The sequence below is a fragment of the Saccharothrix lopnurensis genome, from assembly GCF_042658445.1.
Lineage (GTDB): Bacteria > Actinomycetota > Actinomycetes > Mycobacteriales > Pseudonocardiaceae > Actinosynnema > Actinosynnema lopnurensis.
This window is the reverse complement of the sequence record NZ_JBHSQO010000063.1, coordinates 1-41,917: the sequence shown is the minus strand read 5'-3', so window position 1 is coordinate 41,917 and position 41,917 is coordinate 1. Positions and strand designations below refer to the sequence as shown.

At 74.4% G+C, this 41,917-nt stretch carries 37 protein-coding genes and 1 pseudogene; 19 read left to right on the top strand and 19 right to left on the bottom strand.

Annotation, left to right across the window (positions count from 1 at the left end):
• Window positions 1–66: 66 nt before the first annotated feature.
• Entirely contained in the window at window positions 67–543 is a 477-nt protein-coding gene (locus tag ACFP3R_RS34615) for a ricin-type beta-trefoil lectin domain protein (RefSeq protein ID WP_380642669.1), read from the bottom strand.
• Window positions 544–858: 315 nt separating this feature from the next.
• On the opposite strand from ACFP3R_RS34615, the gene ACFP3R_RS34610 reads away from it, so the two are divergent.
• The 6 genes from ACFP3R_RS34610 (at window position 859) to ACFP3R_RS34585 (ending at window position 6,134) form a co-directional block, all read left to right on the top strand.
• Window positions 859–1,248, top strand: coding sequence for a GntR family transcriptional regulator (locus tag ACFP3R_RS34610; RefSeq protein ID WP_380642667.1), 390 nt, complete (start codon window positions 859–861; stop codon window positions 1,246–1,248).
• A complete protein-coding gene (locus ACFP3R_RS34605; protein ID WP_380642665.1) occupies window positions 1,245–2,117 on the top strand; it encodes an ATP-binding cassette domain-containing protein in 873 nt (290 codons plus the stop codon). The genes ACFP3R_RS34610 and ACFP3R_RS34605 overlap by 4 nt, the downstream gene beginning before the upstream one ends.
• Window positions 2,114–3,151: an ABC transporter permease subunit gene (locus tag ACFP3R_RS34600; protein WP_380642663.1), complete on the top strand. Its 1,038-nt coding sequence runs from the start codon at window positions 2,114–2,116 to the stop codon at window positions 3,149–3,151. The genes ACFP3R_RS34605 and ACFP3R_RS34600 overlap by 4 nt, the downstream gene beginning before the upstream one ends.
• A 71-nt stretch (window positions 3,152–3,222) precedes the next feature.
• Window positions 3,223–4,416, top strand: a complete 1,194-nt coding sequence (locus ACFP3R_RS34595; protein WP_380642661.1) for a 5-(carboxyamino)imidazole ribonucleotide synthase — start codon at window positions 3,223–3,225, stop codon at window positions 4,414–4,416.
• Window positions 4,413–4,934, top strand: coding sequence for a 5-(carboxyamino)imidazole ribonucleotide mutase (gene purE, locus ACFP3R_RS34590; RefSeq protein ID WP_380642659.1), 522 nt, complete (start codon window positions 4,413–4,415; stop codon window positions 4,932–4,934). The genes ACFP3R_RS34595 and purE overlap by 4 nt, the downstream gene beginning before the upstream one ends.
• A 36-nt stretch (window positions 4,935–4,970) precedes the next feature.
• Window positions 4,971–6,134 (top strand): acyl-CoA dehydrogenase, encoded by a 1,164-nt coding sequence (locus ACFP3R_RS34585; protein WP_380642657.1) that lies wholly within the window; start codon window positions 4,971–4,973, stop codon window positions 6,132–6,134.
• A gap of 320 nt (window positions 6,135–6,454) precedes the next feature.
• On the opposite strand, the gene ACFP3R_RS34580 is transcribed toward ACFP3R_RS34585, so the two are convergent.
• Window positions 6,455–6,754: a hypothetical protein gene (locus ACFP3R_RS34580; RefSeq protein ID WP_380642655.1), complete on the bottom strand. Its 300-nt coding sequence runs from the start codon at window positions 6,752–6,754 to the stop codon at window positions 6,455–6,457.
• A 1,298-nt stretch (window positions 6,755–8,052) separates the two neighbouring features.
• Between ACFP3R_RS34580 and ACFP3R_RS34575 the strand changes: the two genes are divergently transcribed.
• Window positions 8,053–8,484 (top strand): DoxX family protein, encoded by a 432-nt coding sequence (locus ACFP3R_RS34575; protein ID WP_380642653.1) that lies wholly within the window; start codon window positions 8,053–8,055, stop codon window positions 8,482–8,484.
• A 63-nt stretch (window positions 8,485–8,547) separates the two neighbouring features.
• Here ACFP3R_RS34575 and ACFP3R_RS34570 read toward each other — a convergent pair whose 3' ends face one another.
• The 3 genes from ACFP3R_RS34570 to ACFP3R_RS34560 all read right to left on the bottom strand — a co-directional run bounded on the left by ACFP3R_RS34570 (window position 8,548) and on the right by ACFP3R_RS34560 (window position 12,130).
• Window positions 8,548–9,258, bottom strand: a complete 711-nt coding sequence (locus ACFP3R_RS34570) for a TIGR03089 family protein (RefSeq protein WP_380642651.1) — start codon at window positions 9,256–9,258, stop codon at window positions 8,548–8,550.
• A 57-nt stretch (window positions 9,259–9,315) separates the two neighbouring features.
• Window positions 9,316–10,509 (bottom strand): LCP family protein, encoded by a 1,194-nt coding sequence (locus ACFP3R_RS34565; protein WP_380642649.1) that lies wholly within the window; start codon window positions 10,507–10,509, stop codon window positions 9,316–9,318.
• A gap of 85 nt (window positions 10,510–10,594) precedes the next feature.
• On the bottom strand, window positions 10,595–12,130 hold the full coding sequence (locus ACFP3R_RS34560) for an LCP family protein (protein WP_380642647.1): 1,536 nt from the start codon (window positions 12,128–12,130) through the stop codon (window positions 10,595–10,597).
• Between the two features lie 170 nt (window positions 12,131–12,300).
• Between ACFP3R_RS34560 and rfbB the strand changes: the two genes are divergently transcribed.
• The 3 genes from rfbB to ACFP3R_RS34545 all read left to right on the top strand — a co-directional run bounded on the left by rfbB (window position 12,301) and on the right by ACFP3R_RS34545 (window position 15,024).
• Window positions 12,301–13,293: a dTDP-glucose 4,6-dehydratase gene (gene rfbB / locus ACFP3R_RS34555; protein ID WP_380642645.1), complete on the top strand. Its 993-nt coding sequence runs from the start codon at window positions 12,301–12,303 to the stop codon at window positions 13,291–13,293.
• A complete protein-coding gene (gene rfbD, locus ACFP3R_RS34550; protein WP_380642643.1) occupies window positions 13,293–14,186 on the top strand; it encodes a dTDP-4-dehydrorhamnose reductase in 894 nt (297 codons plus the stop codon). The genes rfbB and rfbD overlap by 1 nt, the downstream gene beginning before the upstream one ends.
• 103 nt (window positions 14,187–14,289) lie before the next feature.
• Window positions 14,290–15,024, top strand: a complete 735-nt coding sequence (locus ACFP3R_RS34545) for a hypothetical protein (protein WP_380642641.1) — start codon at window positions 14,290–14,292, stop codon at window positions 15,022–15,024.
• Window positions 15,025–15,086: 62 nt separating this feature from the next.
• Here ACFP3R_RS34545 and ACFP3R_RS34540 read toward each other — a convergent pair whose 3' ends face one another.
• The 7 genes from ACFP3R_RS34540 to ACFP3R_RS34510 form a co-directional block, all read right to left on the bottom strand.
• On the bottom strand, window positions 15,087–16,103 hold the full coding sequence (locus ACFP3R_RS34540) for a protein kinase family protein (RefSeq protein ID WP_380642639.1): 1,017 nt from the start codon (window positions 16,101–16,103) through the stop codon (window positions 15,087–15,089).
• Between the two features lie 33 nt (window positions 16,104–16,136).
• Window positions 16,137–16,589, bottom strand: coding sequence for an Imm1 family immunity protein (locus tag ACFP3R_RS34535; protein WP_380642637.1), 453 nt, complete (start codon window positions 16,587–16,589; stop codon window positions 16,137–16,139).
• Window positions 16,590–16,896: 307 nt separating this feature from the next.
• Window positions 16,897–17,979 (bottom strand): glycosyltransferase family 4 protein, encoded by a 1,083-nt coding sequence (locus tag ACFP3R_RS34530; protein ID WP_380642635.1) that lies wholly within the window; start codon window positions 17,977–17,979, stop codon window positions 16,897–16,899.
• Window positions 17,972–20,464, bottom strand: coding sequence for a glycosyltransferase (locus tag ACFP3R_RS34525; RefSeq protein ID WP_380642633.1), 2,493 nt, complete (start codon window positions 20,462–20,464; stop codon window positions 17,972–17,974). The genes ACFP3R_RS34530 and ACFP3R_RS34525 overlap by 8 nt, the downstream gene beginning before the upstream one ends.
• Before the next feature lie 47 nt (window positions 20,465–20,511).
• The gene (locus tag ACFP3R_RS34520; protein ID WP_380642631.1) at window positions 20,512–20,889 is read right to left on the bottom strand and encodes a CU044_2847 family protein; all 378 of its coding nucleotides are present in this window, start codon (window positions 20,887–20,889) and stop codon (window positions 20,512–20,514) included.
• Window positions 20,886–24,632: an nSTAND1 domain-containing NTPase gene (locus ACFP3R_RS34515; RefSeq protein ID WP_380642629.1), complete on the bottom strand. Its 3,747-nt coding sequence runs from the start codon at window positions 24,630–24,632 to the stop codon at window positions 20,886–20,888. Before ACFP3R_RS34515 ends, ACFP3R_RS34520 begins: the two co-directional genes overlap by 4 nt.
• A gap of 9 nt (window positions 24,633–24,641) precedes the next feature.
• Window positions 24,642–25,562: a glycosyltransferase family 2 protein gene (locus ACFP3R_RS34510; RefSeq protein ID WP_380642627.1), complete on the bottom strand. Its 921-nt coding sequence runs from the start codon at window positions 25,560–25,562 to the stop codon at window positions 24,642–24,644.
• A gap of 20 nt (window positions 25,563–25,582) precedes the next feature.
• Here ACFP3R_RS34510 and ACFP3R_RS34505 point away from each other — a divergent pair, with 20 nt between their 5' ends.
• The 6 genes and pseudogenes from ACFP3R_RS34505 to ACFP3R_RS34480 all read left to right on the top strand — a co-directional run bounded on the left by ACFP3R_RS34505 (window position 25,583) and on the right by ACFP3R_RS34480 (window position 30,239).
• A complete protein-coding gene (locus ACFP3R_RS34505) occupies window positions 25,583–26,617 on the top strand; it encodes a glycosyltransferase family 4 protein (RefSeq protein WP_380642625.1) in 1,035 nt (344 codons plus the stop codon).
• Between the two features lie 79 nt (window positions 26,618–26,696).
• Window positions 26,697–27,824, top strand: a complete 1,128-nt coding sequence (locus ACFP3R_RS34500) for a glycosyltransferase family 4 protein (protein ID WP_380642673.1) — start codon at window positions 26,697–26,699, stop codon at window positions 27,822–27,824.
• Between the two features lie 137 nt (window positions 27,825–27,961).
• On the top strand, window positions 27,962–28,387 hold the full coding sequence (locus ACFP3R_RS34495) for a DUF4396 domain-containing protein (RefSeq protein ID WP_380642671.1): 426 nt from the start codon (window positions 27,962–27,964) through the stop codon (window positions 28,385–28,387).
• Window positions 28,388–28,397: 10 nt separating this feature from the next.
• Entirely contained in the window at window positions 28,398–29,252 is an 855-nt protein-coding gene (locus ACFP3R_RS34490; RefSeq protein ID WP_380642623.1) for a glycosyltransferase family 2 protein, read from the top strand.
• 155 nt (window positions 29,253–29,407) lie between these two features.
• Window positions 29,408–29,524, top strand: a pseudogene (locus tag ACFP3R_RS34485) (NACHT N-terminal helical domain 7-containing protein); the annotation flags it as partial.
• A gap of 22 nt (window positions 29,525–29,546) precedes the next feature.
• A complete protein-coding gene (locus tag ACFP3R_RS34480) occupies window positions 29,547–30,239 on the top strand; it encodes a hypothetical protein (RefSeq protein WP_380642621.1) in 693 nt (230 codons plus the stop codon).
• Here the strand turns inward: ACFP3R_RS34480 and ACFP3R_RS34475 are convergent.
• Together ACFP3R_RS34475 and manB are read right to left on the bottom strand one after the other, a co-directional pair.
• Window positions 30,209–31,114 (bottom strand): DNA-3-methyladenine glycosylase family protein, encoded by a 906-nt coding sequence (locus ACFP3R_RS34475; RefSeq protein ID WP_380642619.1) that lies wholly within the window; start codon window positions 31,112–31,114, stop codon window positions 30,209–30,211. The genes ACFP3R_RS34480 and ACFP3R_RS34475 overlap by 31 nt on opposite strands.
• A gap of 96 nt (window positions 31,115–31,210) precedes the next feature.
• Complete coding sequence (gene manB / locus ACFP3R_RS34470) at window positions 31,211–32,287, bottom strand: mannose-1-phosphate guanylyltransferase (RefSeq protein ID WP_380642617.1); 1,077 nt, start codon at window positions 32,285–32,287, stop codon at window positions 31,211–31,213.
• Between the two features lie 157 nt (window positions 32,288–32,444).
• Here manB and ACFP3R_RS34465 point away from each other — a divergent pair, with 157 nt between their 5' ends.
• Window positions 32,445–32,771, top strand: coding sequence for a hypothetical protein (locus tag ACFP3R_RS34465; protein WP_380642615.1), 327 nt, complete (start codon window positions 32,445–32,447; stop codon window positions 32,769–32,771).
• Window positions 32,772–33,017: 246 nt separating this feature from the next.
• On the opposite strand, the gene ACFP3R_RS34460 is transcribed toward ACFP3R_RS34465, so the two are convergent.
• From ACFP3R_RS34460 to ACFP3R_RS34440, 5 genes are all read right to left on the bottom strand, one after another.
• The gene (locus ACFP3R_RS34460; RefSeq protein WP_380642613.1) at window positions 33,018–34,160 is read right to left on the bottom strand and encodes a glycoside hydrolase family 6 protein; all 1,143 of its coding nucleotides are present in this window, start codon (window positions 34,158–34,160) and stop codon (window positions 33,018–33,020) included.
• Window positions 34,161–34,239: 79 nt separating this feature from the next.
• The gene (locus tag ACFP3R_RS34455; protein WP_380642611.1) at window positions 34,240–34,779 is read right to left on the bottom strand and encodes an NUDIX hydrolase; all 540 of its coding nucleotides are present in this window, start codon (window positions 34,777–34,779) and stop codon (window positions 34,240–34,242) included.
• Window positions 34,776–36,212, bottom strand: coding sequence for a coenzyme F420-0:L-glutamate ligase (locus ACFP3R_RS34450; RefSeq protein ID WP_380642609.1), 1,437 nt, complete (start codon window positions 36,210–36,212; stop codon window positions 34,776–34,778). The genes ACFP3R_RS34455 and ACFP3R_RS34450 overlap by 4 nt, the downstream gene beginning before the upstream one ends.
• The gene (gene cofD, locus ACFP3R_RS34445; RefSeq protein ID WP_380642607.1) at window positions 36,148–37,113 is read right to left on the bottom strand and encodes a 2-phospho-L-lactate transferase; all 966 of its coding nucleotides are present in this window, start codon (window positions 37,111–37,113) and stop codon (window positions 36,148–36,150) included. Before cofD ends, ACFP3R_RS34450 begins: the two co-directional genes overlap by 65 nt.
• Before the next feature lie 24 nt (window positions 37,114–37,137).
• Window positions 37,138–37,884 carry a site-2 protease family protein gene (locus ACFP3R_RS34440; protein WP_380642605.1) on the bottom strand — a complete coding sequence of 249 codons (747 nt, stop codon included), beginning with the start codon at window positions 37,882–37,884 and terminating at the stop codon, window positions 37,138–37,140.
• A 307-nt stretch (window positions 37,885–38,191) separates the two neighbouring features.
• Here ACFP3R_RS34440 and ACFP3R_RS34435 point away from each other — a divergent pair, with 307 nt between their 5' ends.
• Complete coding sequence (locus ACFP3R_RS34435; protein WP_033429204.1) at window positions 38,192–38,473, top strand: WhiB family transcriptional regulator; 282 nt, start codon at window positions 38,192–38,194, stop codon at window positions 38,471–38,473.
• 71 nt (window positions 38,474–38,544) lie between these two features.
• On the top strand, window positions 38,545–41,880 hold the full coding sequence (locus tag ACFP3R_RS34430; RefSeq protein WP_380642603.1) for a glycosyltransferase: 3,336 nt from the start codon (window positions 38,545–38,547) through the stop codon (window positions 41,878–41,880).
• The last annotated feature ends 37 nt before the right edge of the window (window positions 41,881–41,917 follow it).

Here is a 41,917-nt window from a genome sequence, read left to right as displayed (position 1 = left end):
CTGGGCGCGGCGCGTCGGCCGACGCGCTCCCGGCCGACGCGCTCCCGGCCGACGCGCTCCCGGCCGCTACTCGCCGATGATCCAGCGCTGGTCGGCCCGACCCGGCTCGCACGGCGCGAGGACCAGCTCCTTGTAGACGCCGTTGTGCGTGACGCAGTGGTCGGTGTCGCCCAACTCGAACAGCCAGGTGCGGTAGCCGTCGTAGGAGCCGCCCACCCACCGCTGCTCCGCGGAACCGTCGCAGTCCCGCCCGGCCAGCCTGCCGCTGATCGAGGTCACGCACCAGCCGTAAGCCTTGCTCTTGATGGTGCCGTCGTCGGCGATGTACCACTTCTGGTTGTTCTCCCCGTGGTACGGGTGGGGGATGACCGGGAAGTCGGGGTCCCACGCCCAGTTGGTCTGGTCCCACACGTCGTCCACCCTGGTGTCGCTCCGGATCACCCACTCGTCCTGTCGGGTGTCGGGCTGGGCGGCGTTGGCGATCGGTGCGGCGAGCAGTGCCGAGGCGGCAACGGCGGCGGCGAGGATCCGTCCGAGTGTCATCAGCTCTTCCTTCCGGTGTCCGGGTTCGTGCGCACCGTCGAGTAAAAGCGCCGGCAGGGGCCCGCGAGCGGCGGAAAGACCATGGTGGTGGGAAATGACCCGGTCCGGTCGGAGCGGGCGTCGTCACGGTCACGGACACGGTCACGGACGCGGAGGGCGGTGACGCCCCGGGGTGGAAAGCCCTCACCCGATCCGGGGAGGGGCCCCGCTCGGAGCGCCGGGCCGCTCGGGCCCGGTGGCGGCTTGACAACCCCTCGGACCTTCCTGAACGGTGTTGCGGTGTCCTAGTTGACCAGAACAATTTGGAGGCGCCGGGTGGAGTTCCACGTCGACCGGGCCAGCGGCCTCCCCGCGTACCTCCAGCTGGTGCGCCAGGTCCGCGAGGCGCTGCGCCTGGGGTGGTTGGGGCCGGGCGACCGGCTGCCGACCGTGCGCGACGTCGTCGCGACCAGCGGGGTGAACGCGAACACGGTGCTCAAGGCGTACCGGGAACTGGAGATGTCCGGCCTGGTCGAGGCGCGCCAGGGGTCGGGCACGTTCGTGAAGGCGGGTCTCGGCTCGACCTCGCCCGAGGTGATGGCCGCGCTGCGGGCGCGGCTGGCCGTGTGGGTGGGCGAGGCGCGCGAGGCGGGGTTGGACGCCGAGGACATCGACGCCCTGGTGCGGTCGGTGCTGGCCAACGGGGAAGGGGTGGCGGTCGCATGACGACCGTGGTCGAACCTGTCGACACCACCGCGGTCGCGGTGCGCGCGCAGGGGCTGGGCAAGCGCTACAAGGACAGGTGGGCGCTGCGCGAGTGCGCGTTCGAGCTGCCCAGGGGGCGGGTGGCGGCGCTGGTCGGCGCGAACGGCGCGGGCAAGACGACGCTCATGACGGTCCTGTCGGGCCTGCTGCGGGCCGACGAGGGGTCGGTGGTCGCGGCCGGCCGGGTGGCGTTCGTGTCCCAGGACAAGCCGGTCTACCGGAACTTCACCGCCGCCGAGGCGCTGCGCCTGGGCGCGCGGCTCAACGTGGTGTGGGACGAGCCGCGCGCCCGCCGCTGGCTGGAGCGCTTCGAGGTCCCGCTGGACCGGGCGTGCGGGCGGCTGTCCGGCGGCCAGCAGGCGCAGGTGGCGTTCGCGCTGGCGGTCGGGTCCCGGCCGGACGTGCTGATGCTCGACGAGCCGCTGGCCAACCTCGACCCGCTGGCCCGCCGCGAGGTCACCGCCGAGCTGCTGGCCGAGGTCGACGAGACCGGCACGACCGTGCTGCTGTCCACCCACGTGGTGGCCGAGCTGGGCGGCGTGGCGGACTACCTGCTGCTGCTCGCGCACGGCAGGCTGCTCGCGGGCGGTGAGCTGGACGACCTGCTCGCCCGCCACGTCAGCTACACCGGTCCGCGCTCGGAGGTGCCGCCCGCGCTCGGCCGGGTGGTCGAGGCGCGGCACCGGGGCAACCAGTCGACGTTCCTGGTCGAGCTGCCCGAGGACCACCCGCGGCCGGTCGTCGCCGGGCCCTGGCGCGAGCGGCCGGTGACCTTGGAGGACTACGTGCTCGCGCAGCTCGCGGCCACCCGGAAGGGGTTCGGGGCATGACCCCCACCACCACGACCGCAACGACCACCACGACCGCCGAGGCCGTCGCCCCGGCGGCCACCCGCGCCCGCGTCGGCTGGGGCGACCTGCTCTGGCTGACCTGGCGGCAGCACCGCTGGACCGTCGGCGGCACGGCCGCGATCGCGGTCGGCCTGTCGGCGCTGGCGCTGGGCGTGGCCTGGCACGTCGAGGCCACCGGCCACGCGCGGCACTCGCTGCTGTTCGACGAGTACACCTACGACAGCGTGGCGCGGGCGCTGGCGCTCGCCCCGCTGATGACGGGCGTGCTGGTCGCGGTGTTCTGGGCGGCCCCGCTGCTGGCCCGCGAGTACGAGCAGCGCACGCACCTGGTGGTGTGGACCCAGGACCTGACCCCGGTCCGCTGGCTGACGGGCAAGGTCGTGCTGCTCGGCGCGGCGGCCGCGGGGCTGTCGGCGGGCCTCGGCGCGGCCGTGGTGGTGCTGCTGAACACCGTGAACGCGCACTCGGCCGCGGGGCAGCGGTTCGGGTCGTTCGACAGCGACGCGTTCGAGGTGGTGCCGCACGTCCAGGTCGGCTACGCGCTGTTCGGGTTCGCGCTCGGCCTCGCGCTCAGCGCGGTCACCCGCCGCACGGTGCTGTCCATGGGGCTCTCGTTCGGCGTGTTCTTCGTGGTCCGGGGCCTGGTGGCGAGCCTGTGGCGGCCCTACTACGCGACGCCGCTGCGCACCGCGATGCCGTTCGACCCGGTGGCGGGCGGATCGAGCGGGGACGTCTGGCCGGGCGTGGACCACCTGGTGGTGGACGTGGGCTACCTGAACGCGGCGGGCGCCGAGGTGGAGGTGTCCCACACCGCCTGCGCCACGCCGAACAGCGGCCCCGAGGAGTACGGGCGCTGCCTGGCCGACCAGGGCGTGGTCCAGCTGTTCGTCGACCACCACCCCCCGGACCGCGTGGTCCCCTTCCAGCTGGTCGAGCTGGGCGTCTACACCGCGTTCGCGGCCGGTCTGCTGGTGCTGACCTTCTGGTGGGTCAAGCGGATGCACCGGGTGTGACGAAGGGGGAGGTCCCGCACCTGCCGGGGGTGTGCGGGACCTCCTGTTTGTGCAGGTAGACTCACCGAACCGTGGACTCCCGTACTCGCCTCCCCGTAGTCGGCATGATCGGCGGCGGCCAACTGGCGCGCATGACGCACCAGGCCGCCGTCCCGCTCGGCCAGTCGCTGCGCGTGCTCGCCGAATCGGACTCCGACCCCGCCGCGCTCGTCGCCCGCGACGTGGAGCTGGGCGGGCACACCGACCTGGAGGCCCTGCGCGGGTTCGCCAAGTCCTGCGACGTCGTCACCTTCGACCACGAGCACGTGCCGCAGGAGCACCTGCGCGCGCTGGCCGCCGAGGGGGTCAAGGTCCTCCCCGGACCGGACGCGCTGGTGCACGCGCAGGACAAGCTGGTCATGCGGGTGCGGCTGGCCGGGCTGGGGCTGCCGGTGCCGCCGTTCGCCGAGGTGCGCGAGCCGGGCGACGTGCTGCGGTTCGGGGCCGAGCACGGGTGGCCGTGCGTGCTCAAGGCGGTGCGCGGCGGCTACGACGGCCGCGGCGTGTGGATGCTGAACACGCCGCAGAGCGCGCAGCGCGTGGTGCCCGAGCTGCTGGAGGCCGGCACGCCGCTGATGGTCGAGCAGTGCGTGCCGATGCGCCGCGAGCTGGCCGCGCTGGTCGCGCGCTCGCCGTTCGGGCAGGGCGCGGCCTGGCCGCTGGTGCAGACCGTGCAGCGGGAGGGCATCTGCGTCGAGGTGCTGGCGCCCGCCCCCGACTCGGACGGCCTGACCGAGCGGGCCCAGGAGCTGGCCCTGACCGTGGCCGCGGAGCTGGACGTGGTCGGGCTGCTGGCCGTGGAGCTGTTCGAGACCGCCGACGGGCTCGTGGTCAACGAGCTGGCGATGCGGCCGCACAACTCCGGCCACTGGACCATCGAGGGCGCGCGGACCTCGCAGTTCGAGCAGCACCTGCGCGCCGTGCTGGACTACCCGCTCGGCGCGACGGACCTGGTCGCGCCCGCCGTGGTGATGGCCAACGTGCTCGGCGCGCAGTCCCCGCCGGAGATGGGGCCCGACGAGCGGCTCCACCACCTGTTCGCCCGGTTCCCCGACGCGCGCGTGCACCTGTACGGCAAGGCGGAGCGACCGGGGCGCAAGATCGGCCACGTGACCGTGCTCGGTGAGCGGATGGACGAGGTGCGGCGGCGGGCGGGGCTCGCCGCGCACTGGCTCTCCGACGGCGTGTGGCTGGACGGGTACGACATCCACGGGGGGCAGCGGTGACGCAGGTCGGCGTGATCATGGGCAGCGACTCGGACTGGCCGGTGATGGGGGCCGCCGCCGAGGCGCTGGCCGAGTTCGGCGTGCCGTACGAGGTCGGCGTGTACTCGGCGCACCGCACGCCGCAGCGGATGCTGGACTACGCGGCGTCGGCGGCGTCCCGGGGGCTGAAGGTGATCATCGCCGGGGCCGGTGGCGCGGCGCACCTGCCGGGCATGGTGGCCTCGGCGACGGTGCTGCCGGTGATCGGCGTGCCGGTGCCGCTGAAGTACCTCGACGGGATGGACTCGCTGCTGTCGATCGTCCAGATGCCGGCGGGCGTGCCGGTGGCCACCGTGTCGGTCGGCGGCGCCCGCAACGCGGGCCTGCTGGCGGTGCGCGTGCTGGCAGCGTCCGACCAGGTGCTGGCCGGGAGGATGGCGGAGTTCCAGGAGGCCCTGGCCGACCTCGTGCTGGAGAAGGACGCGGCCCTGCGGGCTGTTGCGGACGGCACAGCGGACAGGGGCGTGAACGCGCGCTAACATCCTGGTAGAGGCCCTACCGGGAGGTAACTTAACGTGGACCCGAGCTTCGGTACCTACCAGCTCGCCGAGGAGCACGAGGAGCTGCGGTCGGCGGTCCGCTCGCTGGCCGACAAGGAGGTCGCGCCGCACGCGGCGGACGTGGACGAGCGGGAGCGCTTCCCCTCCGAGGCGCTGGACGCCCTGGTCAAGTCGGGTTTCGCGGCCGTGCACATCCCGGAGGTCTACGACGGTCAGGGCGCCGACTCGGTGGCCACGTGCATCGTGATCGAGGAGGTGGCGCGCGTCTGCGCGTCGTCCTCCCTCATCCCGGCGGTGAACAAGCTGGGCACCATGCCGATCCTGCTGGCGGCGTCCGAGGAGCTGAAGCGGCAGGTCCTGCCGTCCATCGCGAGCGGCGCCGCGATGGCGTCCTACGCGCTGTCCGAGCGCGAGGCGGGCTCCGACACGGCGTCGATGCGCACCAGGGCCAGGCTCGACGGCGACCACTGGGTGCTCAACGGGTCCAAGTCCTGGATCACCAACGCGGGCGAGTCGACCTGGTACACCGTGATGGCGGTGACGGACCCGGACGCGCCGAAGAAGTCGCAGGGCATCTCGGCGTTCGTGGTGCACCGGGACGACCCCGGCTTCGTGGTCGGGTCGAAGGAGCGCAAGCTCGGCATCAAGGGCTCCCCGACCCGGGAGATCCACTTCGAGGACTGCGCCGTCCCGGCGGACCGGATCATCGGTGAGCCCGGCACCGGTCTGAAGACCGCGCTGCGGACCCTGGACCACACCCGGCCGACCATCGGCGCGCAGGCGGTGGGCATCGCGCAGGGCGCCCTGGAGCAGGCCATCGCCTACACCAAGGAGCGCAGGCAGTTCGGCCGCGCGGTCTCCGACTTCCAGGGCGTGCAGTTCATGCTGGCCGACATGGCGATGAAGGTCGAGGCGGCCCGCCACATGGTCTACGTGGCGGCGGCGAAGGCGGAGCGGGGCGAGCCGAACCTGGGCTTCATCACGGCGGCGGCGAAGTGCTTCGCGTCCGACGTGGCCATGGAGGTGACGACGAACGCGGTGCAGCTGTTCGGCGGGGCGGGGTACACGCGGGACTTCCCGGTGGAGCGGATGATGCGGGACGCGAAGATCACGCAGATCTACGAGGGGACCAACCAGGTGCAGCGGGTCGTGATGTCGAGGGCGCTGCTCAAGGGCTAGGTCGGCTGGTTTTGTCGCGGCCTGGAGGTGCCTGGTCTTCATGATCAGGCCGCCTCCGGGCCGTGATCTTGAAAGCCGAACACCCGTCGACCGCCTTCCGCGCCCATTTGTGACTGGCAGGGCTGCGGAGGGTGAAGCCGGTGGCAGACGGTTGCGTCAACGCGGAGAGGCCACGTGGCCGGAGAGGCAATGCTGCTCAGTGTCTTCCTGCGGCAGCGCCAATGCAGGGTGTCGCACCCTCTGTGAGGCGTGCGGCCGCATCACTGAGCAGCTCGACCACACCCTGACCGGCTGCTGAAACTGAATGTTGGTACATGAAATCAACAAGCGCTGAGGTCGGCCAATCGAACGCTTGCGTCGAAGCCTTCGTCGAAACCGACCTGGTCTTTGGGCGCTTGAGTCCATGTGGGTGTGAAGCCGCCGGTCTTGTGCACTGCTGATCGAGCGATGACCAGAGCACGCTCAAGTGCTTCGCCGTCACTCTCCGCGTCGATGGCCATCGAAATGGTCACCTGGCCCGTGGTCAACGTGGCAGTGAGATCGGGGTCGACGGCACCTGGCTCGTCCATGAGCACGTCCATCAGCTCTTCGAGGTGCGCCTCCAGCACTTCAACGTCCACGTCGCCGGTTCCTGTGCGCACACGAGTACGGAGTTCGGTCCAGTACCTCTTCACTCGCCACCCTCCTTCCAGCAGGTATCGCGCCTCAACTTTCCCTTGAGGTTCATGAGATAGCGAGGGTCCGAAGGTGTGATGTGGACAGTCTTCCAGTGCTTTTCTGGACACGGACAGTAACATTTCCAGTACTTGCCACGTACTACCCTCCAACCCTGCTGTTCAAGATCGTCCAGCAGGTCTCGGATCTCGCCGGTTACCCCGACCACTCTTGTACGCCTCCTGTACTAGCTGTCGGCAGTACATCGAGCGGAGCAAAGGGCTTCGTTTCGACTATGCACTAGACCACCTGATCGGGGTACAGGTCGTCCCAGTCAGTAGACCCCTGGTTGCATATCGTTACATCTGACCTACCCGGCGTGTTCGTTCATGGCGCATGCCTGTGTAACCAAGTCGTGCCTGACCATGGTTTCGTTACTGTGGTGTACCCGGCGTTGGTGCACGTCAACCGCTTGAGCGTCGCTGCGGCTGACGAAAGGTCTTGACTTGATCTACTCCTGAGCTCGGCTGCGCGGAGCCGAGGTGCGCCGCCGTCGGTGCCGCACGGGCCTGTTGTACTGACACCGAGGTGGCATCCACCCCGGCTTGCCGGGCCCACTTCGTTCGCGTCTGGCCGCCGGGTTGGCACTCCTCCGAACGGGCGAGGCGCCGCACCACCGACGGCAGGGGATGGGGCAAGGGCTGCCGGTGTACGCGGTCAAGCCGGTCACATGGCGGGTCATTGCTTGCCGGTAGCGGTGACCGCCTGCCGTGACGGATTTGTCGCCGAATCGGTGAGCTGTTGGGAGCACTCTCGATGAGCGCGGGATATTACGTCGTGCTGCTCGCATGCCGTTGGATTTCAGGGGGTGCCGAGAATAGTCGAAAACTATCGAGAGGTGGGCCGGTGGAGGAAGTGCTGTTTTGGGTCATCCGGAATGTTTGCTTTTGTTCGGATAAGAGGTCATTTAGACCTGTGAAAGGCCGGCCGGATTAAGCTGGTTGTGATATCGTGAACGCTGCTCAAGGGGTGGGTTCGGGTCACGGCACGACCGGAGAGACCTCGGGGACCGTTCTTCCGGGAAACCACGACGGGACCGCTGAGCGGAGGTCCGCTGTCGCCGTGCTCGCCGCCGGGACCAGGAGGCCGGACCGGTCCTGTCGAGCCGCTGTGGAGTCCCTGTCGGGTGTCTGTCGACCCAGGTCAAGTCGTTGAAGGTTCATATAGCTTGCGGAGGTCGGTCGAACACGAAGGGGAGTCGTCAATGATCAAGGACGTGGCCGCGCTCATCGGGCGCACCGGGCTCGGCGTGGTGTTCATCGCGCACGGCTGGCAGAAGGTCGTCGAGTCGGGGATGGACGGCACGGCCGCCGGGTTCGCGGCGATGGGGGTGCCGTTGCCCACGCTGTCCGCCTGGTTCACCGCGGTCGTCGAGCTGGTCGGCGGCGCGCTGCTGATCCTCGGCGTGGCCACGCCGGTGGTCGGCGCGCTGCTCGCGTTCGCCATGCTCGGCGCGCTGCTCGCGTTCGCCATGCTCGGCGCGCTGGTCATCGTGCACCTGCCCAACGGCCTGCTCGGCCAGGGCGGTTACGAGTACGTGCTCGTGCTCGCGGCGGCCTCGCTGGCCATCGGGTTCAACCCGGGCTCGCTCTCGGTCACCCGGCCGGCGCGGGCGAGGCAGCCGCAGCCCGCCTGACCGCCGGCGGTCCTCCCGCCTCCTCCCGGGAGCGGGGGCGGGGGCGGGAAGACCGGCCGGGTCCTAGCCGACGAGGTCGAGGGTGGTCTGCTCGGCCACGCGGCGCGCGGGGAGCAGGTCCGGCGTGGCGCTGCTGCACTGCACCAGGGAACCGCCGCCGGCCAGCACGGCGAGGAAGCCGTTGAGCAGACCGTCCGGCAGGGACCAGTCCAAAGTGGACAGGACGCGCGAGGTGGTGGTGATGCCCAGCGTCTCCGCGCGGTGGTGCGCCTCCTGGACCACCTCGTCCACAGTGGACTTGAGCAGGGCGTGGGTCGAACCGGGCACCGGCTCCCACGGCGCGAAGTCGTCGCCGAACACCCGGATCTCGTCGTTGTAGTCCACGGGCGCGCCGCTGCCCAGGCCCATCGGGTGCAGCGACACCACCGCCGTCACCGGGGCGCCGGGCGCGTCGGCGCCGGGCGCGTCGGCGCCGGGCGCCACGAGCGCCACCTTCGCGCCCGCCGGGTCGTCCGTCACCGCCGCGCCGCACCACCACGCGCCGAGCAGGACGCCGGCCGTCTGCCAGTGCGCGGGCAGCAGCACCGCCACCGGGTCGCCCGGCTCCACGTCGTGCTCGTCGCGCAGCCAGTTCGCCGTCTTCGCGGCCCAGTTCCGCACGGTCGCCCGCGACAGCTCCACCCGGGTGCCCGCGGCGTCGTCGTAATGGGTGATCAGGGGACGGCCGGGGTTCGCCGCGAACAGGGGCGCGAACAGGGCATCCGTGACGGTCATGGATCAACCATGCCACGCCGGCCGGTCCGGGGCTCGCAGGACCCGGGCCCGGCGCCCTCAGTCCACGCAGGGCGGCCCCTGGAGCGCCACCCGCGCCCGCCCGTCCAGCGCCACCCGCCCACCCCCGCCGAAGCCCTGCGTGGTCGTCGGCGCCGGGGTGGTGGTGGTCGGCGTCAGGGTGGTCGGCGGCGGCGTCCGGGTGGTCGTCTTCTCGCCCAGCACCTGCGCCACGAACGCCTTCACCTGCGCGGGATCGACCGTCACGACGCTCTGCCCGCGCTCGTTGGGGACCCCCAACCCGGTCACCGGGATGGTCGCGAACTCCACGTTCCCGCCCGCCAGCCCCCGCGCCTGCGCCGCGAACGTGGCCAGGTCGAACCCCTCGTCCACCACGACCGACCTGTTCACCGCGTCCAGCAGCCCCGACAGCCGCGCCGGGTCGGCCAGGGTGCCCGCCGACAGCAGCTTCGACATGGCCGCCGACATGAACACCTGCTGCCGCGTGATCCGGCCGAGGTCGCCGTTGGGGATGTTCTTGCGCTGCCGCACGAACGACAGCGCGTCGCCGCCCGAGATGGTCTGCACGCCCGCCGCGAAGTCCGCGCCCGAGTCCGGGTCCGAGGTGGGCGCCCGCAGGCACACCTCCACCCCGCCGATGACCTCGGTGAGCAGGTAGAACCCGTAGAGGTTGACCTCCGCGTAGTGGTCCACCCGCACCCCGGTCAGGTCCTGCACGACCTGCACCAGCGCCCGCCGCCCGGCCTGGTCGCCCTGCCGGGACCGCTCCTCCAGCGGCACGCCCTCCGACGCCAGCCGCTCCATGGTGCGCAGCTTCGTCAGGCCGTACGCGCCGTTGATCTTCTCCTCGCCGTACTCGGGGAGGGTGACCCAGGTGTCGCGGGGGATGGACACGGCGTGCGCCTGGCCGCCGTTCTCGGGCACCCGCAGCACGATGATCGTGTCCGTGTTGAGCGTGTCGGTGGCCTCGGTGCGCAGCCGCCGCAGCACGTCGTCCGGCAGCGGCCGGCCGTGGGCGTCGGTGCGGCTGTCGCTGCCGACCACCAGGATGTCGGTCGCGCCGTCCTCCACCGGCGGCGCGTTGGGCACGTCCTGGAGCACCTCCAGCACGTCGGTCTTGTTCACGCTCTCCTCGACCCGCTGGAGCGTGGCCCAGCCGTACCCCGACGTCGCCAGCACGACCGCGGACAGCACCACCAACAGCGTGCGCCCGATCACCACCGCGGCCTTCACCGGCGTTCCTCCCGACCCTCGCGTCCGTCCGTTCAGGCTAACCACCCTCGGCCGGTCGGACGCCCGGGTTCACCAGGAGGTGGGTTCAGTTCACGCAGACCACGCCGTCGGCGGTGATCGGCGGGGTGGAGCTCGGCGCGGACGACCCCGTCGACTCGGTGCCGCCCGCCGCTGCCGGGTCGGACTGCCCCGGCGGCGAGTAGTCCGCGCCGACGTGCACCTCGACCTGCCCCCGTGGCACCGTGTCGTCCTCGACGGCCTCGGCGTTACCGCCCAGGGCCGAGATCACCTGCTCGGCGCTCGCCAGCTCGCCCGGCGCGTGCCGGACCACGGACGTCTCGGCGTAGGTCCCGGTCGCGGCCCCGCCGTCGTCGAAGCCCCGCTCCACCAGGATGTCCAGCACGGTGGCGGCCAGCCGGGAGACCCCGGCCGCGTTGAACACGCGCACGGTGATCGCCGAGTTCGGCGGCGCGGCGGCGGTGGTGGTGGTCGACGCGGACGGAGACGAGGACGTCGGCTCGGCGGCCAGGCCCTTGATGAACTGGCGCACCTGCGCCGGGTCGACCGGCAGCACGTTGCCGTCGCTCCACGTGTCCGTCGGGGGACCCACCGGGATCGTGCGGAACTGGATGTTGCCCGACACCAGGCCCTGCATCTGCTCGGCGAACTCGGTGATGTTCCACCGCTCGCTGAGCACCACGGACTTCTTCACCGCGGTCACCAGCCGGTCGAGGCTGTCGAAGTCGGTCAGCGTGCCCGTGGACAGCACCTTCTGGGCCAGCGCGCCGATGAACACCTGCTGCCGCACGATCCGGTCCAGGTCACCGCCCGGCAGCCCGCCGCGCTGCCGGACGAACGACAGCGCCTGCGCGCCGGAGACGGTCTGCCTGCCCGCGCGGAAGTCCGCGCCCGAGTCCCGGTCGCTGGTGTCGGCGTTCAGGCACACCTCGACGCCGCCGATGGCCTTGGTCACCTCGTAGAAGCTGGCCAGGTTGACCTCGGCGTACCGGTCGATGGTCACCGCGCCGCCGGTCAGCCCCTCGACGGTCTTGATCAGGGTGCGGCGGCCGGCCTGCATCGACTCCCGCTCGATGCGCGCCTCGTCGGTCACGCCCTCCGCGCGCAGCTCCTGCGCGGTCTCGTTGCGCTGCCGGGCCATGGCCGAGTTGAGCTTGTGCTGACCGAACCCGTCGGCGATCTCCACGTACGAGTCGCGCGGGAACGAGATGGCCACCGCGCGGGTGCCGTCCTGGGGCACGTGCACCAGGATCATCGTGTCGGTGTTCAGCGTGCCGTCCGCCACCCCGCCGTTGAGCAGCGCCAGCACCTCGTCCGACAGCGGGTTGCCCTGCGCGTCGGTGCGGCTGTCCACGCCGACCAGCAGGATGTCCACCGCGCCGTCGAGCGGCTTGCGGGCCACGCCCTCGGTCTGCTCGGCCACCGAGGAGGAGATCACGTCGGTCGTCGTCATGCCCTCGTCGATGCCGCCCAGGTGGTACCAGCCGTACCACGTGACGACGAGCACGACCGCCGACAGGAGCGCCAGCAGTGAACGCCCGGTGAGCACGAGCACACGCAGAGCAGCCGGTCCACCGGCCGCCTTGGGCGGACGCACGTCCACTTGCCCTGCCTCCCCCGGGTGCTTGACCGCTGGTCAAGGTTGATGACGGGCGGGTGAGCCTCGCCCCACTTTTCCCTGTATACGGGAGACGCTGTAACAACGTGGTGGGTTGCACTGTTATCAACCGTGACAGACTTCGTCACCCGTACCGCCATTAGGAGGAACCGAGCATGCGCGTACTGGTAACGGGTGGGGCCGGGTTCATCGGCTCGCACTACGTGCGGGAGTTGGTGGGCGGCTCGTACCCGGCCTACGCCGACGCCGAGGTGGTGGTGCTGGACAAGCTCACCTACGCGGGCAGCGAGGCCAACCTGGCGCCGGTCGCCCACAGCCCGCGGCTGCGCTTCGTCCGGGGTGACATCTGCGACCGCGAGCTGGTCGTGGACGTCATGCGCGGCGTGGACGTGGTGGTGCACTTCGCCGCCGAGTCCCACGTGGACCGTTCGATCAACGGCTCGGCCGACTTCGTGCTGACCAACGTGCTGGGCACCCAGGTGCTGCTCCAGGCCGCGCTGGAGGCCGGGGTGGCCAAGTTCGTGCACGTCTCGACGGACGAGGTCTACGGCACCATCGACGAGGGCTCGTGGACCGAGGAGCACCTGCTGGAGCCCAACTCGCCCTACGCGGCCGCCAAGGCGTCCTCGGACCTGCTGGCCCGCTCGTTCCACCGCACCCACGGCCTGCCGGTGTGCATCACGCGGTGCTCGAACAACTACGGTCCGTACCAGTTCCCCGAGAAGGTCATCCCGCTGTTCGTGACCAACCTCGTGGACGGCCGCAAGGTCCCGCTGTACGGCGACGGCCTCAACGTCCGCGACTGGCTGCACGTGGACGACCACTGCCGGGGCATCCAGCTCGTGCTGGAGGGCGGCCGGGGCGGCGAGATCTACAACATCGGCGGCGGCACCGAGCTGACCAACCGGGAGCTGACCGAGCGCCTGCTGGTCGCCACCGGCCGCGACTGGGCCTCGTCCGTGGAGCCCGTCGAGGACCGCAAGGGCCACGACCGCCGCTACTCGGTGGACATCTCCAAGATCAGCGCCGAGCTGGGCTACGCGCCCCGGGTCGACTTCGCCGAGGGCCTCGCCGCCACCGTCCGCTGGTACCGGGAGAACCGGGCCTGGTGGGAGCCCCTCAAGCAGCGCGTGGCGCTGGCCGGCTGATGGCGCTCGCACTCCTGGTCCCCGGCGGTCGCGGTCAGCTGGGGCACGACATGGTGGCCGTCGGGCCCGCGGACGGGCTGGTGCGCGCGCCGTCGTCGGCGGAGCTGGACGTGACCGACGACACGGCGGTGGCCGACGCGGTGGCGGACTTCGCCGCGTTGGCGCGCGGGTCCGGGCTGCGGCCGGTGGTGGTCAACGCGGCGGCCCACACGGCCGTGGACGCCGCGGAGACCGAGGAGGACCGGGCGTTCGCGATCAACGCGCGGGGGCCGGCCTCGCTGGCGCGGTGGTGCGCCGAGCACGACGTGCCGCTGCTGCACGTGTCGACCGACTACGTGTTCCCGGGCGACGGCACGCGGCCGTACGAGCCCTCCGACGAGACGGGGCCGCGCTCGGCGTACGGCCGCACGAAGCTCGTGGGGGAGCAGCGGGTGCTCGCCACGTGGGAGCGCTCGTGGGTGGTGCGCACCGCGTGGGTGTACGGGCAGCACGGGTCGAACTTCGTGAAGACCGTGGCGCGCCTGGCCGGGTCGCGCGACACGCTGTCCGTCGTGGACGACCAGGTCGGGTCGCCGACGTGGTCGCTCGACCTCGCGCGCGGGCTGGTGTCGCTGGCCTCGCTGGTCGTCGACGGCGGTCCGGCCCGGCGGGTGCTCCACGCCACGAACGACGGCGAGACCACGTGGTGCGGGTTCGCGCGGGCGGTGTTCGAGGAGCTGGGCCTGGACCCGGCGCGGGTGCTGCCGGCCAAGACCGACGACTTCCCCCGCCCGGCGCGGCGGCCCGCCTACTCGGTGCTGTCCGGCAAGGCGTGGGAGGAGGTCGGCCTGCCGCCGCTGCGGCACTGGCGGGAAGCGCTGTCCGCGGCGGTGGCGGCGCGCGCGGTGCCCTGAGCCGCCGCGCCGGCGCCCCGACCGGGGTTCCGGCGCACACCGCCACGCGCGGCGGTCGGGCTCGCCGTTGGCGCCGAGGGGCCGGTTCTGGTGCGGTGTCCCGGTGGACACCGTCACCCTGGCCGAACGCCCCGATCTGGCGTCGGCGACCTACGACATCCCCTACCCGCCCGACTCGCCCGCGTTCATGCGGGGCGACCTGGCGTCGCTGCTGATCCGGGGGCGGCGGGTGGTCCGGCGGTGGCCGCACCTGGTGGTGGCGGCGCTGGAGGACGGGCGGCCGGTGGCGCGGGGGATCGTGGTGCCGTACTCGTCGGCGGGCCGGGAGCCCCTGCCCTCGGGCTGGGACGAGGCGGCCGTGTGGACGGCCGAGGACGCCCTCGACGGGGTGCCCTGCGACGCGGCGTGCGCGCTGGAGATCGCCGTGCACCCCTCTCGCGCGGGGCGCGGGCTGTCGTCGGTGGTGCTGGGCGCGATGAGGGCGGCGGTGCGCGCGGCCGGGCTGACCTCGCTGGTGGTTCCGGTGCGACCGCCGGACAAGGCCGCGGAGCCCGCCGTGCCGATGGCGGAGTACGCGGCGCGGGTGCGGGCGGACGGGCTGCCCGCGGACTGGTGGCTGCGGACGCACGTGCGGGCGGGCGGCCGGGTCGAGGGGGTCGCCGCGTGCTCGTCGACCGTGTGCGCGCCGCTGGACCGGTGGCGGGCGTGGACCGGGCTGCCGTTCGACCGGGACGGGCCGGTGCTGGTGCCGGGCGCGCTGGCGCCGGTGCACGTGTCGGTCGCGCACGACCACGCGGTGTACGTGGAGCCCAACGTGTGGGTGCGGCACCGGGTCTGAACGCAGCCGGGTGTGAACGCAGCCGGGTGTGAACGCCGCCTGCCGGTCCACCCCTCGTCGGTTCAGCCGTCCGCCGGGGCGGGGTACTCCGCGTGCACGTCGCCGCCGAACAGCCGCCAGTAGAACCCGTTCATCCGCGCGGCGGCGGGCGCGTGCCGGGCCACCACCGCGGCCACGGCCGGCGGCACGTCCCCCGGGACGTGGCCGGCGGCGCACCGGCGCACGTACTCGTTGCGCGCGACCGGGGGTCCGTCCTCGACCGGGACCCCGCACACCGAGGTCACCAGCCAGTTGACCAACCGCATGGCGGCGTAGTCGGCGTCGTGCCCGGCGTTGCGCCGGACGAACTCCCGCTCGGCCGCCGACAGCTCGAAGCGCGGCGAGGTGGCCAGGCCGAAGTCGGTGAGGTAGAGCCGCTCGCCGTCGGTGCGCACGTTGCCGAAGTGCCCGTCCAGGTGCAGCAGCCGGTGCTCGCGGAGGAACGCCACGACGTCCGCCAGCTGCCGCTCCACCGCCTCGGCCTTGCCCGCCGGGTCCTCGCGCAGCCAGTCGAGCGCGGGCAGGGGGACGTACTCGCAGAACAGCACCAGGCTGCACGGCGCGGCGGCCAGCGCTTCGAGGCGGGCGCGCACCGCCGGGGACCCGTCCATCAGGGCCACGACCGCGTCCACGTCGGCGTGCTCGGCCGCCACGGGCGGCCGGCCGGGGAGCACCCGCCAGTGGTGGAGCAGCGGGAACGAGCCCGTCCCGCCGGCCAGCACGGCGTCGGTGACGACCAGGTTCGCGGCCAGCTCGCGCCACGCGGTGAACCCCGGGCCGCCGATGCCGTAGTGGCAGAAGAGCGGCAGGTCGAACAGGTTCGCGGTGGAGCGGGGCCGGGCCAGCTCCACCCCGGTCAGCGGGACGCGCTTGACGAACACCGGCGTGCCGTCGACGTCGAGCACCGCCGAGCCGCCGCCGATGCCGACGTCGCCCGCCCCCGCCGCGTCGACGAGCGCGGCCAGCTCCGCGTCGTCGCACGACGCGAGCAGGGCGGAGAGGTGGTGGTGCCGGGCACGCCTGCCGGTCGACGTCGACATGCCCCGATCATGCCCCGATCGCGTCCGGCGGGTTCAGGCTTCCCGCCACCGCAGGGTGGTGGGCCGCTGCCCGGTGGCGAGGAAGTCCTTCAGCGCGGCGGCCAGGACCTCGACCGGCACGCCCGAGCCCGCCGGGAAGTCGACGTACTCCGAGCGGAGCCCCGGCGAGCCCGGGTCGCCCTCCGGCGTCGACTGGTCGTGCTCCGGGTCGGCGTAGGCGAGGTAGCCGCGGCCGTCGTGGACGGCGGCGACCACGTCGTGGTCGGGGAGCTCGGCGCCGCCGGGCGCGCCGAGCAGGCCCTCGGTGTCGGTGACGAGGTCGCGGTCGTGGTGTTCGAGGACGGCGGGTCCGGCGCCGGGCTCGGCGAGGCGGGACAGCAGCGCGTCCACGTCCTCGGGCGCGCCAGCGGTCAGCGTGTCGGCGACATCGGAGCCGGCGTCGGGGTCGTTCGGGTCGGAGATCGGCCACACGGCCGTGAAGCTCATGCGCGGCATCATGGCAGCGGCTGCGGTGCGTGACCACCCGAGGGGTGGTGTTGCGCTATTGGGGTAGGAGTGGTTGCCGGGACTGGTTTCGCCTTCGCGGACTGCGTGATCCTGTCCCGCATGGCCGAGCCCTCGACAGGTGCGTCCGCGCCCCGCTCCGACAGCGAGCGCCGGAGGTTCCTGCGTCGCGTGTGCGCCCTGACCGGGTCGAGGCAGGTGTCCTGGGGCGTGGTGAAGGTCCCGGAGCGCCCCGGGCGGGGCTCCTCCTAGCAATCCTGGGAAGCCGGGTCACCGACCGGCCGCCGGGTCACCGACCGGCCGCGATCCGGTACGCCTCGACCGTCCGCTCCGCCGTCTTCCGCCAGGTGAACCCGGAGGCGTGGGCCCGCCGCGCCGCCTGGTCGGCCGGTCCACCCGGCGTCTCCACCGCGTCCACCACGGCCTGCGCCAACGCCTCCACGTCGCCGACCGGCACGTGCACCGCGTGCCCGTCGGCCACCTCGCGCAGCGCCGGCACGTCCGTGCACACCACGGGCACGTCGCAGGCCAGCGCCTCCAGCACCGGCAGCCCGAAGCCCTCGTCCCGCGACGGCAGCACCAGCGCCGCCGCGCCGGCCACCACGCTGCGCAGGTCCACGTCGTTGAGGTAGCCGGTGCGCAGCACCCGGTCGTCCGCGGCCCGGACGCCCGGTCCCGCCAGCACCAGCGGCGGCAGCTCCGGGCGCGCCGCGTGCGCCGCCACCAGCGTCCCCAGCCCCTTGCGCGGCCCACCGGCCCCCACGAACAGCAGGTACTCCGAGGGCAGCCCCAACCGGGCCCGCAGCGCGTCGGACGGCGGCCGGGCCGCGAACCACGCCGGGTCCACGCCCAGCGGGGTCACCACGATCTTGTCCGGGTGCACCCCCAGCCGCTCCGCCACCACCGACGCCACCGCGCGGGTCGGCGTGCACACGACGTCCGCGCGGGACGCCGACCGCTGCACCAGCTCGGGCAACCGCCGGTCGGACGGGGGCAGGTCGCCGGGCGCGTCGAGGAACGCCAGGTCGTGGATCGTCACCACGCCGCCGGCCCGCAGCGCGGGCGGCAGCACGAAGTTCGTCCCGTGCATCACGTCGGTCGTCCCGGCCAGGAACTCCACCGGCGGGAACGGCCCCCGCAGCCACAGCTGCCGCAGCAGCCGCGCCGCCACCGGCAGCCCGCGCGCCACCACGTCGTGCGGCAGCACGGTCCGCAGCGCCCGCCACCCGCGCAGGGTGAACGCCACCGCCCGCACCTGCACCGCCGGCATCGACGCCAGCTCCTCGGCCAGCGCCGCCGTGTAGCGGCCGATGCCGGTCCGGTCCCCGAGCAGGGGGGTGCCGTCGATCAGCACCCGCAGCGGCCTAGCCACGGCCGCGCAACTTCTTCAGCACCCGGCCGGTCGCCCGGCGCGCGACCTCGCCCGGACCGCCCGCGTCCAGGTACTCCCTCACCAACCGCACGTCGCGCAGCACCCTCTCCTTCTTGGCCAGGGGCCGGTTGCGCACCAGGGGTGACGCCCCGGGCAGCCGGTCGGCGGCGGGCCGGGGGTTGCGGCAGAACTCCACCAGCGGCGCGAGCACGTTCTCCCAGGTGAACCGCTCCCGCACCACGGCGATCCGCTCGGCGCAGGCCGCGGCGAACTCCGCGTCGTAGAGCACCCGCTCCAGCGCGTCGGCCAGCGCCACCGGGTCCTCCGACGGCACGACCACGCCCAGGCCCTCGCGCCGCACCAGGTCGGCGAACGAGTCGCCGTCCGTGGTCACGATCGGCAGCCCGGCCCACAGGTAGTCGAGCACGCGGGTCCGGAACGCGAACGTCGTCTCCACGTGCTCGTAGTGCGTGGTCACGCCCGCGTCCGAGTCCAGCAGCCAGTTCTGCCGGTCCTGGTAGGGCACCCACGTCTCGTTGAAGAACACGTGCGAGCCGACCAGGTCGAGCCGCCGGGCCAGCGACCGCGTCTGCCCGGTGATGCCCATGTCCGGCACCTCCGGGTTGGGGTGCTTCATGCCCAGGAACACCAGCCGCACGTCCGGCCGGGTGCCCCGCAGCCGGTCCACGGCCCGCACCAGCGTCAGCGGGTCGAACCAGCTGTAGACGCCGCCCGCCCACAGCACGACCTTGTCCGACGCGGGCAGGCCCAGCTCCGCCCGCAGCCCGGGTCCGGTGCGCTGCGGCGGTTTGCCGGGCAGGCCGAACGGGACCTCGGCGAGCAGCGACCGCGTGGTGCGGTCGTGGTCGTACAGCGACGGCGTGAGCCTGCCCAGCGCCGTCAGGTGGCCGAGCCAGAAGTGCCGCTGCCGCTCCGAGGCGCACAGGAAGAAGTCGCCGCGTTCGAGCTGGTTGTTGAGCACCCGGGTGACGGCGGTCAGGTCGGCCGCCCGCTTCTCGTCGGTGTCGTCGCGGCTCTGCTCCAGCAACTCCAGGTGCATCGGGTCGTAGACGTCGCAGACGACGACCTTGGTGGAGCCCGCCTCCTTGAGCTTCGGCGCGAACTCCAGCGCGTGGCCCTGGAGGATCACCACGTCCGCCCAGTCGACCTGCGGCTCCAGGTCGCGGCGCGCCACCCGGAGCACGCCGAACGGCGCTTCGGGCGGGTCGCACACGGGGTTGACCGTGACCAGCCGCACCTCGTGCTCGCCCGCCAGCACGTCGGCCATGTGCCACGCCCGGATCGCCGGTCCGGCCATCCGGGCGGAGATCACGTCGCCGGTCAGCACCAGCACCTTGCGCGGCTTGCCGAACACCTCGTCCAGCCCGAACACGTCCACCAGCACGTCGTGCGCGGCGAGGTAGCGGGGCAGCGGGTACGCGGGCTCCAGCGCCTTGCGCATGAGCGGCACGAGGTCGGTGTCCGTCACCCGGCGCGCGGCCTGCTCGACCTGGCGCGACCTCGCCAGCGACGGCAGCAGCTCCACGAACTGGTCGACGGCCAGGAACCCGGCCAGCGCCTGCCGCGGCACGGGCACGGGCGCGAGGTCGTCCGCCGGGTCGGCCGGTCGGCGGGGAATCTCCAGCTGGGTCGGGTCCAGCTCGCCGCGCGCGGTGGCCCGGCGGACCACCAGGGCCAGCGCGGCGGGCAGCACGCGCGCCAGCGTCTCGTCGGAGAAGTTCTTGTAGAGCGCGGCCAGGGCGTTGCGCTCCAACAGGTACAGCTCTCGGCTGCTGTCCACTTCGGACATCGACGCGTGGTGCTTGTGGAACGTCAGGGAGGTCGGCTCGTAGCGGACGCGCCAGCCGCGCAGGTTCATCCGCCAGCCGAGGTCGACGTCCTCGTAGAACATGAAGAACCGCTCGTCGAACCCGCCCAGCTCGCGGAACACCGAGGCCCGCGCCACCAGGGCCGAGCCGGTGCCGAACAGCACGTCCCGCGGCGCGTCGTGGCTGCCGTCGTCGGGCTGCCCGGCGTGGCGCTTGTAGCCCATGCCGAACCAGGTCAGGCCGCCGTCGACGAAGTCGACCGCCTTTCCGTCCCAGTCGAGCACCTTGCTCGCGACCGCGCCCACGGCCGGCTCGTCGCGCAGCACCCGCACGGCCGCGCGCAGCCAGTCCCGGTGAGGTCTGGCGTCGTTGTTGAGGAACGCGACGACCGTGCCGCGGGCGTGCTCGACGCCGAGGTTGCAGCCGCCCGCGAACCCGAGGTTGGCCGGTGCCTCGACGACGACCGCCCGCGGCTCGGCGGCCCGGATGGCGTCGGCGCCCCCGTCGCCCGAGGCGTTGTCCACCACGACGACCTGGAGCTTGTCGACCGGGTAGTCCAGCTCCCCGTACAGGGCGCGCAGGCACGTCTTGGTGTCCTCGGCCCCGCGGTAGTTGACCACGATGACCGACACGTCGGGCAGGCTCGCTCGCTCCACGCGCTAACTCTGCCTCATCACGCTCCGCAGCGGGGCGTCACCGTGGCCTACGCCTCGGTAACCCCGTCCTGGGCCGGCTTCGACTCGGTGTCCTCGGGCGGGGCGGACGCGGGCACCCCGTCCCGGTGCCACTCGACGGTGATCTTGATGTGGGCCTCGGCGGTGGACTTGGCGATGCCGAACGCGCCGCTCAGACCCGCTTTGAGCCCGATCTCCACGGCCACCTTGTCGGGACGGGGCGGCGGCATGTCGGCGACCTTGGCGGCCACCACGCGGGCGACGTGCCGGGCCCGCTCGACACCCTGTTCCAGGGTTTCCTGGACCCGGTCCCAGTTCCGGCCGGCCCGGACGGGGCCGTCGTACTCGTCGGTCTCGAACGGCACCAGCTCGCCGTCCTCGGTGCGCACCTCGACGTACTCGGTCACTTCGCTCCTCCGCAGACGTCACCGTCGAAAGCCCCGGTCGGCGGTTCGCCGGGGTCCAGTTCCAGCCCGCTGCGCTCCACGAGGGCGCAGACGCGGGCGATCCACCCCTCCGGGTCGCCGGGCTCCAGGCTCCTCGGGTGGGCGTCCGCGACGAGCACGGGCCCGGCGGGCACGTCCAGGTTCTCCACGGGCGCGTCGCCCCACCACGCGTCCCGCCGCCACAGCTGCGTGATCCCGACGCCGTCGCGGCCGACCCGGGTGATCTCCACCTCATCGGGGTCGTCGCGGAACCGCAGGGGGAAGCGGACCGGGAGCGGGTCCACCGGCACCGGGAGGACGTCGACCTGCTCGCCGCTCCCGAGGTCGAACACCCGCACGGCGCCCTCGCGGACCACCGCGACCACCTCGCCGTCCCGGTGCACCGCCAGGTCGCCCACCGGACCGGGCACGAACCCGGAGTCGATCTCCCGGCCGCCGGTGATCGAATAGCGGCGGAGGCGGTCGCGGGTCGCCACGACCAGGACGTCGGCGGCCGCCGCGACGGCGTACGGGGAGTCGACCGCTCCGGCGATCCTGCCGATCGGCGCCCCGGAGCGCGCGGCCAGGACGTCCAGCACACCGCCGCGCCACACCGCCACGCGGTCGGCGTCGAGGAGGAACGCCTCCTCGGCACCCCGACCCAGCTCCGCGAGCGGGGCGAGGTCGGGCAGGTTCCGCACCGCGGTGCCGTGCTCGCCGATCAGGACGACGGTCCTGGAGTCCGGTGAGACGGCGGGGTGCCGCCCGGGGGACAGGGCGCCGTCCCGGTGCGCGACGAGCGCGCGGTCGGCGGTCCGCCACACCTCGATCCGGCCGCCCGGCCCGGTGATCAGGACGTGGGCGCCGTCCGGGGTGGCCCGGAGGCCGTCGGCCCGCCGGAACGCCTGGTCCAGCGCGTCCGGCGGCGGCACCCGGACGACCAGGAACGCGCCCGGGTAGCTCATCAGGACCTGGTACCCGCCGGAACGCCCCGGCGTGACCGCCTCGACCTCGCCGCCCGCCGGCACGAGCGTCCTCAGCTCGTCGCCCCCGTCACCGGCGGCGAGCCGGAGCAGGGCCGACCCGGCCCGGTCGGCCACCTCCACGACCGCCCACGCCCGTCCGTCGGAGCCGGACACCGGGGGCTCGGTCCCGGCGCACGGGAGGCCCCCGGTGGACACGCGCGCCAGCTCCCGGCCGGTCGACGCGCCCCGCGCCGACCAGGTGTCCCGGTCGCAGCGGAACGCCACGGGCTCGGACCACGCCGCCACCACCCGGAAGTCGGCGCCGTCCAGGTCGCGGACGCCGGCGGCGGACAGCAGGCCGTGACCCCGCTCGCGGTGGAGCAGCACCTCGCTCGTCGGCAGGAGGTCCAGGAGCCCCGACCCCTCGGGCACGGCCAGGGTGGTCGAGGTGCCCGCCGCCAGGTCGACCACGTGCACCTCCGCCCTGTTGTCGGTGTGGGCGAGCCACCGGCCGGTGGGATCGGCCAGGACGGCCGAGGCCCGCGCGTCGATGGTGCGCACGACGTCGCCGGTGCGCCCGTCGCGGAGTCGGATCGGGTTCCCCGCCTCGGCGAGCAGGTCGTTGCCCACCCACGTGACGTCCCCCTCCGGGGCGGCCAGGACCACCCGGGTCACCGGCGAGGTCGTCAGGTCCAGCAGCTCGGACGTCGTCCCGTCGCCGGTGGTCAGGACCCGTTCCCCGTCGGGGCTGGGCATCCCGAACCCCGGGACCACCACCTCGGCGTGGCGCAGGGAGCGGGACAGGGCGTGCAGGGCCTCCCTGGTGTCCAGCCGGTCGGCGGTCAGCTGGGCGCGCAGGGTCTTGTCGAGCCGGTTCGCGAAGGACGTGGTGGACACGTCGTGGCCGGACAGGACGTCCGCCGCGCTGTTCGCCCCGGCCTCGTCGCGCTGCCCGGCGAACCGGGGGACCAGGTAGCCGAGCGAGGCGACCAGACCCACCACCAGGACCACCACCGCGGCCCGCACGCCGACCCGCCTGACCAGGCCCCGGGTCCCGGCCCTGACGAACCGCCGCTGCCGCTCGGTCAGCTCGTGCGCCTGTCGCCGCGCCCGCCGCAGGTCCCCGCCGCGCGGCAGCAGGCCGCGTTCCCGGGTCTCCTCCCACCGGGCGGCCTGCCGGTCCAGCCCGTCCTGCCACAGCCGGAACGCGCGGGCCTCCTCCACCCACCCCCGCAGCCGGTCCCAGTGCCGGACCAGCGCCTCGTGGGCCAGCTCCACGCCGTCCGGGCCGAGCGTCACCAGCCGGGTCCGGGCCAGCTCCGGCGCGAGGGGTCCCACCTGCTCCGCCGGCACCACCCGCCGCACGTACCCGCCCTCCGGCAGCGGGCTGACCAGCTGGACCAGGGCCCGGCGCACCTCCTCGGGGTCGAACCGCCGCCACACCCGCTCCGCGTAGGTCGACACCGCGCCGCCGACCCCGCCCAGCTCCCGGTACGCGGCGTGGGTCAGCACACCGCGCTCCTGCCGCTCCCACAGCAGCGTCAGCGCGAACTCCAGCAGCGGCAGCGGGTTGCGCTCGCGCTCCACGTCCGCCAGCAGCACGTCGACCAGGCCGGGTTCCAGGACGGGCGTGCCCGGCTCCCGGAGCGGGCCCTCGACGACCTCGCGCAGCTCGTCCGGGTCGGGGGTGGCCAGGGTGGCGGTGCGGCGGACCAGCCGGGGCCCGGACCGGGGATCGGCCAGCAGGTGGTCCAGCGGGCCGCCCGTGGTGGTGACCACCAGGTCCACCCGCGGCGCGCGGTGGTGGGACTCGGCCACGTCCAGCAGCGCGGCCAGCAGGTCGGTCGACGCCTCGGGGAAGCGCGCCAGGGCCTCGTCGAACTGGTCGACGACGAGCGTGAAGCGGCGGGGGCCGGCGCGGCGGGCGACCACGTCCTCGACCCGGTCGGGGGAGACTTCCTCGACGCCCAGGGCGGTGGCCAGGGCGCTCCACGGCGAGCCGCCGGCGGCGGGCCGGACCACGACGTGCTCGCCGAGGCCGGGTAACAGCCCGGCCAGGACCAGCGACGACTTGCCGCAGCCGGACGGCCCGGTGACCACCAGGACGCCGTCGCGGTCGAGCTGTTCCCGCAGCTCCGCGACCTGCCGCGCGCGGCCGAAGAAGACGTCGGCGTCCTCCGGCCGGAACGGTTCCAGGCCGCGGAACGGGTTCGGCAGGCCGGTGGCCAGCGCGGGCCACGCGTCGTGCAGGGTCGCGCCGGACAGGGCGTAGCCGATGCGCTGACCCTGGAGCGCGTCGACCTCGACGACCATGCCGATGACCGCGCCCAGGTCGTCGTCGATCACCGGGCCGCCGCTGAACCCCCGCAGCATCGGCACGCCGCGCGCGTCGTCCTCGACGTGGAGCCGCCCGCCGCCGATCGCGCCCCGCACCACGCCCCGCGACCACAGGCCGTGCGGGCGGCCGTCCGGCACGCCCAGCGTGCGCACCCGGTGGTCGCGGACGTCGTCCACGGCCACCACGCGCACCGCCCTCGCCCCCTCCGGCGTGCGGTCCAGCTCCAGGCCCACCAGGTCGACGCCCTCGGGGCGGTGCACCACGCGGGCCCGCGCCGTGCCGCCCGCGATCGGGAAATCGACCTCGAACTCCTCGGCCACCACGACGTGCGCGCAGGTCACGGCCAGGTCGTGGCCGACCAGGAAGCCCATGCCGACGGGCTCGCCGTCGCGGAGCACCCGCAGCAACGCCCGTTCGACCACGCCGACCCCCTAACGGCCCGCCCACTCCCGCCACACGTCGCGCCGGGCCACCTCCGCGCGCCGGCCGATCCGCACCCGCTGCACCCATGTCGCGGGCAGCCGCAGCAGCGTTTCCGCCAACACCTGGACGCGCAGGGACACCCGGAAGTTCTCCGCGTCGGGCCGGTCCCGGCGCAGCGGCAGCAGGACCGTGATCGCGGCGAACCTGGCCAGCTCGCGGGCCACCACCGGCGCCGGGGCGCAGCGCAGCAGCATGAGCAGGCGGTTGCGCTCGTTCCAGCGGTGGAACAGCCGGGAGCCGGGGCGGGTGCTCGCGCCGTGCCGGTGGCGGACCCGCGCCGGGCCGACCGACAGCACGCGGTGGCCGTTCAGGCGCAGCCGCCAGGCCGTGTCGGTGTCCTCGTAGTAGCAGAAGAAGCTCTCCGGGACGCCGCCCGCCGCCTCCAGCGCACCCGTCCGGACCAGCGCCGCGCCACCGCAGAAGCCGAACACCTCGCGGTCCGCGAGCACCAGGTCCGCGCCGTGGCCGTCGCCGGTGAGGCGCACGCCGACCGACTGGGTCGAGCCGTCGACCAGCAGCACCGACGAGGTCGCGGCGGCGGCGCCGGGTGAGGCGTCGAGGGCGTCCTCCAGGGCGGCCAGCCAGCCCTCGTCCGGTGCCGCGTCGTCGTTGAGCCAGGCCACGTACTCGGTGGTCACGCCCGGCAGCGCCGCGGCCAGGCCGCCCGCGTAACCGCGGTTGACCGGCAGGCGCAGCACCTCCGGGCGGCTCGGGTGGGCGGCCAGCAGGTCCGCCGTGCCGTCATCGGAGGCGTTGTCCACCACGACTGTCCGGTGTGGACGTTGCCGGGCCAGGGCGTCCAGGCACGCGGTGATGTGGTCGCGACCGCGCCACGTCACCACGACCACCGTCGTCCGCGGGTTCGACACGGCGTGAGACGGTACGCGACGTGCCGAACCTCGTCGTGTTGACCGAGCAGTTGCTGGCCCCCGTGCCGGGCGGTACCGGCCGGTACACGCGGGAGCTGGCCGCCGCGCTGGCCCGCACCGCGCCCGCCGGGTGGACCGTGACCGGCGCGGTGAGCAGGCACGCGGACGTCTCGGCGGCCGTCGTGCCGGGGGTCGGGGGGCCGCGGGTGCTGCCGCTGCCGCGGCGCGCGCTGATCGCGGCGTGGGAGCGGGGCGTGCCGTACTGGCCGGGCGGCGACTCGGTGCACGCCTGCACGCCGCTCGCGCCGCCGCGCGGCCGGGTCGTGGTGACCGTGCACGACACCGTGCCGTGGACCCACCCGGAGACGCTGACGCCGCGCGGCGCGGCGTGGCACCGGCGCGTGATCGGGCGCGCGACCGCGGGGGCGGCCGGGATCGTGGTACCCACGGCGGCGGTGGCCGACGAGCTGCGCCGGCGCGCGCCCGGACCCGCGCCCGTGCACGTGGTGCCCCACGGCGTGACCGCGTTCACCGGGGAGGAGCCGGTGGACCTGCCGCCCCGGTACGTGCTGGCCGTCGGCACCGTCGAGCCGCGCAAGGGGTTCGACCTGCTGGTCGCCGCGACCGCCGAGCTGGGCGTGCCGCTGGTCGTCGTCGGGCCGCCGGGCTGGGGCGGGGTGGACCTGCGGGCGCCGCACGTGACGCTGCTGGGGCGGGTGGACGACGCGCGGCTGGCGTTCGTCCTGCGGCGGGCCGCGGTGCTGGCCGTGCCGAGCCTGGCCGAGGGGTTCGGCCTGCCGGTGGTGGAGGCGATGGCGGCCGGGGTGCCCGTGGTGCACTCCGACGCCCCGGCGCTGGTCGAGGTGGCGGGCGGCGCGGGCGTGGCGGTGCCGCGCGGCGACCGGGTGGCGCTGGCGGCCGGGTTGCGCTCGGTGCTGTCCGACCCCGCGCTGAGCGAGAGGCTGGTCACGTCGGGCCGTACCCGGGCAGGGGCTTTCACCTGGGAGAACGCGGCGAGGTCGGTGTGGCGGGCGCACCTGGCGCTGTTTGGTTAAGCAACCGTTTGCGTCATTTCGAGGCCACCCGCCGGCCGCCGGTCGTACCCTTCACCGCGTGTCGCCCGCCGAACCCAGCGTGCTGATCGACGCCACCGCCGTCCCGACCGACCGAGGTGGTGTCGGGCGGTACGTGGACTCCCTGGTGGCCGCGCTGGACGCGGACGGCGCCCGGATCAGCGTGGTGTGCCAACCCCGGGACGCCGCGCTGTACGGCGCGCTGGCCCCGAACTCGCGGGTCGTCGCGGCGACCGAGGCCGTGGCCACCCGCACCGCCCGGCTGACCTGGGAGCAGACCACGCTGCCGCGCCTGGCGAACCGGCTCGGCGTGACCGTGGTGCACTCGCCCCACTACACCGTGCCGCTGGCGAACCGGACGGCGTCGGTGGTGACGCTGCACGACGCGACCTTCTTCACCGACCCGGTGCTGCACTCGTCGGTGAAGGCGAGGTTCTTCCGGGCCTGGACGCGGGCCTCCCTGCGCCGCGCGGAGCTGTGCGTGGTGCCGTCCCGGGCGACCGCGGACGAGCTGGCGCGGGTGGCCGGCGCGGAGCGGCAGGCGCTGCACATCGCCCAGCACGGCGTGGACACCGAGCGGTTCCACCCGCCCGCGGCGGCGGAGGTGGCGGAGGTGCGGCGGCTGCTGTCGCTGGGCGACGCGCCGTACGTGGCGTTCCTGGGCGCGCTGGAGCCGCGCAAGAACGTGCCGGCGCTGATCCGCGGGTTCGCGCAGGCGTGCCGGGGCCGGGCGAACCCGCCCGCGCTGGTGCTGGCCGGGCAGCCGGGGTGGGACGGCCAGGTCGAGCGGGCGCTGGACGCGGTGCCGCACCGGATTCGCGTGATCCGGGCGGGCTACCTGCCGTTCCCGGCGCTGGCCGGGTTCCTGGGCGGCGCGGAGCTGGTGGCCTACCCGTCGCTGGGCGAGGGGTTCGGGCTGCCGGTGCTGGAGGCCATGGCGTGCGGCGCGGCGGTGCTGACCACGCGGCGGCTGTCGCTGCCCGAGGTGGGCGGCGACGCGGTGGCGTACTGCGGGGTCGGCGCGGGCGACATCGCGGCGGCCCTGGGCGACCTGCTGGACGACCCGGCCCGGCGCGACGCGCTGGCCGCGGCGGCGCTGGTGCGGGCCAAGGACTTCTCCTGGTCCTCGTCGGCGGCGCGGCACCGGCTGGCCTACGAGCGGGCGGTGCGCGTGCACCGGCGCCGCTGAACCCCTTTCGGGCGCACCGCCGCTGAACTCCCGCGCCTGCACCGCCGCTGGACCCCTTTCGGGTGCTCCGTGCACTTCCCCTTGCCCCATCTATACCCCCTAGGGGTATGGTGGCCGGCATGGAGTCGACCTGGTCCATGGCCGTTTCGGCCACCCTGCACTGCCTCACCGGCTGCGCCGTCGGCGAGGTGCTCGGCATGGTCGTCGGCACCGCGCTCGGCCTGCCCCCCTGGGGCACCGTGGCCCTCGCGGTGGCGCTGGCGTTCTTCTTCGGCTACCTGATCACGCTGCGGCGGGTGCTGGGGTTCGGCCTGGCCCTCGGCGCGGCGGTGAAGCTCGCGCTGGCCGCCGACACCGCCTCGATCGCCGTCATGGAGCTCGTCGACAACGCGATCATGCTGGTGGTGCCCGGCGCGATGACCGCGGGCGTGGCGTCCCCGCTGTTCTGGGGCGCGCTGGCGTTCTCGCTGGCGGTGGCGTTCGTGCTCACCGTGCCGGTGAACCGGTGGTTGATCGCGCGGGGGAAGGGGCACGCGGTCATGCACCACGTCCACTCCCACTAGGGTGACGCGGGTGACGCGCTACGGAGACGGACTGGCGGTCGTGACCGTCACCTACTCGCCGGGGGAAACCCTGGAGACCTTCCTGTCCACCCTCGCCACGGCCACCACCCGGCCGCTGTCGGTGGTGCTCGCGGACAACGGGTCCACCGACGGCGTGCCCGAGCGCGCCGCCGAGGAGCACGAGCACGTGACGTTCCTGCCGACCGGCGGCAACCTCGGCTACGGCGGGGGCGCCAACCGGGGCGTGGCGTCCCTGTCGCGGGACGTGGGCTGGGTCGTGGTGGCCAACCCGGACCTGTCGTGGGGCGAGGGCAGCCTGGACGTGCTGCTGGAGGCGGCCAAGCGGTGGCCGCGCGGTGGCGCGTTCGGCCCGCTGATCCGGGAGCCGTCCGGCGCGGTGTACCCGTCCGCGCGCCTGCTGCCGTCCCTCGGGCGGGGCCTGGGCCACGCCGTGCTGGGACCCGTGTGGCCGGGCAACCCCTGGTCCCGGGAGTACCGGCAGGCGACGGCGGCGGTGGAGGAGCGCACCGCCGGCTGGCTGTCGGGCTCGTGCCTGCTGATGCGCCGCGAGGCGTTCGACTCGGTGGAGGGCTTCGACCCCCGCTACTTCATGTACTTCGAGGACGTGGACCTGGGCGACCGCCTGGGTCGCGCGGGCTGGCTCAACGTGTACGTGCCGGAGGCGGAGGTCGTGCACGTCGGCGGGCACTCCACCCAACGCTCCTCGGCCCGGATGCTGGCCGCCCACCACTCCAGCGCCTACCGGTACCTGTCCGACCGGCACCGGGGCGCGGCGTGGGCGCCGCTGCGGCTGGCCGTGCGGACCGGGCTGGGGCTGCGGTTGAGGGCCGTGACGCGCCGCTGATCCGTTCGGGCGGTCTCGCGCCGGTGCCGCGCCGTTCGCCGGACCGGGTCCGGATGACGTCCCGGTGCGCCGCTCCTCCCCGTACGCGGACGCGGTCGAGCTGCCGGGTGGCGACACCGTGCTGCTGAGGTTCCCGGACCACGCCTCGGCCGCCGCTGTACTGGCCGCGGGAGCGGGTCACCGGGCTGCACCGGGTCGACCGGACCCGGTTGCTGGAGGCGGCGCACGGCGTGGTCGTGGTGACGACGCTGTTCGAGGCGCTGGACGAGGTCGAGCTGCTCGCCCCGGCCCCGGTTGAGCCGGGGCGAGCAGGCGGCGCTGACCACGTCCTCGTGGGCGGGGTCGGACCGGTGGGTGGACCTCGTGACCGCGCTGCCGGGGTCCGCGCTGCCGCTGCCCAGCCCCGAGACGCCGCCCGAACGGGTGGTCGAGGCCCTGACCTCGCTGCTGGTCGCCCTGCTGGCGGCGCGCACGCCCGGCGACCGCGCCGCCTACCGGGCCCTCCGGGAAGCGCAGGAGGACGTCTACAGCTCGGCGGCCTTCTACTTCGAGCCCGTCCTCAAGGTCATGGCCGGTGACCCCTGCGCCACCCCCGACGTGATGCGGGACGTCGTCCGGCTCGGCAGCTTCCTCGACGCCCAGCCGGACTACCTGGTCATCTGCGCCCGCCCGATGCTGGTGCGCGACGGCGACAACACCACCGCCTTCGAGGTGCTCGACCGGGTGTCCCGGGAGCACGGGCCCCTCCGTCCACACCGTCGAGGCGCTGGTCCGCTGCGTCGAACCGGGGATCGAAGCCCAGGCGCGGGCGCGGGTCGCGGACTTCGGCGACCCGGGGGCGTTCCCGGCCCGGTTCGACCTCGCCGCGCTCGCCGAGACCGACCCGGGCCTGGTCACCCGGCTGAGGTGGGCGATGGACTCCCTCGGTCCGGGTCACCTGCCGGCCTGAGGCCGCCTCACACGATCCGGTGGTCCCTGGGCGCGTAGCGGGGCCCGAACCGGGGCTTCCGCACCCCCGACGCCTTGATGTAGCGCACCGCCCGGTGCCGCTGCGGCGCGTACGGGGCCAGCACCTCCGCCATCCCGTCGTCGTCGACCCCGCGCCCCAGCAGCGCCCACCCGACGATCCCGGCCAGGTGGAAGTCCCCGAAGCTCACCGCGTCCGGGTCGCCCCAGGCCCGCTGCGCCACCTCGGCGGCCGTCCACACCCCGATGCCCGGCACCTTCCGCAGCAGCGCCCGCCCGGCCTCGCCGCCCATCCCGAACGCGCCCTCCAACCGGTGCGCGACCTGCGCCGCCGCGACCAGGGCCCACCTGCGGGACCCGTCCACCCCGGCCCGGTGCCACTCCCAGTCGGTGATGCCCAGCACGGCGCGCGGCGTCGGCGGCACGACCAGGCCCGTCGCCGGTCCGGGCGCGGGCGCGCCGAACCGGCGGCACAGCTCCCGGTACGACCGGTGCGCCTCCGACACCGTCACCTTCTGCTCCAGCACCGCAGGCAGCAGCGCGTCCCACACCCGCCCGGTCGCGGTCAGCCGCATCCCCGGCCACCGCCGCCGCGCCTGCTCGACCAGCGGGTGGTGGCAGCGGAACGCCGAATCGTCGTCCCCCGCGCCCAGCAGCGCGGGCAGCCCGTCGAGCAGCCACCCCGCGCCCTCGCCCCACGCCCGCGCCTCCACCGCGTCGGCGCGCCGGACGTGCAGCGTCCCCGGCCCGACCGGGGTGTTGGCGGTCAGCCACACCCCGGCGTCGACCCGGAACGTCGGATCACCCGGCCCCCGCCCCAGCGGCCCCAGCACGACACCGAGGTCCAGCGGGAACGGGGGCGACCAGGTCCTGGTCGTCGGCGTCGGCGTCGTCATCGACCGAGCGCACCGCCCCCGCCCACCGGCGCCGGACGCCTCACCGGCACTGAACGTCTCATCGTCCCGAACATCCCTCCGGACGTCCCATCGGCGCTAGACGTCCGCGGAGAAGCGGACACCCGCCTCGGGCAGCACCACTCCCGGCCACACCCGCGCCCCGCCGACCAGTTCGCACCGGGCGCCGACCACCGCGCCGTCGCCGATCACCGAGTCGATCACCACCGCGCCGGCCTGGACCAGCGCGTTCGCCCCGATCACGCTGCGCTCCACCCGGGCGCCCTCGCCGACCACCGCGCCGTCGAACAGCACCGCGCCGTCGACCACCGCGCCGGCCGCGACCGTGCAGCCCGCGCCGATCGTGGCGCCGCCCCGGACCACCGCGTCCTCGTGCACCGACGCGCCCTCCAGCAGCACCGCCTCGCCCCTCAGCTCCAGGGCCGCGGTCGGCGCGGTGCCGCGCACCAGGTCGGCCGAGCCCCGCACGAACGCGGCGGGCGTGCCCAGGTCGAGCCAGTACGAGGCGTCGACGTGACCCTGCACGCGCGCGCCGGACGCCAGCAGGCCGGGGAAGGTCTCCCGCTCCACCGACACGGGCCTGCCCGCGGGGATGCCCTCGATCACCTCGCGGCGGAAGACGTAGCAACCCGCGTTGATCTGGTCCGTCGGCGGGTCCTCGGTCTTCTCCAGGAACGCCGTGACGCGGCCGTCCTCGTCGGTCGGCACGCACCCGAACCGGCGCGGGTCGTCGACCCGGACCAGGTGCAGGGTGACGTCGGCCCCCGCGTCGCGGTGCGTGGCGAGCACGGCCCGCAGGTCCACACCGGACAGGATGTCGCCGTTGAACACCATCACGTCGCGTTCGCGCAGCTTGTGCGCGACGTTGCGGATCGCGCCCGCCGTGTCCAGCGGCTCGTCCTCCACGACGTACTCCAGCTCCAGGCCGAGCGCCGAGCCGTCGCCGAAGTGCTCCTCGAAGACCTCGGCCTTGTAGGACGTGCCCAGCACGACGTGGGTGATGCCCGCTTCCCTGATCCGCGACAGCAGGTGGGTGAGGAAAGGCACCCCGGCGGTCGGCAGCATGGGCTTGGGGGCGGACAAGGTGAGTGGCCGCAGCCGGGTCCCCTTGCCCCCGACCAGGACCACCGCCTCGGCGCCTTGCAGCTCCGACATGCCGTTTTTCCTCCTCCGCTTACGTCCACCCGTGGTTTGCGAATACTCTGGCACGAGCACTCCGGTGGCACGGGCGGTGGTCCCGTGTCGCGGTGAGGGCGTCCCGACGGCACGCCGGCGTTCCCCGCCGGCCCAAGCACACGCAGGAGAGATCCGGATGGACCCCCGCGCTCGGGCCGACGCGGCGCTCGCCCGTGCTCGTGCACGTGGCATCCACGTCGTGACGCCGGACAACATGACCTCGCCGATGGACTCGTCGGCGACCCAGCAGATCCCGCGCAGCCTGGTCAACGCCGTCGACCCGAAGACCGCCGACCCGGACTCGACCATGGTCCTGGCCGCCCACGTGGCCGCCGGCCGCCCGGCCCCGCCACCTCCCGAACCACAGCCGGAACTGCGCGTGGCCCCGGGCCCGATCCCCACGGTCCAGCAGGTCCAACCCACCCGCCCCAGCCTGTCCCAACGCCTGAACGGCGACACCTGACCCCGCGAGTCGTACGTCCAGACCCCGCGAGTCGTACGTTCCGGTCGACCGTGTCGTACGTTCGCGACCCCCGAGTTCAACGTTCAGGTACCCCTGTCCGGGCGACGAGGGGTGCGCGAACGCTGAACTCGGGGGTCCGGAACGTACGACACGGTGGGTCTGGACGTACGACTCGCGGGGTCTGGGCGTACGACTCGCGCGGGTTGTAAGGGGCCCGGGGCGGGGGTGGCCCGCCCCGGGGGAGGGTCAGCGGAGGGGTGGGGTGGCGCGCTTGGCCAGGTCCAGGGCCTGCTCGGGCCACCACTGGCCGGCCGGTGGGCCGCCCTGGCACTCGCCGTCCGACTCGCCGGGGCGCTTGATCCACAGGAAGGCGTCCACGAGCGGGATGCGGGTGCGCGCGGTCGGGCGCTCGCCCAGGCCCCGGCCCGGTGGGTTGCACCAGTCGGTCTCGCCCCCGCCCGGCGTGTAGTGGCCCTGGCCGTTGCGGCTGGTGTCCAGCACGAAGTGCGTCATCCTCCGCTCGTCCACCCGCAGCGCGTCCAGCTCGGCGTCGGCCGGGCACGTGGTGGCGCCGCGGTGCGTCCGCAGGTAGAGGCACTTGGAGATCCGCGTGCCGTACTGCACGAGGTCCGCGGTGAAGCGGTAGTTGGACGTGTTCAGCGCGAACCCGTCCGCCCGCGCCACGCCGCCCCGCATCAGCCGGTTCACGATGCCCTGCTGCTCACGCGGCTCGCCGTAGCCCGCGTCGTAGTCGTTCAGCGCCTGCCACGCCGAGTGCCCGGCGTCGAGGTACACGCGCGTCTGCCTGCCCCGCTTGAGCGTGTCGACCGCGTGGTTGATCTCCCGGTACCGCTGCGGCACCAGCTCCTCGTCCGGCCCGATCGTGCACCACGGCTCGCTGGTCAGCAGCGCCAGCCCGTCGGGCTCGACGATCACGACCGCCTTGTCGTTGCCGATCCCGGCCGCGAACGCATTGATCCACTCCCGGTACTCCTGCTCGCTGAGCGCGCCGCCCGCCGACCACTGCGAGCAGTCCCGGTAGGGCACGAAGTACGCCACCAGCACCGGCACCTGGCCCTTGCGCTTCGCCGCCCGCACGACGTCGCGCACCCGGGTCCGCACCTGCTCGGCGCCCGCCGTGGTGAACCAGATCGCGGTGGGCTGCTTCGCCACCGCCTCCATCAGCCGGGCGTCCTCGACCCGGCCCTCCTGCCGCCACGCCGCGGCCTGCCGCGCCGCGTTCGAGTCCGGCTCCACGTAGAACGACGTGCCCCTCGGCGGGTGGTGGTGACCGGACCCCGCGTCGGCCACGCCACCCCCGCCGATCACCATGCCGACCGCCGCCAGCACGGCCGGCCAGAGCCGGCGACGTCTTGCCCCGTTGTCCACGTTGACAGCTCCTCACTGCCCTGGGAGCGCTCCCAGAGCGGTGTCAGCATGCAGCGCTATGACCCGGATCACAAGACCTTCAGGCCAGTCGGACGAGTGCCGCGGAGATCATCGGGCGCAGGTCGTCGACGTCCGGCGGCAGCGCGTCCAGCGGCCACCACCGCAGGTCCACGGACTCGGCGCTGCGCGAGTGCCGCGCGTCCACCGGCGCCCGCACCAGGAACCGCACGTCGAAGTGCCGCGTCGGCTTGCCGAGCGAGCACGTGATCGGGTGCACGTCCAGGTGCAGCGGCACCGGCTCGATCACCAGCCCCTCGATCCCGGACTCCTCCGTCGCCTCCCGCAGCGCCGCCCCGGCCAGCGTCAGGTCCCCGGGTTCGCAGTGCCCGCCCAGCTGGAGCCACCGACCGACCCGCGGGTGCAGCGTCAGCAGCGTCCGCTCCCCGGAGGCGTCCAGCACCAGCGCCGACGCCGTGACGTGCCCCGGCTCGCACGACCGCGCGCAGGCGTCCGGCCGGGCGGCCAGGAACCCCAGGTACGCCTGCCGCAACGACTCCTGCCCGTGCTCGGCCGGGCGCCACCCGGCCAACGTCCCCGTGGTGTCCGCGTGCAGGCTCAACGCTCCAGGAACCCTTCGTCCGGTTCGCGCGGCGACCGCGGCGCCAACGCCTCCACGGGGTGGCCGACCGCCACCGCGCCCAGCGGCTCCCAGTCCGCGGGCAGCTCCAGCACCGACCGCACGACGTCCGGGCAGAACAGCGTCGACGACACCCAGCACGACCCGAGCCCCTCGGCGGCCAGCGCCACCAGCAGCCCCTGCACGGCCGCGCCGCCGGCGACGGTGAACATCGTCCGCTCGGCCGAGGCCCGCCGCTCGTCCGGGTAGTCGTGCGCGCCCTCCCGCACCAGGAACGGCACCACGACCTCCGGCGCGTCCCGCAGGAAATCGCCCCGGCCGGTCCGCCGGGCCACCCGCTCCTCGGGCAGCCCGTCGCCCCGCAGGTCGGCCTCCCACCGCGCCCGCATCGCCGCCAGCAGCTCCGCGCGCCGCTCCGTCAGCCGCACGAACCGCACCGGCCGCGTGTGGTGCGGCGCGGGCGCGGTCAACGCCGCCGCCACCGCCCGCCGGATCGCGTCCGGCGACACCGGCTCCGCGGTGAAGGCCCGCACCGAACGGCGCACCAGCACCGCCTCGGCCCGCCCCCGCGCCAGCGCCTCGGCCGTGCCCAGGTGGAACAGGTCCTCCTCCACCGGCCGGGCCAGGTCGCGCGCCGACGAGCCGTCGTCGACCACCGGCAGCCCGCGCACCACCGCCACGGGCACCGCGCCCAGCTTGCCCTTCACCAGGTCGGCCGCCGCGGCGATCTCGTCCGCGACCGCGACCTCGGTCACCACCAGCGGGTTGCCCTGCCGGTCCACCGAGCCCGCGTACCGGTGCAGCACGGCCAGCCCGGACGACCCGATCGCCGCGTCGGTCTGCCCGACCCGCCAGGCCCGGCCCATGGTGTCGGTCACCACCACGGCCACCCGCACGCCCAGCCGCTCGAACAGCGCGGCCCGCAGCGCCGCGGCCGACCCGTCGGGGTCCACCGGCAGCAGCGCGATCTCGTCGCCCGCCACGTTCGAGGCGTCCACCCCGGACGCCGCCTGCACGATGCCGAGCCTGTTCTCGGTGATCAGCGTCCGCCCGCGCCGCGCCAGCACGCGCACCGCCTCGGCCGACACCCACTGCCGCCGCAGCTCGTCCCGCGCCTCGGGGTCGGCGGGCGCCCGCACCAGCCGACCTTCCACTTTGGACAGCACCTTGGACGTCACCACGACCACGTCGTCGTTCCGCAGCCACGGCGCGGCCGACGCCAGCTCGGCCGCCAGGTCGTCACCGGGCCGGAACTCCGGCAGGCCCGGCACCGGCAGCAGCGACACCACGCCCGGCGCCGCGTGGTCGAGTGCCGCGTGGTCCCGCGCCGCGTGGTCGACGGGCCCCCGGTCAGCCAACGCCGACCCCGGCCAGCTCCAGCGCCGCCCGCGCCATCGTGGCGGTCGCGTCCACATCGGACATCAGCAGCGGCACCGCGCGCACCGCCACCCCGGGCACGTCGCAGCGGTCGCCGGTGTGCACCAGCCAGCCGTCCAGCACACCGCCCCGGGTGGTCTTGCGCGACCCGTAGTGCCTGCCCACCGCCTCGGCCGAGGTCTCGACGCCGATCGCCGACAGGCACGCGTCCGCCATCCCGCGCAGCGGCTTGCCGCCCACGATCGGGGACAGCCCGACCACCCCGGCCTCGGTCTTGCGCAACGCGTCCCGCACCCCCGGCACGCCGAGGATCGTGCCCACGCTCACCACCGGGTTCGACGGCGCGAACAGCACCGCGTCGGCCTCCGCGAGCGCGTCGAGCACGCCGGGCGCCGGCGTCGCGGTCCCCGCGCCGACCGAGGCGAACGACCGCGCGGGCAGCGCGGCCCGGTGCCGCACCCACCACTCCTGGAAGTGGATCGCCTTCTCGTCGCCGTCGACGTCCACGACCACGTGCGTCTCCACCCGGTCGTCCGACATCGGCAGCAGCCGCACGCCGGGCTCCCAGCGGTGGCACAGCGCCTCGGTCACGGCCGACAGCGGGTAGCCCGCGCGCAGCATCCGGGTCCGCACCAGGTGCGTGGCGACGTCCCGGTCGCCCAGGCCGAACCACGTCGGGTCCGCGCCGTAGGCCGCCAGCTCCTCCTTGACCGACCACGTCTCGTCCGCCCGGCCCCAGCCGCGCTCCACGTCGATCCCGCCACCGAGGGTGTACATGCAGGTGTCCAGGTCGGGGCAGATCCGCAACCCGTGCATCCACACGTCGTCACCCGTGTTCACCACGGCGGTGATCTCGTGCCCGGGTCCCGACAGGAGTTTGCGCAACCCCACCAGGAACCGCGCCCCGCCAACCCCGCCAACCAGTACGACGACCTTCACGGGACGCCATCCTCCCACCGGGGGTCAGCGCCAGAACAGGAAGGTGTCCGCGCCCACGTAGGCCAGCCACCGGTCGCCCCCGATCAGGTCGAACACCGAGTAGGCGGCGTCGAAGAACAGGGCGTTGACGGTCGGGAACCCGATCAGCACCGCGAACAGCACGAACGGCGCCCACGGCCGCGCCTTGGCGCCGAACTGCCGCGCCGGGTACGACAGGTAGGGCTCGATCACGCCCCACCCGTCCAGGCCGGGGATCGGCAGGATGTTCAGCACGAACGCGATGACCTGCACCGCGGCCAGGTAGGACAGCGCGGCGGCCAGGCCGGGCGCGGGGTCGAACAGCGCCACCGACGCCGCCAGCAGCAGGCCCAGCACCAGGTTGCTCACCGGTCCGGCCAGCGACACCATCGACTGCACCCGCCGGTCGCGCAGCGCGTGGTGGTTGATCCACACCGCGCCGCCGGGCAGCGGGATGCCGCCGAACGCCAGCAGCACCAGGGGCAGCACGATGCTGAACACCGGGTCGGTGTACCGGCGGATGTCCAGCGTCAGGTAGCCCTTCTCCTTGACCGCGTGGTCGCCGCCCCGGTAGGCCACCACCGCGTGGCCGAACTCGTGCAGGCACAGTGAAACCGCCCACCCCCCGAGCACGAACAGCACCGTGCCCAGCGTGCGCAGGGCGTCGTCGAACAGGGTCAGCACGGCGCCTGCCACCGTCACCGCGAGCAGGCTGAGGAACAGTGGACTCGGACGCACCGCTGATCGCTTCACCCCACCAGTGTGGCCCGCCGGACCCACCCCAGGTAGTCCGACCGGTGGGCCGTTCGAGCAGGCGTCATCGCCGGGAGCAGCGCTTGAATCACCGTCTGTGCTGCTGGTCAAGGTTTTTGCGGCCATCTGCGCGAATATCCCCCGTCCTGTGGACTCCGCTTGACCGGGTGTTGTGACACAGGTGTAATCACATCGGTGTCATTCGTCGTTGTGGGGACGGCGAGTGGTGTCCGCCAACCGGGGAGAGCGGAAGGCGAGGAGGCGGACTGTGCAGGAACCCTTTACCCAGGAATTCGACGGGGGTCGCATCGTGGACGGGGACGTCCCGGCACCTGAGCCGGTCGTGCTCGACCTGTTCGACGTGACCGATGAGCAGGACTGGCAGGAGCGCGCCCTGTGCGCGCAGACGGACCCCGAGGCGTTCTTCCCCGAGAAGGGCGGCTCCACCAGGGAGGCCAAGCGCATCTGTCTGGGCTGCGAGGTGCGGGCGGAGTGCCTGGAGTACGCCCTCCAGCACGACGAGCGCTTCGGCATCTGGGGCGGGCTGTCCGAACGCGAGCGGAGGAAGCTGAAGAAGCGCGCCGTGTGATCGCTTGAGATCGCCCTGGCTTACCGTGGGTCCCCCACGGCGTAGTCGGACGACCTTGCGAGGAGCGGCACTTGACGAGCGGGGCTGCTCCACGGCTGCGCACCGCACCCGTGCTGGCGGTGCTGGTGTGCCACGACGGCGACCGCTGGCTCGGCACGGCGCTGTCCGCGCTGCGCCGGCAGCGACCGCGCCCGCGGCACGTGATCGCGGTCGACACCGGGTCCGTCGATGGGACCGCCGGCCTCCTCGCCGAGGCCGCCGAAGGTACCGATCGGGTGATTGACGGCGTGCTGACGTCGGCGCGCGGCACGGGGTTCGGCGAGGCCGTGCACGCCGCCGTGGAGCACGCCGTGAAGCGGTGGGGCGACCCGGGCGCGTGGGTGTGGGTGCTGCACGACGACTGCGCGCCCGAACCGGACTGCCTGTCCGCGCTGCTGACCGCCGCGGAGGTGTCCCCCTCGGCCGCCGTGCTGGGGCCCCTGGCCCTGGACTGGGCCGACCCGCGGCTGGTCGTCGAGGCCGGGCTGTCCACCGACACCTCCGGGCACCGGCAGACCGGCATCGGCGCGGCCGAGCCCGCCGGGGCGTTCGAGCAGAGCACCGAGGTGCTGGCGGTGCCCTCGGCAGGCTCGCTGGTGCGGCGCGCGGTGTGGGAGGAGCTCGGCGGCTACGACCGGGCGATGCCGCTGCTGCGCGAGGACCTCGACTTCGGCTGGCGGGCGAACCTCGCCGGCCACCTGGTGCTGTCCGTGCCGGTGGCGCGGATGCGGCACGCGCGGGCGATCGGGCGCGGCCTGCGGCGGCTGGACGCGGCCGCGGCGCGCCCCGGACCCGCGCCGCGCGGCATCGACCGGGCCCACGGGCTGCGAACGTTCCTGGTGAACTGCGGCGCGCCGGCGTTCGCGCTGGGGCTGCCGCCGTTCGCGGTGCTCGCCGTGCTGCGCGCCCTGGGCTTCCTGCTGCTGCGGCGGTTCTCCGACGCGCACGCCGAGGTGGGCGCGCTGCGGTACCTGCTGAGCGGGCGGGCGGGGCTGCTGGCGGGTCGCGCCGAGCGGCCGGAGCACGGCGTGGTGCGCGGGCTGTCCACCAGTCGGCTGACCCGGGCGCGCAACGCGGTCCGCGCCGCCTCTGCTCACCTGATCAGGCGACGCGTCGAGGCGGACCTGGCGCTCGGGCGGCTGCCCGACGACGACCGGCGGCCCGTGGCGTGGTCCCTGCCGTCCGAAGTGGAGCGTCCGCTGATCGGGCCCGCCGCGCTGCCCGCGGGCGTGCTGACGCGGCGGCGGCCCGTGCGGGCGACGGGCGGTCTGCGGCGGCCGGCGGTGACCGTGCCGGTGGAGGCGCCGCCCCCGCACGGCCGGGCGCCGCGGCCCTCACCCCGGCCGCGGCCCTCGCCGGTGCCGCGCGGCACCACCGCCGTCCCGCGGGGCATCGTGTTCGTCGAGGTCGACCGGGCGCGGGTGCTGCGGTCGCTGCTGCTCGGGCCGCCGCTGCTGCTCGTGCTCGGGCTGGCGGTGTTCGGGGTGCTGGCCAACGCGTCCCGGCTCGGCCTGGACCTGGCCGGCGGGCGGCTGCTGCCGGTGGACGACCTGACCGGGACCTGGTCGGCGTACCTGGCGGCCTGGCACCCGGTGGCGGGCGGCACGACCGCGCCCGCGCCCGCCGCGCTGGCCGTGCTCGGCGTGCTGGGGGTGCCGTTCGGCTCGCCCGCCGTGCTGGTGGCGGTGCTGTTCCTCGGCGACGCGCCGCTGGCCGGGCTGTCCGCCTACGCGGCGACGCGGCGGCTGCCCGTGCGGCGGCCGGTGCGGGCGCTGGTGGCGGCCGGGTACGCGCTGCTGCCCGCGGCGACGGCGGCGGTGGGCCAGGGCCGGCTGGACGTCGTGGTGGTGCACGTGCTGCTGCCGCTGGTGGCCGCCGGGGTGGTGTCGGTGCTGCGCGGCGGGGCCGGGGTGTCGTGGCTGCCGGTGGCGTCGGGCACGGCGCTGGCGGTGGCGGCGCTGGGCGCGTTCTCGCCGCTGGTGCACGGGCTGGTGGCGCTGGCGGCGCTGGTCGGGTTCGTCGCCGTGCCCGGCCGGGCGGGCGACGGCCGGCGGCGGGTCGCGTCGCTGTTCGTGGTGGTGCTGCTGCCGGTGGCGCTGCTGCTGCCGTGGCCCGCGGTCGTGCTCCAGCACCCGTCGGTGGTGCTGCACGGGGTGGGCGCGTTCGCCGGGACGCCCCCCGTCGACGTGGTGGACCTGCTGTCGCTGCGGCCCGGCGGACCGGGGGCGGTGCCGTTCGTCGGGCTGCTGGTCGTGGTCCTGGCCCTCGCCGCGGCGGCGCTGCGCCCGCACCGGTCGATGCTGGCGGGGCTGGCCGTGGCGGTGCTCGGCGGGCTGGCGGTGGTCGTGGTGCGGACCGCGGCGGTGGCGCCGCTGCCCGGCGGACCGGCCCAGCCCGGGTGGTCGGGCGCGCCGCTGGTGGTGGTCGGCTGGGGGCTGCTGTGGGTGGTGCTCTCGGCGTTCCGGCGGGACGTGGCGCCCCTGCCGTTCACGCGCGTGGTGTCGGCGGTCGGCGCCGTCTCCGTCCTGGCGCTGGCCTGCGCCGGGTTCGTCGGCCTGCGCTCGGGCCCCCTGACCGCCGCCGCGGCCCGGCTGCCGTCGACGCTGGAGCAGGAGTTGGCGCAGACCGGTCGCTCGGTGCTCGTGCTGGGCGAGCCGACCCGCCTGGTGGCGGGCCGGCTGCCCGCGTTCGGCGACGACGACCACGTGCCCGTCGCGGCGGCCACCACGCGCCTGGCGCGCTGGACGCGCGAGCTGACGGGCGGTTCGCCGGACGTGGCGCGGACCGCGCTGGCCCAGGCCGCGGCCTCGGGCGTGGCGTTCGTGGTGCTGCCGGACCTGGGCGCGGCGCAGCGGCTGCGCGACGCGGCGGGCGACCTGGTGTCGGTCACCCCGTCGATGACCGACGGCCGCCCGGTGCTGCGGGTGCAGCTGGCGGCCGGCAACGCGGTGCTGCTGTCGCCCGAGCTGGCCCGCCGCGCCCGCACCGGCGGCACCCCGCCCACCGACCTGGTCGCGCCCGGCACCGCCCCGGTCGAGGCCGCGCCGCCGGAGGTGGCCGTGCGGGTGTCCGAAGGACCGGAGGGCCGCCTGCTCGTGCTGGCGGCGGCGGAGGAGCCGGGCTGGCGCGCGTGGGTCGACGGCCGCGAGGTGGCCACCGTCCGGGCGTGGGGCCACCTGGTCGGCGTGACGCTGCCCACCACGGCCTCGGAGGTCCGCGTGGAGGCGTCGTCCACGCTGCGCGAACTCCTCCTGCTCCTCCAGGCGGCCGCGACCCTGTTCACCCTGCTGACCGCCCTGCCGACCCGCCGCCGACCCGTCGCGAACGGTGAACTCGGGGGTCGCGAACGTACGACACGGTGGTCCTGAACGTACGACTCGCGCACGTGTCGAACACTCGCGCCGC

Coding starts and splice junctions, on each gene's coding strand:
- ACFP3R_RS34615 (WP_380642669.1), bottom strand. CDS start 543: ATGACACTCGGACGGATCCTCGCCGCCGCCGTTGCCGCCTCGGCACTG.
- ACFP3R_RS34605 (WP_380642665.1), top strand. CDS start 1,245: ATGACGACCGTGGTCGAACCTGTCGACACCACCGCGGTCGCGGTGCGC.
- ACFP3R_RS34600 (WP_380642663.1), top strand. CDS start 2,114: ATGACCCCCACCACCACGACCGCAACGACCACCACGACCGCCGAGGCC.
- ACFP3R_RS34575 (WP_380642653.1), top strand. CDS start 8,053: ATGATCAAGGACGTGGCCGCGCTCATCGGGCGCACCGGGCTCGGCGTG.
- ACFP3R_RS34570 (WP_380642651.1), bottom strand. CDS start 9,258: ATGACCGTCACGGATGCCCTGTTCGCGCCCCTGTTCGCGGCGAACCCC.
- rfbB (WP_380642645.1), top strand. CDS start 12,301: ATGCGCGTACTGGTAACGGGTGGGGCCGGGTTCATCGGCTCGCACTAC.
- rfbD (WP_380642643.1), top strand. CDS start 13,293: ATGGCGCTCGCACTCCTGGTCCCCGGCGGTCGCGGTCAGCTGGGGCAC.
- ACFP3R_RS34540 (WP_380642639.1), bottom strand. CDS start 16,103: ATGTCGACGTCGACCGGCAGGCGTGCCCGGCACCACCACCTCTCCGCC.
- ACFP3R_RS34535 (WP_380642637.1), bottom strand. CDS start 16,589: ATGAGCTTCACGGCCGTGTGGCCGATCTCCGACCCGAACGACCCCGAC.
- ACFP3R_RS34495 (WP_380642671.1), top strand. CDS start 27,962: ATGGCCGTTTCGGCCACCCTGCACTGCCTCACCGGCTGCGCCGTCGGC.
- ACFP3R_RS34475 (WP_380642619.1), bottom strand. CDS start 31,114: ATGACGACGCCGACGCCGACGACCAGGACCTGGTCGCCCCCGTTCCCG.
- manB (WP_380642617.1), bottom strand. CDS start 32,287: ATGTCGGAGCTGCAAGGCGCCGAGGCGGTGGTCCTGGTCGGGGGCAAG.
- ACFP3R_RS34465 (WP_380642615.1), top strand. CDS start 32,445: ATGGACCCCCGCGCTCGGGCCGACGCGGCGCTCGCCCGTGCTCGTGCA.
- ACFP3R_RS34450 (WP_380642609.1), bottom strand. CDS start 36,212: ATGTGGACGCGACCGCCACGATGGCGCGGGCGGCGCTGGAGCTGGCCG.